This is a genomic window from Facklamia sp. P12950 (genome assembly GCF_050409465.1).
Classification (GTDB): domain Bacteria; phylum Bacillota; class Bacilli; order Lactobacillales; family Aerococcaceae; genus Facklamia.
In genome coordinates this window covers 1-50,943 of the sequence record NZ_JBNUPK010000010.1, presented here as the reverse complement: position 1 = coordinate 50,943, position 50,943 = coordinate 1, and the positions used below count along the sequence as shown (strand labels likewise).

General features: G+C 34.0%; 49 protein-coding genes and 4 pseudogenes. 48 read left to right on the top strand and 5 right to left on the bottom strand.

Annotated elements, in window-relative coordinates; genetic code table 11:
- The first annotated feature begins 403 nt into the window (after positions 1-403).
- From ACQV2Q_RS08260 to ACQV2Q_RS08195, 14 genes and pseudogenes are all read left to right on the top strand, one after another.
- Complete coding sequence (locus tag ACQV2Q_RS08260) at positions 404-640, top strand: DUF3784 domain-containing protein (protein ID WP_428882466.1); 237 nt, start codon at positions 404-406, stop codon at positions 638-640.
- Between the two features lie 32 nt (positions 641-672).
- Positions 673-819 carry a helix-turn-helix domain-containing protein gene (locus ACQV2Q_RS08255; RefSeq protein ID WP_428882465.1) on the top strand — a complete coding sequence of 49 codons (147 nt, stop codon included), beginning with the start codon at positions 673-675 and terminating at the stop codon, positions 817-819.
- Between the two features lie 74 nt (positions 820-893).
- Positions 894-2,887, top strand: a pseudogene (locus tag ACQV2Q_RS08250) (HsdM family class I SAM-dependent methyltransferase).
- Positions 2,874-4,502, top strand: a complete 1,629-nt coding sequence (locus tag ACQV2Q_RS08245; RefSeq protein ID WP_428882464.1) for a restriction endonuclease subunit S — start codon at positions 2,874-2,876, stop codon at positions 4,500-4,502. The pseudogene ACQV2Q_RS08250 and the gene ACQV2Q_RS08245 overlap by 14 nt, the downstream one beginning before the upstream one ends.
- 9 nt (positions 4,503-4,511) lie before the next feature.
- Positions 4,512-5,444, top strand: a complete 933-nt coding sequence (locus tag ACQV2Q_RS08240; RefSeq protein WP_428882463.1) for a DUF4268 domain-containing protein — start codon at positions 4,512-4,514, stop codon at positions 5,442-5,444.
- A 9-nt stretch (positions 5,445-5,453) separates the two neighbouring features.
- Entirely contained in the window at positions 5,454-6,311 is an 858-nt protein-coding gene (locus ACQV2Q_RS08235) for a toll/interleukin-1 receptor domain-containing protein (protein WP_428882462.1), read from the top strand.
- A gap of 73 nt (positions 6,312-6,384) precedes the next feature.
- Positions 6,385-6,711 (top strand): RNA helicase, encoded by a 327-nt coding sequence (locus tag ACQV2Q_RS08230; protein ID WP_428882461.1) that lies wholly within the window; start codon positions 6,385-6,387, stop codon positions 6,709-6,711.
- Between the two features lie 223 nt (positions 6,712-6,934).
- The gene (locus tag ACQV2Q_RS08225; RefSeq protein WP_428882469.1) at positions 6,935-7,588 is read left to right on the top strand and encodes an AlbA family DNA-binding domain-containing protein; all 654 of its coding nucleotides are present in this window, start codon (positions 6,935-6,937) and stop codon (positions 7,586-7,588) included.
- 54 nt (positions 7,589-7,642) lie between these two features.
- Positions 7,643-8,182, top strand: coding sequence for an ATP-binding protein (locus tag ACQV2Q_RS08220; protein ID WP_428882459.1), 540 nt, complete (start codon positions 7,643-7,645; stop codon positions 8,180-8,182).
- A gap of 755 nt (positions 8,183-8,937) precedes the next feature.
- Positions 8,938-9,600 carry a response regulator transcription factor gene (locus tag ACQV2Q_RS08215; protein WP_428882458.1) on the top strand — a complete coding sequence of 221 codons (663 nt, stop codon included), beginning with the start codon at positions 8,938-8,940 and terminating at the stop codon, positions 9,598-9,600.
- The gene (locus ACQV2Q_RS08210; RefSeq protein WP_428882457.1) at positions 9,588-10,658 is read left to right on the top strand and encodes a sensor histidine kinase; all 1,071 of its coding nucleotides are present in this window, start codon (positions 9,588-9,590) and stop codon (positions 10,656-10,658) included. Before ACQV2Q_RS08215 ends, ACQV2Q_RS08210 begins: the two co-directional genes overlap by 13 nt.
- A gap of 64 nt (positions 10,659-10,722) precedes the next feature.
- Positions 10,723-11,586, top strand: a complete 864-nt coding sequence (locus ACQV2Q_RS08205; protein ID WP_428882456.1) for an ABC transporter ATP-binding protein — start codon at positions 10,723-10,725, stop codon at positions 11,584-11,586.
- Entirely contained in the window at positions 11,587-12,753 is a 1,167-nt protein-coding gene (locus ACQV2Q_RS08200) for a hypothetical protein (protein WP_428882455.1), read from the top strand.
- Positions 12,707-13,330: a hypothetical protein gene (locus ACQV2Q_RS08195; protein WP_428882453.1), complete on the top strand. Its 624-nt coding sequence runs from the start codon at positions 12,707-12,709 to the stop codon at positions 13,328-13,330. The genes ACQV2Q_RS08200 and ACQV2Q_RS08195 overlap by 47 nt, the downstream gene beginning before the upstream one ends.
- 295 nt (positions 13,331-13,625) lie before the next feature.
- Here the strand turns inward: ACQV2Q_RS08195 and ACQV2Q_RS08190 are convergent, their stop codons facing one another.
- On the bottom strand, positions 13,626-14,165 hold the full coding sequence (locus ACQV2Q_RS08190; protein ID WP_428882468.1) for a DUF2812 domain-containing protein: 540 nt from the start codon (positions 14,163-14,165) through the stop codon (positions 13,626-13,628).
- A 96-nt stretch (positions 14,166-14,261) separates the two neighbouring features.
- Positions 14,262-14,582, bottom strand: a complete 321-nt coding sequence (locus tag ACQV2Q_RS08185; protein WP_428882452.1) for a PadR family transcriptional regulator — start codon at positions 14,580-14,582, stop codon at positions 14,262-14,264.
- A 1,462-nt stretch (positions 14,583-16,044) separates the two neighbouring features.
- Between ACQV2Q_RS08185 and ACQV2Q_RS08180 the strand changes: the two genes are divergently transcribed.
- The 15 genes and pseudogenes from ACQV2Q_RS08180 to ACQV2Q_RS08110 all read left to right on the top strand — a co-directional run bounded on the left by ACQV2Q_RS08180 (position 16,045) and on the right by ACQV2Q_RS08110 (position 27,468).
- On the top strand, positions 16,045-16,461 hold the full coding sequence (locus tag ACQV2Q_RS08180) for an NUDIX domain-containing protein (RefSeq protein WP_428876215.1): 417 nt from the start codon (positions 16,045-16,047) through the stop codon (positions 16,459-16,461).
- A gap of 276 nt (positions 16,462-16,737) precedes the next feature.
- Positions 16,738-17,283 carry an N-acetyltransferase family protein gene (locus ACQV2Q_RS08175; RefSeq protein WP_428882450.1) on the top strand — a complete coding sequence of 182 codons (546 nt, stop codon included), beginning with the start codon at positions 16,738-16,740 and terminating at the stop codon, positions 17,281-17,283.
- A gap of 213 nt (positions 17,284-17,496) precedes the next feature.
- Entirely contained in the window at positions 17,497-18,066 is a 570-nt protein-coding gene (locus ACQV2Q_RS08170; RefSeq protein ID WP_428875283.1) for a DJ-1/PfpI family protein, read from the top strand.
- A gap of 408 nt (positions 18,067-18,474) precedes the next feature.
- Entirely contained in the window at positions 18,475-19,317 is an 843-nt protein-coding gene (locus tag ACQV2Q_RS08165) for a hypothetical protein (RefSeq protein WP_428882448.1), read from the top strand.
- 271 nt (positions 19,318-19,588) lie between these two features.
- On the top strand, positions 19,589-19,798 hold the full coding sequence (locus tag ACQV2Q_RS08160; protein WP_428875281.1) for a PIN domain-containing protein: 210 nt from the start codon (positions 19,589-19,591) through the stop codon (positions 19,796-19,798).
- Positions 19,779-20,804, top strand: coding sequence for a PIN domain-containing protein (locus ACQV2Q_RS08155; RefSeq protein ID WP_428875280.1), 1,026 nt, complete (start codon positions 19,779-19,781; stop codon positions 20,802-20,804). The genes ACQV2Q_RS08160 and ACQV2Q_RS08155 overlap by 20 nt, the downstream gene beginning before the upstream one ends.
- Positions 20,805-21,324: 520 nt before the next feature.
- Positions 21,325-22,359 (top strand): phosphate/phosphite/phosphonate ABC transporter substrate-binding protein, encoded by a 1,035-nt coding sequence (locus ACQV2Q_RS08150; protein WP_428875279.1) that lies wholly within the window; start codon positions 21,325-21,327, stop codon positions 22,357-22,359.
- An 84-nt stretch (positions 22,360-22,443) separates the two neighbouring features.
- Complete coding sequence (gene phnC, locus ACQV2Q_RS08145; protein ID WP_428874090.1) at positions 22,444-23,211, top strand: phosphonate ABC transporter ATP-binding protein; 768 nt, start codon at positions 22,444-22,446, stop codon at positions 23,209-23,211.
- Complete coding sequence (gene phnE, locus ACQV2Q_RS08140) at positions 23,204-24,028, top strand: phosphonate ABC transporter, permease protein PhnE (protein WP_428874091.1); 825 nt, start codon at positions 23,204-23,206, stop codon at positions 24,026-24,028. Before phnC ends, phnE (ACQV2Q_RS08140) begins: the two co-directional genes overlap by 8 nt.
- Positions 24,029-24,037: 9 nt before the next feature.
- Complete coding sequence (phnE, locus tag ACQV2Q_RS08135; protein ID WP_428875277.1) at positions 24,038-24,847, top strand: phosphonate ABC transporter, permease protein PhnE; 810 nt, start codon at positions 24,038-24,040, stop codon at positions 24,845-24,847.
- A 472-nt stretch (positions 24,848-25,319) separates the two neighbouring features.
- Positions 25,320-25,616, top strand: a pseudogene (locus ACQV2Q_RS08130) (type I restriction-modification system subunit M N-terminal domain-containing protein); the annotation flags it as partial.
- 45 nt (positions 25,617-25,661) lie between these two features.
- Positions 25,662-25,910, top strand: a pseudogene (locus tag ACQV2Q_RS08125) (N-6 DNA methylase); the annotation flags it as partial.
- Positions 25,900-26,217 (top strand): hypothetical protein, encoded by a 318-nt coding sequence (locus ACQV2Q_RS08120; protein WP_428875276.1) that lies wholly within the window; start codon positions 25,900-25,902, stop codon positions 26,215-26,217. The pseudogene ACQV2Q_RS08125 and the gene ACQV2Q_RS08120, both read left to right, overlap by 11 nt.
- A gap of 405 nt (positions 26,218-26,622) precedes the next feature.
- The gene (locus tag ACQV2Q_RS08115; protein WP_428882447.1) at positions 26,623-26,931 is read left to right on the top strand and encodes a hypothetical protein; all 309 of its coding nucleotides are present in this window, start codon (positions 26,623-26,625) and stop codon (positions 26,929-26,931) included.
- Positions 26,932-27,114: 183 nt separating this feature from the next.
- Positions 27,115-27,468 carry an ASCH domain-containing protein gene (locus ACQV2Q_RS08110; protein ID WP_428875274.1) on the top strand — a complete coding sequence of 118 codons (354 nt, stop codon included), beginning with the start codon at positions 27,115-27,117 and terminating at the stop codon, positions 27,466-27,468.
- A gap of 628 nt (positions 27,469-28,096) precedes the next feature.
- On the opposite strand, the gene ACQV2Q_RS08105 is transcribed toward ACQV2Q_RS08110, so the two are convergent.
- Positions 28,097-28,393 (bottom strand): hypothetical protein, encoded by a 297-nt coding sequence (locus tag ACQV2Q_RS08105; protein ID WP_428882446.1) that lies wholly within the window; start codon positions 28,391-28,393, stop codon positions 28,097-28,099.
- Between the two features lie 427 nt (positions 28,394-28,820).
- On the opposite strand from ACQV2Q_RS08105, the gene ACQV2Q_RS08100 reads away from it, so the two are divergent.
- The 5 genes from ACQV2Q_RS08100 to ACQV2Q_RS08080 all read left to right on the top strand — a co-directional run bounded on the left by ACQV2Q_RS08100 (position 28,821) and on the right by ACQV2Q_RS08080 (position 33,913).
- Positions 28,821-29,453 (top strand): GntR family transcriptional regulator, encoded by a 633-nt coding sequence (locus ACQV2Q_RS08100; protein ID WP_428874098.1) that lies wholly within the window; start codon positions 28,821-28,823, stop codon positions 29,451-29,453.
- 234 nt (positions 29,454-29,687) lie between these two features.
- Positions 29,688-30,059, top strand: a complete 372-nt coding sequence (locus tag ACQV2Q_RS08095; RefSeq protein WP_428874099.1) for a GrdX family protein — start codon at positions 29,688-29,690, stop codon at positions 30,057-30,059.
- Positions 30,060-30,071: 12 nt separating this feature from the next.
- Complete coding sequence (locus ACQV2Q_RS08090) at positions 30,072-31,358, top strand: glycine/sarcosine/betaine reductase component B subunit (protein WP_428874100.1); 1,287 nt, start codon at positions 30,072-30,074, stop codon at positions 31,356-31,358.
- 16 nt (positions 31,359-31,374) lie between these two features.
- Positions 31,375-32,670, top strand: a complete 1,296-nt coding sequence (locus ACQV2Q_RS08085) for a glycine/betaine/sarcosine/D-proline family reductase selenoprotein B (RefSeq protein WP_428875271.1) — start codon at positions 31,375-31,377, stop codon at positions 32,668-32,670.
- A 145-nt stretch (positions 32,671-32,815) separates the two neighbouring features.
- Positions 32,816-33,913 (top strand): YkvI family membrane protein, encoded by a 1,098-nt coding sequence (locus tag ACQV2Q_RS08080; protein ID WP_428874102.1) that lies wholly within the window; start codon positions 32,816-32,818, stop codon positions 33,911-33,913.
- A gap of 149 nt (positions 33,914-34,062) precedes the next feature.
- On the opposite strand, the gene ACQV2Q_RS08075 is transcribed toward ACQV2Q_RS08080, so the two are convergent.
- Positions 34,063-34,650, bottom strand: coding sequence for a TetR/AcrR family transcriptional regulator C-terminal domain-containing protein (locus ACQV2Q_RS08075; RefSeq protein ID WP_428874105.1), 588 nt, complete (start codon positions 34,648-34,650; stop codon positions 34,063-34,065).
- A gap of 164 nt (positions 34,651-34,814) precedes the next feature.
- Here ACQV2Q_RS08075 and ACQV2Q_RS08070 point away from each other — a divergent pair, with 164 nt between their 5' ends.
- Together ACQV2Q_RS08070 and ACQV2Q_RS08065 are read left to right on the top strand one after the other, a co-directional pair.
- Entirely contained in the window at positions 34,815-36,878 is a 2,064-nt protein-coding gene (locus ACQV2Q_RS08070; protein WP_428875268.1) for an efflux RND transporter permease subunit, read from the top strand.
- Between the two features lie 2 nt (positions 36,879-36,880).
- On the top strand, positions 36,881-38,881 hold the full coding sequence (locus tag ACQV2Q_RS08065) for a hypothetical protein (protein WP_428882445.1): 2,001 nt from the start codon (positions 36,881-36,883) through the stop codon (positions 38,879-38,881).
- Positions 38,882-39,057: 176 nt separating this feature from the next.
- Here the strand turns inward: ACQV2Q_RS08065 and ACQV2Q_RS08060 are convergent, their stop codons facing one another.
- Positions 39,058-39,675, bottom strand: coding sequence for a hypothetical protein (locus tag ACQV2Q_RS08060; protein ID WP_428882444.1), 618 nt, complete (start codon positions 39,673-39,675; stop codon positions 39,058-39,060).
- Between the two features lie 157 nt (positions 39,676-39,832).
- Here ACQV2Q_RS08060 and ACQV2Q_RS08055 point away from each other — a divergent pair, with 157 nt between their 5' ends.
- The 12 genes and pseudogenes from ACQV2Q_RS08055 to ACQV2Q_RS08000 all read left to right on the top strand — a co-directional run.
- Entirely contained in the window at positions 39,833-40,561 is a 729-nt protein-coding gene (locus ACQV2Q_RS08055; protein ID WP_428874109.1) for a LytR/AlgR family response regulator transcription factor, read from the top strand.
- Positions 40,554-41,282 carry a sensor histidine kinase gene (locus tag ACQV2Q_RS08050; RefSeq protein ID WP_428874110.1) on the top strand — a complete coding sequence of 243 codons (729 nt, stop codon included), beginning with the start codon at positions 40,554-40,556 and terminating at the stop codon, positions 41,280-41,282. Before ACQV2Q_RS08055 ends, ACQV2Q_RS08050 begins: the two co-directional genes overlap by 8 nt.
- Positions 41,283-41,331: 49 nt before the next feature.
- Positions 41,332-43,179, top strand: coding sequence for an ABC transporter ATP-binding protein (locus tag ACQV2Q_RS08045; protein ID WP_428882443.1), 1,848 nt, complete (start codon positions 41,332-41,334; stop codon positions 43,177-43,179).
- The gene (locus ACQV2Q_RS08040; protein ID WP_428882442.1) at positions 43,179-44,993 is read left to right on the top strand and encodes an ABC transporter ATP-binding protein; all 1,815 of its coding nucleotides are present in this window, start codon (positions 43,179-43,181) and stop codon (positions 44,991-44,993) included. Before ACQV2Q_RS08045 ends, ACQV2Q_RS08040 begins: the two co-directional genes overlap by 1 nt.
- 488 nt (positions 44,994-45,481) lie before the next feature.
- Positions 45,482-45,727: a transporter substrate-binding domain-containing protein gene (locus ACQV2Q_RS08035; RefSeq protein WP_428882467.1), complete on the top strand. Its 246-nt coding sequence runs from the start codon at positions 45,482-45,484 to the stop codon at positions 45,725-45,727.
- Positions 45,728-45,732: 5 nt separating this feature from the next.
- On the top strand, positions 45,733-45,969 hold the full coding sequence (locus ACQV2Q_RS08030; RefSeq protein ID WP_428874113.1) for a hypothetical protein: 237 nt from the start codon (positions 45,733-45,735) through the stop codon (positions 45,967-45,969).
- Positions 45,970-46,236: 267 nt separating this feature from the next.
- A complete protein-coding gene (locus ACQV2Q_RS08025) occupies positions 46,237-46,512 on the top strand; it encodes a hypothetical protein (protein ID WP_428882440.1) in 276 nt (91 codons plus the stop codon).
- Between the two features lie 215 nt (positions 46,513-46,727).
- Positions 46,728-47,102: a hypothetical protein gene (locus tag ACQV2Q_RS08020; protein WP_428874115.1), complete on the top strand. Its 375-nt coding sequence runs from the start codon at positions 46,728-46,730 to the stop codon at positions 47,100-47,102.
- A 449-nt stretch (positions 47,103-47,551) separates the two neighbouring features.
- Positions 47,552-48,891: pseudogene (gene glnA, locus ACQV2Q_RS08015) on the top strand (type I glutamate--ammonia ligase).
- Between the two features lie 111 nt (positions 48,892-49,002).
- Positions 49,003-49,470, top strand: coding sequence for a GNAT family N-acetyltransferase (locus tag ACQV2Q_RS08010; RefSeq protein WP_428874117.1), 468 nt, complete (start codon positions 49,003-49,005; stop codon positions 49,468-49,470).
- A gap of 4 nt (positions 49,471-49,474) precedes the next feature.
- Complete coding sequence (locus ACQV2Q_RS08005) at positions 49,475-50,284, top strand: hypothetical protein (protein ID WP_428874118.1); 810 nt, start codon at positions 49,475-49,477, stop codon at positions 50,282-50,284.
- Positions 50,285-50,417: 133 nt separating this feature from the next.
- Positions 50,418-50,943, top strand: a 526-nt coding sequence (locus tag ACQV2Q_RS08000; protein ID WP_428882439.1) for a LysM peptidoglycan-binding domain-containing protein, incomplete at its 3' end; no start/stop codon positions are given.

Here is a 50,943-nt window from a genome sequence, read left to right as displayed (position 1 = left end):
TTGGTTTCTGCAGTGAAGGAGTGGCCACAATTTCGACAAAGGTAAGGTTGTTTTTTAAAAAGTAAGTAGCAAGCTTGCCCTGCACTTTCTAAGTAAGTGATTCTAGAGGAGTGTATGCCGTTTTTAACGATAACTCCTTCCTTTTGGCAACAAAGACAGCTATCAACAGGATAGGTCAGTGTACGCTTTATGTGAAGCTTATTTTAGATATTTTCCACACAATGATCAGATAATTTTACGTTAGGGTCTTTTATAGTGAGTAATGTTCGTATATCATGAGTCCTGGCACAGAGTCCTATTTATTATAGAGCCTTTATTTAAAAGCAAAGTTGTGTTTGATATAATTATCTTTAAGAAATAAAAGACGAAAAATTTCAGCTGTTTTTGATGATTAGCTAAAATTATGGAGGAGATATTAATGACTTTATTAAAGATAGTATTGATTGGATTAGGAATTACTTTCTGCATGTTTGGATATCTAATCTATTTTAAAAAGAAATACAATCTAATCAATGGATTTGAATCAGATTATAAAGCTGGAAGTGACATAGAATCTTATGCACGTAGAGTTGGTTTAATTGAATTAGGGATTGGGGTTATCTTAATAATGGCTGGGATTATTCTGATCATTGTCAAATAGTAAGATTTAGCTTGTTATTGAGAGATAAAAGAATGGCATTTGATTACAGTAAGCTCTGGAAAATTTTAGAAGAGCGAAAAATGTATAAAGAAGATTTAAGAATTGAAGTAGGAATGTCTTCAGCAAAACATGGCAAAAACAAAATTTTTAGTATGGATGTGTTGGGAGTAGTTTATTAAGCTTTAGGTCGTAATGTTTGGGATATAGTAAATTGTGTGATTATCAAGTAGAAAATGGAGTAGATAAGATGAGTATACAAGAGAAGGAAAAAAGTACAGACCTATGGGTATATGATTTATTAAAAGAAGCAAATATTGACCTAGACCCACAAGGATCAACAATTAAAGAAATTAATGATGCCTTAAAGACTGCTTCAAAAAGGGGAACTGGTAATGTCGGTTATCCAGAATACACAGGTACAGTTAAGGACTTTTTGATTGTCATTGAAAATAAAGCTTCCGTTTCCAATCATGAGATAAGAACAAAAGAAGATTTAATTTCTGAAGAAACACAGGCTATCTGTGATTATGCAGTTAACGGAGCTTTGTTTTATGGTAAAAACCTAGCAAAAAATACATCTTATAAAAAAATTATAGCTATTGGTATTTCAGGGAATGAGAAGCGTCATAGGATAAGCCCTATATTTGTAGATGAAAGGGGCAATTATAAAGAACTACCAGAAGTTGAAAGTTTTATATTATTTAATGAAGATAATATAGATGAGTACTACATCAGAGAGATTTTAGAAGAAGACACCAATCAAGAAAAAGAAACAAAAGAAATTTTAAAAGATGCAGCAGAGCTTCATGAAGATTTGAGGAATTATGGTTCAATTCAAGATAAGGATAAGCCACTAATTGTTTCAGGAATACTACTGGCCCTAAGGGAGGCAGATTATGGTAATTTTTCTATTGGCAGTTTAATTGGTGATACAAATGAAAAAACTACCGATGGTCAAAAAATTTATAAGGCAATAAAAGATAATCTTGACCGAGCTAATGTTTCTCCCCAAGTAAAAAAAGACAAATTATTGAGTCAGTTTTCTGTAATTAGAGATAATACTTTAATTAATGAGGTGAATAACACCCTTGGTAAAACCCCATTAAAGCACTATACAGAATTTCTAGAAAAAAGAATCTATCAAAATATTAGATACAACAGAAATGGGGAAGACTATTTAGGAAGATTCTATGGAGAGTTCATGTCCTATTCTGGAGGAGATGGCCAGTCTTTAGGAATTATTCTTACACCAAAACATATCACCAGTTTATTCTGTGATTTATTAGATATAAAAAGCACTGACATCATATTTGATCCATGTTGTGGTACAGCTGGCTTTTTGATATCTGCTATGCACAATATGTTGAGTAAAACGGGAGATGTTCAAGAAAAAAGAGAAATAAAGAAAAATCAGCTCTTTGGGGTTGAGTCTCAATCCTATATGTTTACCATTGCAACGACCAATATGATTTTACGTGGAGATGGGAAAAGCAATTTAGAAAATGCGGATTTTCTAAGACTAAATCCTGCAAAAATCCAAAAGGAGTGGCATCCCACAATTGGTATGATGAATCCTCCATATTCTCAAGGGTCAAGTGCAAATAAAGATCTTTATGAAATTGCTTTTACGGAGCATCTATTGGACTGTATGGTTGAAGATGGAAAAGTTGCTATTATCGTTCCCCAATCTACCATGACGGGAAAAACAAAAGTCGAAAAGGAAATCAAGGCAAATATATTAAAAACCATACCTTAGAGGGTGTTATTACCTTGAATAAAGATACTTTCTATGGAGTTGGGGTAAATCCTTGTATTGCTATATTCACAGCAGGTGTTTCTCACTATGAGAAAAAAGAGTGTAAATTTATAAATTTTGAAGATGACGGATATATGGTATCTAAGCATGTAGGCTTGGTTGAAACACCAAATGCAAAAGATAAAAAGCAGCACCTTCTTGATGTCTGGTTTGACCGTATAGATAGCGAAACAAAATTCTGTGTCAAAACGACAGTTGAAGCAGATGATGAGTGGCTACATTCTTTCTATTACTTTAACGATGAAATCCCTTCAGAAGAAGACTTTAGAAACACCATTGCTGATTACATTACCTTTGAAGTGAATATGATAACTCATGGAAGAGGATATTTATTTGGGATAGAAGATGAAGAAGATGAGAATGAATATGAGATTCATAGGGCAGAAGAATTGTTAGTTGCTGAGGAAGATGAGGTTTATGATGAAAAATAGACTATCCTTAAATGATGTGGAGTGGGGAGAGTTTTTTATTGGCGGTGAAGAAGGAATATTTAAGATTTCGTCAACAAGTAGTGGAATTGATAAAAACAAACTGAATTTAAATGCGGGGATGATTCCATATATAACAAGAAGTGATATGGATAATGGAATCAGCCTTTTTATTACAAAAGAACAAGATATTAGATATAGAATAGACGAAGGCAATGTTATAAGTATAGGTTTAGATACACAGACTGTTTTTTATCAAGAAAATCCATTTTATACAGGCCAAAACATACAAGTTCTTAAAAATAAAAACCTAAATAAAAGAGTTGCTATGTTTTTAATCCCGCTACTCAAAATACAGATGCAAAAATTTAATTGGGGAGGTAATGGAGCGACGCTTGGTAGATTAAATAGGACAAAGATATTGTTGCCTGTGGATGCAAATGGTAAAGTAAACTGGCAATTTATGGAAGATTATATCAAACAAGAGCAAAAAGAAATTGCAGAGAATGTTATTAACTACTATGAACAAAAAATACTAGAAACAGCTTTTGATTTAGTTGGATTTGAAGATGTTGAGTGGAAAGTATTTCCATTTGATAAATTATTTAGAAAAATTCAAAGAGGGAAAAGACTTAAAAAAGCTGACCATATTGACGGAAATATAGCTTATGTTTCATCTACTGGCCTTAATAATGGGGTTGATGGATTTATTGGAAACAAAAAAGATGTTAGGTTTTTTAGAGAAAATTTAACAATAGCTAATAGTGGGAGTGTAGGTTCTTGTTTTTATCATCAGTATGAGTATATAGCAAGCGATCATGTAACATCACTAACATTAGAAAATGCAGATAAACATATTTATCTTTTCATGGCTACTATAATAAAAAGACTTGAAGAAAAATATTCATTTAATAGAGAGATTAATGATAAAAGAATTCGAACTGAAAAAATCATATTACCAGCAGATAAAAAGGGCAATCCACACTGGGACTATATGAGTAAATTTATGCAAAAGCTAGAAGTTGAAAAGCTTGAAAAAGCCCTTGAATATATATATATATATATATATATATATAGATTAGCCATTTCCGAGGCTTTACGTCTACCTTTACTAAAAGAAAAAGAATGGAAGGAATTTTGGTTAGAAGACCTTGTTGATATTTCTGGGGGTCGTGATATTTATGCAAAAGAAAGAATTGATGGGGATATTCCATATGTAACGGGAACAGCAAACAACAATGGGATTGGATATTTTATATCAAATAAAAACCCAACACTAGAAAGAGGATGTATTAGTGTAAACAGAAATGGATCAGTGGGATATGCCTTCTATCACCCTTACGAAGCTTTATATGGCAATGATACAAGAAAGCTTAGATCTAAATACAAAGATAAATATTATTCAATGTTCTTAGTTCAGAGTATAAAAAGTCAAAAAGAAAAATATGGATACGGTTATAAAATGGGTACAGCAAGATTAAAGAGACAAAAAATAATGCTTCCTGTAAATAACATAGGAGGCCCTGACTTTGTATATATGAAAAAATATATGCAAATAGAAGAAATTAAAGCGTTCTATCAAACACTTGATTATTATAAGAAGAAATATGAAAACTAGGTGGAAGTTATGAGTGCAAATACAAAATTAGGAAGATTAAAAGAAGTAGATATTAGAAAGTTATGGGCACACGAACAATATAATTTTTCTAACTGGCTAGCCAAAGATGAAAATATAGACTTATTAAATGACACAGTAGGTCTGACATTGACCGATATAGACAAGGAGGTTTATGTAGGTTCCTATCGTTGTGATTTAGTAGCTGTTGATGAAACAACTGGTGTAAAAATCATTATTGAAAATCAATTGGGTTCAACTGATCACGATCATTTAGGAAAAGTTATTACTTATGCTTCAGGGCTAGATGCAAATGTCATTATCTGGATTGTTAAGGAAGCTCGAGAAGAGCATAAGAGTGCTATCGAATGGCTAAACAACAATATGGCTAAAGAAATCTCCTTTTTTCTATTAGAGATTAAAGCTTATAAAATTGGAGACTCTTTACCAGCTCCGATGTTTAGAGTGGTAGAAAAACCCAATGATTTTATCAAGAGCAATAAGAGTGTAAAAGATGGTGACTTATCGAAAACTCAAGCCGAAAGACTAAACTTCTGGACAGAGTTCAATAGAGTTGTTACAGAAAGTGGAAAGCCATTTAATGTTAGAAAGGCAACTACAGATCACTGGTATGATGTAGCAATAGGCACAAGTGATGCTCATATCAGTATTACATTGGTTAATAAAGATGGAAGCATCGGTGTAGAACTTTATGTTCGAGATAGTAAAGACTTATTTGATAATCTTTATGAACATAGGGATGAAATAGAGTCTAAACTAGGCTTTAATATGCACTGGGAAAGATTAGATGATAAAAAAGCATCTAGAATTAAATCATACATTCCTGGTTTGAACTTCAATAAGCAAGGTAATTATCCTGAACTTATGAATCAAGTAATTGAGAGAGTAGTTAAGGTTAGAGATGTTTTTAAAGGATACTTATAGAGGTGCTTAATGTCAGTTAAACAATATCAAAGCCAACTTAATAATCTTGATAAAGATATCGCTATTTTAGAAAAAAAGCGTGCAGAGGAAGATAGGAAGGCTGCACTTAAAGAATCTAAGGCATTAAAAGTTACAATAAGTAAATCAGCTTCTCAAGCTACTGTGAATAGTAAATTAAGACAAATTAGTCAGTATCAAGAGATCGCAACCAAGGCAAGAGCGAAGAGTGCGAATTACTCTAAGAAAATTGGTGAGAAACGAAAGAAAAGAAATGAAGTATATCAAAAACTCCAGAAGGCAGAGCAGGATTTGAAGAAGAAAGAAACAAAAGAGACTCAAAAGATCCAACGTATGTATGAGGACAGAATTAAGGAACTAGAGGGTGTAGCTATATCAAAAGTAGAATCGATAAATAAAACATTGAGTAGTGAAAGAGCGTATGACGTATTTATTTCTCATGCTTATGAGGATAAGGAGAGCTTTGTAAATGAACTAGTTGATGAGCTTATGAAAAAAGGTGTTTCAGTTTGGTATGACAACAAAGATACTGTTTGGGGCTCATCATTACGGGAAGAAATTGATAGTGGGTTGAAGCATTCGAAGTATGGAATAGTGGTGCTTTCTCCTTCATATATAGCAGATGGTAAGTATTGGACCAAACAGGAATTAAATGGTTTATTTCAAATGGAAAGTATAGAAAGTGGAAGAATTTTGCCAATCTGGCATCAGTTAACCAAAAAGGAAGTGGCTAATTATAGTCCGATGATAGCTGATAGAAAAGCGATGACTACAGCTATTCTTACACCAGGAGAGATAGCAGAGGAGTTCGCAAAATTATTAAAGATTGTTTCAGAAGGTGAGAAGTGAAAAAAATATGACTTTGTAAGCTTGTTGATAGTTTTAGCACCTCTGAATAAGCTGTAGCGAGGAGATTCAATTAATGGAAACAGTAAGAATCATGCTCCATATATGGGCTGGCCCAATCTGGGGATGCACGTTTGATGAAGATAAAGGAGAATATGATTATGATATTGAACTCATTGTTAAAGACGATGAATTAATGAGGTTACATCAAATAATACAAGATTTATACTCGTCAAATTATGTTCTCACTGAAAATGGAGTGATCACAAATACTGACCAGGAAAAGGCTGACAAAGAAAGAATGTTGGATTTACTTGTAAAGCTTATTGCCAGACTTAACGAAATCAATGAGGGTAGTTTTATAATTGATGATAGAGAGACGGAACGAGTTAGGAGTCTCTGATACTAAAATGGTACTATTCCTTAAAAAAACAGAGAATAATATGAGTGAAAAATGGACCTTGTTCACAAAAGTGGCTTTCAAAAGCCCCTGTAAGTAGCTTTAATTTCAAGGAGTGGGAGTAGTACTCAGTGTTTTATGTTTTATAACTACAAGATAAAACTATTTTTTGCGTTTGCTTTAATACGATAAATCTATGGAGGTTAACGATGAATACTAGAGAAACATATATTTAGAATTTAAATCCAAACTATCCGATAGTTTTTTAAAAACAGTCAGTGCTTACGCAAACTATAATGATGGTATTATACAATTTGGGGTAGATGATAGTGGTAACTCTGTTCACTTTAAGGACTTACAAGAACTTTCCTTAAGGATTGAAAACAAGATTAATGATAGCATTAGGCCAGTTCCTGAGTACAGTATAGAAATAGATGAAATAAAAGAAATTGTTGAATTAAAAGTTTATGAAAGTGGGCTTAAGCCCTATCTATATAAGAATAGAGCGTATATGAGAAGAGATTTTTCAAGTTTACCTATAGATGATAGAGACGAAATGAAGAGACTTATATTAGAAGGTTTGAAGCAAAATTATGAAGATTTGCCTCCAACAAATCAAGAACTAACCTTTAACCTTTTAGAAGAAGCACTACGCAAAAAGATGAATATGGATAAACTAAGTTTAGATATATTAAAAATACTAGGCTTATATGATGATAGAAAGGGATATAATTTAGCAGCACAAATTATATCTGATGAAAATAATATTAGAATGATTGATATCGTTACGTTTGGTATTGATATTAATGAATTTAAGGAGAAAATTTTAATTGAAAATGTTTCTATACTTAGTGCATATAATCAAGCGGTAGAAGTATAGAGAAGATATTTTAAATACGAAAAAATTGAAGGAATTATTAGAAAAACGATCGAGATGATTCCGGAAGATGCTTTTAGAGAAGCGATCGCAAATGTTCTAGTGTATAGAGATTGGAGTATTCCAGCATCAATTAAAGTAGAAATTTATGATCAATATATTGAAATATCTTCACCAGGAAGCTTACCGAAAGGATTAAGTAAAGAGGAATATATTAGTGGGCAAATTTCTATTCTTAGAAATGAAAAAATTGGGAGCTTGTTTAATAGATTAGGTTTAATAGAAAAATTTGCAACAGGAATAAAACGAATAAAACATTTATATCAAGGAAAAATAAGACAGCCTATTTTTGAAGTGTATCCCAATTCAATTATGATTAGATTACCCATAATGACAGATCAAATACAAGGTTTAAGTGAAAGTGCATCTGTTCTTTTACAAAGAATGCCTATAAATAAAGAATTGAGTAGATTGGAAATTGAAAAAATAACTGGTTTTGATAAATATAAGAGCCTCAGAGCTTTGGATCATCTAATGGAAGAAAATTTAGTCAGAAAAGTGGGGCAAGGTAGAGCTACAAAATATATAAAATTATAAACGGGGAGTATATATCTTCTTTGATACTATAATTATACTATTTCTCTAAAACTGAGCATAATAAGAGTGAAAACAACCTTTTGTTCATATAATTGACTGCAAGAATCCCTATAAATAGCTATTTCAACTTAAATTTCAAGGAGTGGGAAGAAAATTTAAAATCCCTTAAAGCATTTTATACCATGGTTTTAGGGGATTGTTTTTTTGTGAAAAATGAAGTTGTGATACTGTTTTCGATATAAAAAAACTCTAAAAAACACCTTTGAAAATGAGTTTAAGATATTTTTTTAATTGAAGAGGAGGAATAATCTTATGGAAGAAATGATAGTTGATAAGAACTGCTAAAAAAACTTTTTGAGAAATTTGATAAAAATCATATAATTGTGTAAAAGATAAAAGGCCATGTAAAAGGATCTTAATATAGCCTTTGTCCTTTGATAAAATGTATATTCTTTGTCTTTTGTAATGTATGAATAGTTTTTTGATTTGGCATACGGATGATTTTAAGTATAAAATATATGTAATTTGAAATAGTACCTACATAGTAGAAAGTATTGAATGAGGATAATTTATTTTAGTTTCAAGTTTTTCAAGAATAAAAGCAGCTTGTCTTCTTCAATGATTGACTGATAAAAAGTCATAATCGAAGCATTAGGAAGAATATGTTGAGAAACGAATAGTAATATTGTATGTATTTATATTAAATTCTCTAGGCTTAACGATAAGAATTATTTAATAAAGGAGTTGCCCTTATAATGCAAAACAAAACGCTTTTAATCATTGAAGATGATAGAGACCTCGTGGATATGCTGGAAATGTTTTTAGAAAACAAAGAGATAACTGTCTTAAAAGCTTATAGTTCTGATGAAATTCCTAACGATCTATCTGGAGTCGATTTAATCCTTTTAGATATCAATTTGCCCAGAAATAATGGGTTTGAAATCTGTAGACGGCTAAGAGAAAGATGGTTAATGCCAATTTTGTTTTTATCAGCAAGATCTAATAAAGAAGATAAAATAAAAGGCCTAATGTTAGGGGGAGATGATTACATTACCAAGCCGTTCTCTTTAGATGAGCTCTATGCGAGAATTTATACTAACGTAACTAGAGGTGATCGAAAAGGACAAGCACAATCAAATAATATTTCGCTTCTTGTTGAATCTGGAACCTGTAAAGTTAATGGTGATGAAATTGAGTTGACAAAAACTGAATATGAAATAGTAGCCTTACTCATCAATAATCCCAAACAAATTTTTAGCAAAGAAAGAATTTATGATAGTTTAAGGGGAATTGACAGCTATGGCAGTCCTCAGGTGGTTTCGGAGCATATCAGAAATATTAGAAACAAATTATCAGAACATTCAGAAGAAGATTTGATAAAAACACACTGGGGGCTGGGCTATTCATGGATTGGCTAAGAGAATTTTCTAAAAATTGGAAACTGAGAGGGGCATTTAATTTATATTTGTCCGTTAGTCTAATTTTTTCAATTCCGTGTGGTTTGCTTCTACAAGTTTTTTTAAATGACATAAAGAAAAATTTTCTTTTATCAAATGCTTTAACTGACCGAACGAGTCTTCTTAATAGTTTGATGTTTTCAGATTTATTGCGAGCAATGATTGATTTCACACCGATTGTGGTGATTATCCTATTCTTTTGTCTTTTTTTTAACCTATTTTATAAGCATAAAATAGAATTGATTTTTAAATTTTTAGAAAATTATGAAGAGGCGAATATAGAAGACCAGAATGAACTGAGTAAGAAAGTCTTTGAATTGGTAGTGAAAAATATAGAATTAAAGAAAGAGCGTTTTAATTCTATTCAAAAGACCAACGAACTATCTAAAAAATTGGATACGATTTTACATGAGATAAAGAATCCACTAGCTGTGCTAAGTGGTGACATGGAAATGCTGAATACAATTTATGAACCGGATGATGAGAGAGTGAAGCGAATTTTATCTCGCATGACTAGAAGCGAAAAGAGGATTCAAGATTATGTTAATAATCTCCAGATAGGTCAGAACATGGCAGATATGGAACTAGACATTCGGACAATCAAGAGTAAAGACTTATTGTATATGATAAAGAGAGAATTAGATTGCTGGGAGGACAATCTTTCTTTTAGGTGTAAATTAAAAGATTTATCTCAAAAAATCGACCTAGATCTAGAAAGATTCATAGAAGGTTTGGTTAATATTCTTAAAAATTCGAAAAGACATGCTAAAAATCAAATAACTCTTTCTCTTTATGAAAATGAAAGTTATTTAATAGTAGAAATAGAAGATGATGGCTTGGGATTTTCTCAAGAAGCCCTCAATAATTACAATAAGCCCTACTTTAGTGAAAACCCTTTAGTAGGTAACATGGGACTGGGATTGTACATTACAGATGAAATAATGAAAAAACAAGGGGTAAAGATGGTCTTGAGTAATAATGTAGGAGCCAATACAAAATTATTTATAAAAAAGGCCTAATCTTGGAAAATTATTGGAAATTGTTTTATATACTTCAACTAGTTTTAAAAGGGAGGTATGTAGGATGAATTCGATCGAAATTAAGAATTTGAGTTTTACTTATGGCAAGAAAAAAGTTTTATCCGACATCAATATCAGTATCAATAATGGTCTATATGGACTATTGGGTAAAAATGGAGCCGGTAAGACGACCCTGATGAAATTAATAGTGGGACTTTTACCTATAAAAACTGGTCAGATTCAAGTCTGTGGTCAATCGAACCCAAAAGAGATTCGCAGACTCGTAGGTTATTTGCCACAAGATTTTGATTTTTATCCAGAAATGAAAGTCAAAGATTCATTAATCTATTTGGGAACATTGGATAATCTCAAGCGATTTGAATTAAATCAACGAGTGGAGATGCTATTAGACTTAGTTAATCTAAACCAAGATAGAAATAAAAAAGTAAAGAGCTTATCGGGCGGTATGAAAAGACGTTTAGGTATTGCTCAAAGCCTTTTGAATGATCCAAAAGTTTTAGTGGTTGATGAACCGACCGCTGGGCTAGATCCAGAAGAACGCATTCGCTTTAGAAATTTATTGGGTGATCTAGCGACAGAAAAGATTGTTTTATTTTCAACGCATATTGCAAGCGATTTAGAAAGCACAGCTACTAAATTAGGAATATTAGACAGTGGTCATTTTATTTATGATGGATCAGTGGAAGATTTATTAAATCAATATTCTGGTGGAATTTATGAAACCCTCGTAAATAGAAAGGATTTATCAAGATTTAAAGAGGAGTACATGGTCTTTGAGCAAAAAGAATTAGCTAATGGTATTATGGTAAGTTTCATCCATACGGGAAGACCTTTGGATCAGTTTAAGCGAATCTCTCCTAGTTTGGAATCAGCATATTTAATGAAGATTCATGAAAGGAGAGATTAGATGAAATTATTTGTAGTAGAATTAAAAAGAATAGGCAGGTCTTTAATCTTTGTAGGGGTAGCCATAGCCTTGATTATAGCTATTATAGGACAGATAGAGAGTGATTCCTATGATTTTAAAGAACCTGACCCAGGACAAGAGCAATATGGTCATTATTTAACAGAGGATCGTGCTTATATTTTTTCTAATTTGGTGAATGATTTGTACTTAAATATAGAAAACAATCATTTTATTAGTTATCCTTATGGCTTTTATCGAGAAAATAAATTAGAACAGGATGAATTAGATGCGATTAAAGATATCTTATCTGATTTAATAGGCATGCCATATGAAGATATTCCTTTGAGTCAGAATCTAGCAATTCCTACTGAAGAAAAATTAGAGACTCAATTAGGCAAAATAGACGCCTTAATAGGGGGAGGCTCTTTCTATGCTAAGAATAATTATAAGATTCATTTTGGTGACAAAGGAATGTCTTATGAAGAGGCCATTAAGGATTATTTGCTTGTTAAGGAAGAAGGTTTAGATGTTGCTTTTGCTAGGTATTTTAGTGATTATGCAGGTATCTTCACCTTATTATTTTCTTGGTTTATAGGTTTATATTTTTGGAACAAAGACAGAAAAGAAGCTATTGAAAATACACTGTATGTAAAGAATACATCTTCAATCAAATTGGTTTTGACAAGGGTTTTAGCAATGAGTTTGTCACTACTATTTATTATTTTGGTACTCTTTTCCTATTATGAAATTCAATTACTGTTTGTACATGGTGCTAGTTTATTGTGTCCGTTTAAATCCTACTTCTTTGTTATATCATGGATATTGCCAATTATTTTATTTGTTATAAGTCTCACAACTTTATTAACAATAGCCAGTCATAGTATTTTATTAGGATTTCTAGGACCTATTTTTTCCTTGGTTTACATGATGTCATCTTCCACAAATGTTTTTTATAATATTGGGTATGGCCTTCTCATTAGATATAACTCTGTGGGCAATCAAGCGTATTTTGATAGTAAGGTCAATGTTTTTCTAGTGGGGAGAGGCATTTGGATAGGGCTAGCACTTTTTTTAATAATCGTTACATCCTTTTTATATGAAAGAAGAAGGAGGGGAGATTATGCTTTCAAAAACAATCTTTCAATTGAAGCTAGAGTTAAAGCATAATTTTCCTCTAGAAGTGTTTGTCTATCTAGTTATCATGGGGATCACTTACTTTGCTTTTGGGGTAAAGAATTTAGACACTACTAATGAAGCGATGGTTGTCGAACGATTTTTACCTTTATCCGGAATCTTTTCTTTTGTAACATTATTTTATGCCGAGTGTCAAAGTCCAATAAAAGATCTTCTTTTAATGAGAAATACGATGCTTGAATACATATATGTGTTGCGAGGCATTGTTAGGCTGTTTTTTTACGGGGGAATGACTTTTAGCTATATCTATTTAATAAATAGTGGTGCAACAAGTTATAGCTTAATGAGGGTGGTATTTCATAGCCTTTCGATTGGAGTAATCATAGGTGTAATAGGTTTACTGTTCTTTAGCTTTAGTAATAATATTTCTTTGGCTTTTTTAGTTTCAATAGGTTTAATGCTAGCGCAATGGTTTGCTCCTAAAAATACAAATGCTTTATTATTTACTATGCCTGAGATATCCAACATTAGAATAGTACTGATATTTACTATTAGTATAATGATAGCAATACTTGCAATGGTTATTTGGAAGAGGAAGGCCATTTCTTAGTTCTACAGAGAAACGAAATGGGATTTGATGTGTTGTTTAGATTATATATTTAGTCTTAATAGAATAAAAAGAATCAAAGTAATAAAAGACACATTAAAATCGATCAGATTATTTTCCTGTGATTAATTGTCAAAGATCCACTAACTATCATAAAAGAAAGTTAGAGTAACAAAATCTATCATTATAAGGTTATTAAAATAAGAATATATTGAAGAACTAATATAAAGAATACATATATGAAGAAAGACGACAGTAATAATTCATCACTGTCGTCTTTGATGTTTTTTCAAAAATATTAATTGCTATTATGAATTAAGTCATTATATTTACGCTTATTTACAAAAGCTTCAAACCCCATCCATGCTGCTAATACCAACCAAATAACTTTAGAGAGTAGTCTCATTAATGCAAAAGGAATTTCAAATATAAAGGAAGACCAGAACTGCCAGCCGGTCATTTCCCATAAGCCAGGTGTAAAAAATGCAGTCTTTGGTTTAAAAAGTGAATAACTGTTACCTCCAGTAGAAAAGATAGTAAAGAAAAACAAAAATATAATAGACCAGTTCACCGCCTGTTGGCCGTAACGCTTGTATATTTCAGCATAGGACTCTTTATTTGAATAAATAAAGTCTTCTGAATTAGGATCATTTTGCTGGAAGTAGTGTACACCGGAATTTTTACTGCTTGAAACAACTGTCCAACCCATATCACTAAAAAGTTGAATATAGTTTTGATATTCACTCGCTTTCTCAAATTCACGATAATCGATCCGAGTAATAGGGGCTTTGTCATCAATCTTTTCAAACACAAAGCAAGCAGGGAACTTTTTATTTATAAAGCGATAACCTTCTTCTCTAAAGGAGTTAATCCAGCTTCTTGTTTGTCTAAATCTTTGAATAAGAATACTTTCCTTTTTATAATTTGTTTCATTTTAGCTTTCTCCTCCCATCAGTTCCTCTGCTAAGTTAAGTAATTCGTGCATTCTCTTTGTTTCAGCTTCAATGACATCATAACCAGATTTAGTAATTTGGTAGACTTTGCGACGTTTGTCTTCGCTTTTTACCTCTTTAATCCAACCTTGTTTTAGTAAATTATCTAAGGCACCATACATGGTGCCAGGCGCAATTTTTACATTGTTATTACTAAGCCGATCAACTTCTTGCATTATTACATAGCCGTGTGCAGGTTTTATTAGTGACAACAAAATTAAATAAGTCGTTTCTGTTAAGGGTAAACTTGGGTGTCTAGGCATAATATTAGCTCCTTTATATCGTTAAACTATTCAGTTTAACTGTATAGTCCGATTGTATATCGTCGAACTGAATAAGTCAATACATATAAAGATAAATTCTGAAATCGGACTATCGAGAGATTGGAAAAGGAAGCAACTAAAATTGAACCTATTTAGAAATATTGTCTGAAAAGAAGTTGCAGTACTGTCAAAGTTCATATTAATTTACTCTTCTATATTCATAAAGAATATCTTATCATGGGAGTAGAGTATTAAAAATTTTATGTTATTTAAAAAAACATAAAGGAGAATTGAAATTTGGATTCATATTTCTACATTATTTTATTTTCAACCATTTCAGCAATGTCCAGAGGATTAATAAGTGTGATTGATAGGTATCAAATAGGGTATAAAAAACAATCTGTGTTAAAAGTTAATTTTTCAAACAATTTATATACGCTATTATTCATAATAATTTCGTTCTTTTATATAAATGTTAATGATCTGTTTACTATGATTCTTAATTATAAAATAATCATTTACAGCATCTTAGTACAAATTGTTGCAGTAGGATACTCAAAACTATTTAAACGCTTATCCATTTTTGAATCGGCGATCGTATCAAAAACAGCTGTTTTTTTATTCCTTTAGCCTTATTTTTTACGACAGGAAGAATAAATTTTGGTAATTATTTCATTTCTATCTTAACAACTATCATAATTATTATTTGGGTAAAGAAAAAAAGTGATTTAAAAACATTATTACATGGAGTAATTATTATTGTTCCACCGTTAGTTATACAAGCTTGCTTATTTCCTCTTTTGGTTGGAGACTATAAAAAATATTGATTCACTGATTTTATTTACAGTAAGTACTTTAATATTAAGATTTTTTGTATCTTTTATAAGTTTGATTCCAACCTTAAATCAAACTGATTGGAAAAGACACAATAAAAACTCTTTCGATAATCTTTATTTTTTAGAGCAATTTTAACGTGTATTGCACAAATAACATTTGTTTTTGTGACATCTTCTAATATTTCTTCAATTGCTTGGATCTTCTTGAATATTACATCGCTTTATGGAGTAATGTTTTCAAATTTGATTTTGAAAGAGAGTAAGAATAAGAACGAGATTTATATAATCATTGTTGTGAGTACTATAACAATTTTATCGCAATTATTAATTCATGGATGATTTACACGAAGAATTTAAAAAAGCGATTTTTGTAAAAACTATCTGCACTAAAAAAAGGCTTATATAGTTGCAAAATAAATTGGCTGGATCTAAATTTTTAGGCACTACTGCTCGATTTCGTGTCATAATTAGCCATAATGCAAATAACGGTGATTGATGTTGAGTTTAAAAACTTTCTACTAGGAAAACAAATTAAAGAATGATCTACCTTTTAGAGTGATTATTGAGTTAGTTTATTCTTAAAATTTAAAAGAGCAAAAACATAATTAGATTGAGGAGGTTTAATCATGAATCAATTGAATTTTATAGGTGTTAAAGTAGCACTCATTAATAAAGGGAAAGTATTAACTATTTTAAGAGATAATCTCCCAAACATTCCTTATCCTAATATGTGGGATTTAGCTGGTGGTGGAAGAGAAAATGAAGAATCACCATATGAAACTATGAGAAGAGAGGTTAAAGAAGAATTAGCTATTGATATTTCTGAATCAAATATTGTATGGACCAAATACCATGAAAGCATCACAAATGCAGGAGAAAAATCAGTTTTTATGGTTGCTAATATATGTGATAGTCAAATCGAGAATATAAAATTTGGAGAAGAGGGACAAAAGTATGAAATGCTAGCTTTTGAAGATTTTATTGATAATGAAGATGTAATCGAACAATTAAAAAAACGTTTCTTAGAATATCTTAATAAGTAATTTAAAACTAACCAATCTCAGTTTGTTAAGTAACAAACTCTTCTAAAACAATGAAGAGTTTGAATCTACAACCATTGATATTGCGTAATATTTTTCACCCGAACCTAGTGTCAAAGTTATGAAAAGAGCAAATAGTAAAGATGAAAACTGGGTTCAAACCTTCTACTAAGGAAACGAAATGTCGAGTTAAGTGCTTTTTAGAGCAACAGATGATTATTTTCCTCTAAAAATAATACTAGGAAAAAGTAGAAATTTAAATTTATGTGGGGGATAAATATGAAATATACACCAGAAAATTTTGAACTAAAAGATGGCAGAATCTGTAAAATTCGAGAGATTCAAGTAAAAGACGCTGCAGAAACTGTTAAATATTTGAAAACCATTATGGGAGAATCTGACTTTTTGAATTCCTATCCAGAAGAAATAACCATAACTGTTGAAGAGGAAGCAAAAATGATCAAAGGCTTTAATGAATCTGATAATACACTTATGATTGTTGTTGAAATGGATGGAAGACTGATTGCAAGCGGCACAATAATAAGACTAAGAAAACAGAAAATGCGCCATCGAGGAAATGTTGCCCTTGCTGTGCTAAAAGAATTCTGGAACTTAGGAATAGGGAAGAAGTTACTTCAAGTTCTCGAAGACTATGCTAAAGAATGGGGCCTTTCCCAACTTGAGCTTGACTATTTCTCAGGTAATGAAAGAGGCAGGGTTCTTTATGAGAAATGCGGATTCATCCAAGTGGGAGAAACTCCTAATGCCTACATTTTGAAGGATGGAACCCGATACAACAATATAAAAATGGTAAAAAGTATTTAGAAAAGCTTTAGTTCTACAAATCCCAGTTTATTGGATTAACAGTCCACCTGAATATCTAGAAAACTTAGTATATATAAGTGTTGATATTACTTTATGATTTCACAGGTGAGTTTTGTGTCATAATTATGACAACGGTACATAGTAGCGATGGTGACTGGGTTCTAGGCTTCTACTGGAGAAATGAAACATAGCAAAATATGTGGAGGTTAACTAATGAACAAAACAGCAGTGCTTATATATGATCAATTTTGTTATTTTGAAATAAGTGTGGCATTAGAAACTTTGCCCTTAAATGGTAGAAGGATTGATGTATTTGCAAAAACTAAAGATATAGTTAAATGTGAAGAAGGTCTAAAAGTTCTCCCAGATCAAACAATTTATGATTTAAACATAGAGAGATATGATAGTCTCTTATTACCCGGTGCGGTTGATATACGTTCAGCAGTTGAAGATCATGAAATAATTGAATTTATTAAAAAGTTTGAAGGTAAAATAATAGGTGCCATTTCTATTGCTCCTATTTTGCTGGTAAGAGCCGGCATATTAAATGGCAAGGCTTTTATGATAGGAACAGATAAAGAAGGTTTGCTACAGGAGGGATACAGTGAGGCTGATCTTAAATATATGAAGGATTGGAATAATTGTATAACAAAACCTATTGAAGAAGGTTATATTCTAAATGATAATATAGTCACGTCTGTTTCTTTTGAATTTATAAGATTTGGAATTCAGTTTTGTAATATGTTGAGAATTGAAATGTCTCCAAAAAGTTTTGGATTGTAAGATATTAACCACATGTTTTATTTAGCTTTAATAAAAGCTATAAGATTTATCATCTGGGTCTCATTTCATAATTATGATAATGGTAGATAGTAACGGTGAACACTAGCTTTTAAGCGCTCTATTAAGAAATTTAATATGGATTGATGTGCTTTTTAGAATACTACTTTGAAAATGTATGTATATAGGTTTGATTAAAATTTAATATTAGAAATTGTTTTTAATATTGGCAATAACGTAAGAATTAGGACATTGGGAAATAGATAAAGTAATAGGTAAAAAGGAAGCAGATAATCCTGTTCTCTTAACTTCAGTTATAAGAAGGGGTAGGTTTGAATGGATGATTAAGATAGACGGGAAAACAGCAGAAGGAGAATTTTTAAAATAGGAGAAAAAGAAAGTAGAATATATATGAGATTTAGTAAATATGATACTCAAGAGACAAAGATTAAAAAAATTGAAAAAGATATAGAGAGAGCTAAGTTTAATTGCCTTACTTTAAATGAGTTAATTGAATTGTTAAAAATAAGTTCTTTTTCTATTTTCAATCATTGTGAAAATATTTTAAATAGAATTGGAGACTATATTTATTTAAAAAAATACACTGATATCCAAATAGAGTATTTAATTTCTTTAGTTGAACGAACGATTAAAGAAGGGGAAGAAATTCCATCTAAATATAGGTATAAAAGTGATAGCTTACTTAAAAAATTACTTAGAATATTGCCAAGTGAAATCTCTTATAAATATGCAATGTCTTGTTTTAAGCATAGAAGAAAAGCTAGAAGAGAAGTAGGGTTTGATTATTTTAAAAGAAATTCTCAGTGCAAAGAAAGTATTAACAAATTATTAGAATTGTATAGAGAGACCTTTGATAAAAGAATTTTGGAGCTTATTGCTAGAAATTATAAAGTAGGTTTTCTAGAACCAAAGGATTTGAATTTTGTTTTATCTGAAATTGAAGAAGGATATTGGAGAACTCGTATAATTGAAGTTTTAATTGAAGGTGTATTAGAAGAAAATACAATAAAAATAATAAACCAATACCCTTATGACTCTACATATGCAATGGGAAGACTTGAAGATGATTCAATACTGCCAATAATAATAGATAGTTTTGAAAGTTTTGCTAGTGATTTAGAATCAATAGGGTTAGTTTTTTGGGCATTGGGTAAGGTTGGGGCTAAAGATGAAATAAATAAATTAGCCAAGATGTTTTATCAATGCTATCCGGTGGAAGAAATTAGAAAATAATAAACTATATGTACAATTAGGCTTAGTTTTAGCTACATAGTGTAGAATATCTTGTGTAAACCTAAATTGTTCATTGAATATAAAAAGCCCCGGGTTTCGTGTCATAATTATGACAACGGCAGATAGTAACGATGAACACTGGCTTTCAAGCCACGTACTATAGATACAAAATAAGGATTGGTGTATTTTTTAGACCAATTATGGCTCACGATTGTTCTAAAAGGCGTATTGGAATAGATATAATTTGTTAATTATTAAAAAGGAGGAAGAATTGGAAGGTAAAGAAGAATTAGAGTTTCCATTAAATGTTTTTGTTGATACACAAATATTTGAAAGTCAAAGTTTTGATATAAGTGATAAAAGTAGATTAGGATTGCTAAAAAAACAAGTTAAAAAGGGTGCTATCAATTTTCTTACAAGTGAGATAATTGTTGGAGAGGCAAATAAGCACATAAAAGAAAATGTTGAAAAAAAACAATGAAATAAACCAAAACTTTAATAGCAGAGAAATAGCTATTCTTAGAAACAGTAAGTATGCTGATAGTTTTAATAAATTGGATACTGAAGAGGTAGTTCAAGAAGCGCTAAATCAATTTCATAATTATTTAAATGAGGCAGAAGTAACATATTTAGATTTAGATAGTATTGAATTAAAAACTATACTAAATGATTATTTTAATAACAGAAAGCCATTCGGAACAGGTAAGAAGAAGCACGAGTTTCCTGATGCTTTTAATATTTCAATGTTAAAGAGTTTAAGAAAAAAAGATTATCAACCCATATATGTAATAAGTGGAGATAAAGATTTTGAGGACATAAAAGGAATTTATCTTTATAAAAGTATAGATGAATTATTGAATCTTATTAATACGGATAAACTTATCGCTCAACAAGCTTTAAAGTACATCAATAGTATTAATTATAGGTTTGCTGAGGAAATTAAAGAACAATTTTTGATAATTCACAAAACATCGAACTTGACGGGTTTGATTATGATCGTAAAGGCATTATTGGTGGATATGAATATGAGGAAACTGAGCTTCAAAATGTTAAGCTCTGTAGTTATAGATTATAACTCTGAAGAGCATGAAATAGTAGTTGCTTTAAAGTGTTTAGTAGAAATTGTAATTAACTGTACATTTTTTGATTTAGAGAACTCTATTTGGGATTCTGATGATAAAGAATACGCTACAATGGAATATGGTTTAATAAAAGAAAATCACAATAAAAAAATTGAGATAGTTGCACGTATACACTATGAGTATGAAAATGAAGACGAAGATTCTTATCCAGAATTTGAAGTAGATAGCATTGAAGTAGATACAGCACAAAAACTTACGCAGAGAACGTTAAATAGTAAAGGTAGACAAATCATTAATTATCCAGATCTTATTTGGGAAAATTATTGTCCAGATTGTGGATGTGGACTAACATGGGAAAATGATGGTGGAAACGATTTTTGTGATAAGTGCGCTCCTAATCATTAACAATTCACCTAAAACAAAGGAAATATACAGAAAACACCTGGGTTTAATAATAAAAGCTCTAGTAATGTGTTAGGAATAAACTACATCCACTTTTGTATTCGCTGAAATTGCTCATGATTTTACACCCGGTAGTGGTAACTTTCTAACAGAAACTTATATTACTTTTCGTAGACTAGAAAATCAAATTCTAAAGACCCTTAAGGAAACCAGATTGTAAGGGAGAAAATGCACAACATTATTTAGGTTTTCATTAGTCAGTTTTATGGAATTGAAATTATTGATTTTGCTGTTTCAATAATAAAAGCTTTTTAATGTAGAGAGTTTTGTCAAATTTATTTTATACGAAAATAAAAATATTTTCTTAGTATGAGAAAATAGTATTAAAAAAACACATGATAACAGGAGAATGATTGAATGGCTTCTTACCTACTGTAAACTTTATGTAAAATTGAACAAGCAAGTTGCTCTACTTTACTTAGTTCGTTATAATTGAGCTATCAAATATTTGGAGGTAACATCTGTGAAGAAAAAGTTTAGTCTATTAATGGTCCTATCTCTACTGGCAAGTGTTTTTTTGAATGTATTTACTGTAAATGCGCAAGAAGAAGCAGTTGAAATTGAGACGTTAAAAGTTGCTTTTGTTCCATCCCGTGATCCCGAAGAAATTATTACAACAACCGAGCCTTTAAAACAGCTCTTGATTGATGAGTTAGCTAAAGAAGGATTCAATGTTAAGAATGTCGAAATTACTGTCGGAACATCTTATGAAGCAGTCGGAGAGGGTATGGCTGCAGGAACGATTGATGTTGGTTTAATTCCTGGCGGAACGTATGTCTTGTTCGAAGACGATGTGGACGTTCTTCTTACATCGACCCGTCAAGGTTTATCGAAAGACTCTGAGAATCCAGCAGACTGGAATGACGGTCAAGCGACTGAATTAATTGAAGATCAAGTTTCTTATTATAAAGGCTTAATTATTGCAGGGCCTTCTGAAAAAGGCCAAGAATTAGCTGAGAAAGTAAACAATGGCGAAGAATTAACATGGGAAGACTTAGACTCTGCTAAGTGGTCAGTCATGTCCTCCTCTTCTTCATCAGGTTACATTTATCCTTCCATTTGGTTAGGAAACCAATTCGATGGTAAACAAATTTCTGACTTATCAAATGTCGTTCAAGCAGATTCCTATCCTTCTTCCATTGCTCGTTTAGCATCCGAGCAAGTAGATGTGGTGGTTGGCTTTGCTGACTTACGTCGTGATAATGTCGATGCATGGATGGAAGATATGGGACGTGAAGCGAGCATTTGGGAAGAGACAAATGTCATTGGCGTTACTCCTAATGTTTACAATGACACTGTTTCTGTAAGTAAGACTTCAGAGATAATGACAGACGAATTAAAAACAGCCCTTCAAAATGCTTTCATTAATATTGCTGAAACCGAAGAAGGTAAAGAAGTCATTGCCATTTATAGTCATGAAGGCTACAAACCCGCCAAAGCTGAAGATTATGAAACAGAACGTGAAGCACAAAAAATTCTACGTGAACAAGGTGAATAATAAATACCGACAAATAGTCTAAAACAAAACACCCACTGGACGGTGGGTGTTTCTTTAGTTGAAAGATTAAAAAAGGAGAAGGCAATGATCAAATTTGAACAAGTTTATAAAAGATATCCAAAAGGTGTATTAGCATTACAAGATATTAATTTGGAGATTGATCAAGGAGAATTCGTTGGCATTATTGGTTTATCGGGTGCAGGTAAGTCCACTCTCATTCGAACGGTTAATAAAATGCATTCCATTTCAGAAGGAAAATTAACGGTTGATGGGGTGGATGTGAGTGGCTTAAAAGGTAAGAGCTTGCGTCAGTTCCGACGTAAGATCGGGATGATTTTTCAGTCTTTTAACTTAGTAACTCGTGCAAAAGTCATCACCAATGTCTTATCGGCTTTTGTCCCTGATATCCCTTTTTGGCGCGTCTTGATTGGCTATTACAAGAAGGAAGAAGAAATAAAAGCCTTGGAAGCTTTGGACAGGGTAGGAATTCTTGATAAGGCCTATACGCGAGTCGACCAACTATCGGGTGGTCAACAACAGCGGGTGGCACTGGCTAGGACTTTGGCGCAAGATCCACGCATTATTCTAGCCGATGAGCCTGTTGCTTCTTTGGACCCAGTCACCGCTGCTGTAGTGATGCGAGATTTCCAGAATATCAATCAATCAGACAACATCACCGTCATCATCAATATTCATCATGTGGAATTGGCGCTTGAATATTGTGATCGGATTATTGGCATTCGCGAAGGAGCAATTGTTTATGATGGGCCTTCAAATGAAGTCACCCAAGAAGTCCTAAACCATATTTATAAAGGACAAAGCACTGAAGAGGAACGTGACTCCTATGAATAATCCAATACTTTCATTTATGCGTCCCAAAGAAATCGTGCTTTCAAATGGCAAGAAGGTGTATAAGAAGCGCTCTTTTACCTTGTTAATTGTTTTATTGATTACTTTATTGATTTATTTATCAGCTAAAATGACTGGTTTTGATTTACAAGTTTTAATCAAGCGTGGTGAGGAATTCTTTGTTATTTTAAAACGGATGGTACCACCCAATACGGCTTATTTTAATGAGGTAATCCCTCCGCTGCTCGATACGATTAAAATGTCTGTACTGGGGACTTTTATTGGTGCGCTTTTAGCGATACCTTATGCCATGTGGTCTGCCACTAACTTAACTAGAAATCACTGGATAACTAGTCTTTTAAAACTATTGTTGAGTCTAATCAGAACTTTACCAACCTTAGTGACCGCTTTGATTTTGACTTATATTTTTGGCTTAGGGACTTTTGCAGGGACCTTGGCAATTGCTTTATTCACCTTTTCTTTCATAGCTAAACAACTTTATGAAGCCATTGAGACAGCGGATATGTTGCCTTATGAAGCCATGGAAGCCTTAGGAGCGAATAAAATGTATAGTTTTCTCGGAGCGATTAAACCGCAAGTGCTTCCAACTTATCTGTCAGTAGCCTTATACACTTTCGAAGGAAATGTTCGCCACGCTGCTATTTTAGGTTATGTTGGGGCAGGAGGAATCGGCATTATTCTCGATGAGAATCTAGGTTGGCGAGAATATCAGAATGTCGGAATGATCCTGCTTTGTCTGTTCTTAACGGTAGTGGTGATTGAAAGTATCAGTCGCTATCTAAGAGCAAGGTTAACATAGGAGGTAGTCATGGTAGATAAAATTAATCAAATGTATGAAAGTAAAGATACGAATCGCTGGCAAGTATTGGCTTGGACGATGTTAGTAGTTGGGCTAGTCGTCTGGTCTGCTTCAACCATTGATGAAGTGGGGCTTGCTAAGCGGGGCATCACTTTTGCTGTAAGTATCATCCAAGGAATTGTTAACCCAGACAGAGAACTGCTTTTTAATCTTACGAAACAGTCGGTTCCTTATTTATTATTGGAGACGATGGCGATCGCCTTTTTAGGGACTCTGGTCGGAGCAGTCTTCTCCTTTCCTCTTTCTTTTCTAGCATCGAGTAAAGTGGTTCCGGTTCCTGTTGTAGTGATGACCCGTTTTTTGGTGATGGCTATTCGAACCATTCCAGCCTTTGTCTATGGTCTAATGTTTATTCGGGTGACGGGTCCAGGACCTTTTGCAGGCGTTATGACGATCTCAGTGACTTCCATTGGTATGTTAACCAAGTTATTTAGTGAAGCCATTGACGATATGGATAAATCCATTTTAGAAGCGCTCGATGCAGCTGGCTGCAATACTTTCGAGAAGATTCGTTGTGGGATTATTCCTCAATTATGGTCTAGTTTACTATCAACAATTATTTTCCGCTTCGATATGAATTTAAGGGATGCTTCTATTTTAGGTCTGGTAGGAGGGGGAGGAATTGGTGCACCCCTTAAATTTGCCATGTCCTCCAACCGTTGGTCGCAAGTAGGAGCCATTCTAGTAGGACTGGTTGTGCTCATTCTAGTGGTCGAATTTTCTTCTTCGTCTATTCGTAAACAATTGACAAATGGTTAGTAGAAGATAAAACACAGACTTACTAATGTAATGAGCTTAGTATTGGACTGAAACTGAATAATAGTACAAAACTTTAGAACACTCCCATTGGATTCAAGGAAAATGAATTTGATGGGAGTGTTTTTGTATGAAAAGAGTCTTCAATTCAGATGAAGCGAAACTTATGTAAATATTCCGTTTAAAATCATAGGTTTTAATTATATAATTAGGCCAAACTAAGGTTTTGTGAGGGTGAAAATGAAGAACTCACTATTAACAAAATAATTTGTATAGGATTAGTGCGCGGAAATTCAATTTAAATAAAAATTTAATATTTAATGTAATAAATTAAAGGTATATTTAAATTGAATTTTATAGGAGGGAAAATATGTTGACAGGTGAATTAAAGAATAAAGTAGAAAGAATATGGGAAACATTTTGGACGGGTGGAGTTACTAATCCGTTAACTGTTATCGAGTAATTTACATATCTCATCTTTATAAAAACATTAGATGATAAACAATTACAAAGTGAAGCAGAAGCGAATATATTAGGTCTTGAACCAAAAATTATATTTAAAGGGAATAGTAAAAAATACAAAAACAGCTTTGATTATGAAGACTTGAGATGGCACAATTTCAAAGAGTTTGAAGCAGAAAAAATGCATAAAACGATTGTTGAAGGAGTATTTCCATTTATAAAAGACTTGAATAGCAATGAAGGATCCTCCTTTTCTAAATTTATGACAGATGTAATGTTTCAAATTCCTACAGCTCAAATGTTAGAGAAAATTGTAACAGCAATAGATAGTTTAGTTTTAGAAGGAGATTTAAAGGGAGATCTTTATGAGTACTTACTATCTAAGCTATCTACATCAGGTACAAATGGACAGTTTAGAACACCTAGACATATTATAAAGATGATGGTCGAACTGGTAAAGCCAACCCCATCAGACATCATAATAGATCCAGCCTGTGGGTCTCGTGTCATAATTATGATAACGGCAAATAATAACGATGAATACGGGGTTTCCAGACCCTCGAATAGAAATAGAATAGTAAACTGGGGGAGTAATGGGCTATAAATTAATAGTGGAGAGCATTAAAGATGAAGGCAAGCTATTCCATGACATATGTGATTATATCCAAATAGACAATAAAACAATCGCCTTTGGTAACGATACAAGTCCCTCAAAAACTGATATTAGAATTAATTTTTATGTCAATAAGGATTGGGTCATTAAAATTAATTCAAAAAATGAATTAACTCAAAATGACTTTATTGAACTGATTAAAGTGATTGATAACTATAACAATAGTGCATTTATGTACCAAGTTACCTTCAATCTCCCGATGGAAATTACTTATATGAATTTAACTTGGAAAAAATAGAATTTGTTTCTTGGATTGAAGAATATGTTCCATACGAAATCTGTAACTTCAATGACTATTCAGACAATATAAAATTTTAAGTGTTAAAAAATACTGCCAAATATATGGCAAAAAATTCAAATAAAGATTTGATGAGTAGATGGAGTATGTGGTCAATCATTGAATTACCAGATTGAGAAGAAAAAATTGATGAGAAAGAACAAAATTATCATTTATTAAGAGAATGCTTATTGTCTATAAAACCAATCAAATTTAATTTCTACATTAGATGAGGTAAATCAGAACTGTAGGAATGGAATAAAAGAAGTTCTGCCTCAATTAAGAAAGTGCTCCATACAAGGCGATCTTAATGCAACAAATATTTTAGTTAATAAGAATGAATTTGTGGGTCTAATTGATTTTAATATGTCTGGAACGGTAGTGAATAATAATAATATTCTTAACGAAACAAGATATGAATTATCTATGTATGATTTTGAGAATCTAACGGCGAAAGAAAGCTTCGAGAAAATGACCGACTATCGTAATGATTTACTGAATCATGTTTTTAAAATTTATGATTTAGATAATATCGAGCAGAGTGTTTGGGATGATTATCGAAGGATTGTAGATTTATTTTTATGGCCGAATGTTAGTCTATGGAATTATTTGATTAAAGAAGATATTCATGTTGATAAAGTTATGGATCTTATAACGTTAATAATCAAGAGTTAGTAAGAAATTTTAGGAGTTTACATCTGGGTTTCGTGTCATAATAATGACACAGGCAAATAGTCAAGTAAATACAAGGGTTTTAGAGCTTCTAACAAAGTTTAAAATCAAAAAAATGAGTTATTGATGTACTATGTAGCAGGGTTTTTCGATAATAAATATTGTAAACAGTAAATCATTAGGGAGGTGAATAATTTGATTCATTATATGAACTTACATCCTGAACCTTTTTATAAAATAAAGTATAAGCAAAAAGATATTGAATTGCGATTGTTAGATGAAAAAAGGCAAATGATACAAGTTGGAGATTTCATTAAGTTTACAAATACTGAGAATAGTGAATGTAAATTAAGTGCTGTCGTGGTTGCATTACATAAATTTCCATCATTTGATAAGTTGTATGAGTCATTATCTTTATTGCGATGTGGTTATACTATCGACAATATTAATCAGGCTTCATCAGCTGATATGGATGTATACTATCCAAAAGAAAAACAGCAAGAGTATGGTGTAGTTGGTATTGAGATAAGAATATTATAAATTTGAGTTTATAAGGTTAGCAATTCACCTGAATAGATATAAAATTTGTATTTTATAAGTGTTGATATTACTATACGATTTAACACCCGGGTCTTGTGTCATAATTATGAAAACGGAAGATAGTAACGATAAACACTAGATTTCAAACCCTCTACTAGAGAAACAAAATATGAAATGAAATACTATTAGATCAATAAATTAATTATTTTGCTCTAAAAAGCATGAAAAAAGATAAATTATAATTTACAGGAGTTTTGATAAATGATAGAAAAAGTTGAATTCACGAATATGTGTATGATATGTGATGGCAGTAAGGTTATTGTCATTGATAGAAAATATGAATCAGGCTATCGAGAGAGTTGAGAAAATGAGAGATGTGTTTAAAGGATATTTGTTGTGGATGATGTTAAAATCTAAGTTATATTTTGCCATAATAAGACTCCCTAAAGTTGAATTTCATGGTCCAACTATAGGGGTCAGTACACTGATTGCCTCTGGTTATTTGTTTAATTGTTAAAAGACGAGATATTTAGTTATTAAAAAAATCTTAAAAAAACGCCTTCTAAATCAACCCAATTTTCAGTCATGAAAGATTATAAAAAGCGTCTTTTTTTGTGAAACTTCAATTTTATCTCAGTTTAAAACGTTTGGGTCCAAATAAATAGACGATCATTATACCTAAAACAAAATACTTTAAGGCATTAAGAATAAGAAGAGTGATGTCAATGATGGCTAATCGAATCTGAATTTTCTTTATAAAGACTGAACCAATTTGGTCATAGAAAATCTTATTAATATAGATAATTCCCTGATCATTGGAATAATCAGACTTTCCTATTCGGATATCTTCGACTTTCACTTTTGCGGACTGGCTATCTATTTCTTCAACGAATTGTCGGGATTCAATTAAATTGCTTATATTCAAACAATTAAAACAAACTGCTCGAGATAAGAAGTTTTTAAAGTAAAAATAATGGTTAGAACGAGCATTAAAAGACCAGGGGCTAAAAAATTGATTGAGAAAAATAAGTCATAGCTAAACTCTAAATCTACCAAAGTACCGGCTAATGCGAAAAGAAAGCCAACTTCGCAAGTGAAAAAACACTATGAATGAGATAATCAAAGAAAAAATAGTTTAAACGATTTAAGAGAGAGGTTAAAAAAAAGCTATACTTTATACAAGTTCTTTTAATTCGCTGTGCAAAATAAAATTGAGTGCTAACGTAAAGATAACCTAGGAGATTATACATAATTAAACATTATTTGATTTTCCTCAAAGATTGAGGTTATAATAAGTGAGGTCTATGTATAGTGTTATACAGAATGGCTTGATAGCTAAGAGGTGAAGAAGATTGGATCAGAAAAATTTAAGTATCTATAATCAATTGAAGCGTCGCATCATTGAGTTTGAATATAAACCCGGAAAAATACTCAATGAAGTTGATCTAGCTGAAGAATTTGGCGTAAGTCGTTCACCGATTCGATCAGCCTTGCAAGAGCTAGAGCGAGATGATCTCATTAATATTGTGCCAAGGTTTGGAGCACAAGTTGCTCCTATTGATTTTCGTAATATCAAGGGGCTATTTGATGTAACAAAGCAACTAGATCCCTATGCGACTCGTCAAGCCGTAAAACGGATCACCCCCTCACAATTAGCAGAGTTGAAGCAAATTATTAAAAATTTAGAATCTTATTCTACTACAGCAAGTTATCAAGAGGCTATCAACGAAGATGAACGATTCCATCAAATTATTTTTCAAGCTTGTGATAATCGATGGTTAAAAGAAACACTAGCTCATCTTCATTTACATACCGAAAGATTGTGGCATTATTGTAATGATTACTTTGATGATATGACTATCTTTACCAGAACCTTCCGTAAAATCGTGCAAGCGATTGAAGATCAAGATGAAGAGGCAGCCGAACAATATGCTTACGAACATATTGAAGACTTTCTTTCTAGAATTAAAGAATCTCTCTTTTAAGAGTGAATGAAATATAGTTAAAAACCTTAAGGTCTTAGTAAAAAGATCTTAAGGTTTTTTTATGTAAATTTTTATTTTAAATAAATCAAAATTTTTATCTAAATACAATTGACATTCATCTGAAAAACAGTTAGTATATCAGTGAGGTGATGAGATGGTTTCAACCCACAATTTATTATTGGATGTAAGCGTTAGCATTGTCTTCATTAAAAGTGAAAAGATAGAGGTGGTGATATGATTTTAACGAATAATATAACCGTCAATGAAAGCGGTAACACAATCTTGGTTGAAGGTGATCAATTAGCTGTTTTGAAAAAGGCACGTGACTTGATTCACAAAGGACATTATTTAATGACATCTCCTTTGGCCGCCAGTGGTCGGATGCATTTTTCTCCCGTACGGTCGATCTTGATATCAGATAAACCAGAAGGAGATAACACTCAGTCTCTTTTGGCAATTGAAAATAGCATAGAACTTTTACAAAACTCTTTAGCTACCCATACAGTGGATTACAAGAATAAGGAGGATTACGAATTTATTGATTACGAGCTTTTAAAAGTAGCTCTTAAAGAGGTAAGTGAGTTGGGAGATCGTTTTAACAAATAGGAGGGAATCAATTTGAAACTAGAAAGACGTAAAGTAAAAATTAATGATGTTGTCTTTGGCGATAAAAATGAAGTAGTAGGAGAAAAACTCGTTTTAAATCGCGAAGAATTAGTCAATTATATTAAGAGTTTGGACAATATTAAAGAGGTTACTGTCGATATCGCTAAACCAGGTGAAAAGACACGCATCATCCCTGTAAAAGATGTCATTGAACCACGGGTAAAAGTAGAAGGTGTTCCTGGATTTGCTGGGATAACTTCGCAGACTGGCCAGCTTGGGAATGGAGCTTATAACGTATTAGAAGGCGTTGCTATCGTTACAATTGGAGATATTGTCGGCTTCCAAGAAGGTGTGATTGATATGTGGGGAGAAGGAGCAAAATGGACGCCCTTCTCCAAGACTTTTAATTTAGTGGTGGATCTATCGGTAGTCGACGGATTAACAGCGCATGAACATGAATTAGCAGTTCGAATGGCAGGTCTATTAATCTCTGAATATGTCGGACAGTTTGCAAAAGACGCTCCAGTCTATGAAATCGAAACGTTTGAAGTAGGATCAAATCCAGAAGAAACAGCTAAATATCCAGATCTTCCTAAGGTAGTCTATGCTGAGATGTTAATCACTCAAGGACTTCTCCATGACTCTTATATCTATGGAGTGGATGCTAAAAATATTATTCCAACACTTCTGCATCCGCTGGAAGAACTGGATGGAGCAGTCGTTTCGGGCAACTGTGTAGCAGCTTGCGATAAGATTACGACTTATCAACATCAAACCAATCCAGTTATCTTAGAACTTTTGAAAAAACACGGCAAAGAAATTAATTTCCTTGGTGTGGTTATGGTTCCAGAACTAACAACCTTAGAAGGAAAATTTAGATCGTGTGATTTCACTGCTAAATTATGCAAGCAGTTGGGGGCAGATGGGGTGATTGTATCGGAAGAAGGATATGGAAATCCAGACTCTGACTTAGTCATGATTGCTGAACGATTAGAAAAACAAGGGATAAAAGCTGTTCTGATTACAGATGAATGTTCTGGTTGGGATGGAGCCAGTCAACCACTCGCAGACTCAAAACCAGAAGCAAAAGCTGTAATATCAACAGGAAACGTTTCTCACGTTGTAACATTACCAAAAGCGGACCGTATCCTGGGAGATCCAGAAGCGATTGCCAATTTGGCAGGAGGATGGGCTGGAGCCTATGATGCTGAAACCGGTGTTATGAAGTGTGAATTAAATGCTGTGATTGGAGCCACTTCAGAGATCGGATATCATAATTTGATGGTCACTGAGTATTAGAACGAGGAGGAAGACAATGGAAAAAAGAATCTTATATTATTTGAATCAGTTTTTTGGTCAGATTGGTGGAGAAGACAATGCCGACTTTGCTCCCGTTTTAAAGGAAGGGACAGTCGGTCCTGCCGTAGGATTTGAAAAGGAGTTGGGCGATGCAGGTAAAGTGGTCGCGACTTTTATTTGTGGCGATAACTATATCAATGAAAACAATGAAGCAGCTTTAGCTGAATTTAAGAAAGCAATGGATGAGATTCAACCGGATTTAGTAGTAGTCGGCCCCTCCTTTAATGCGGGCCGCTATGGGGTGGCTTCATCCTTAATTGCTCAGTTCGTGGTGGATAAATACGATATCCCTGTAGTATCAGGTATGTATGAAGAAAACCCAGGTCTTGAAATTACCAGACTAAAAGCATATACCGTTCCAACTGGAAATAGTGCAGTTGATATGCGATCTGCCTTACCTAAAATGGCTGCGATTGCGAAGAAAATATTAGCAGGCGAGCAAGTTATTCCTGAAGAAGATGGGATCTTCAAGCAAGGTAAGCGTATTACAGGCTTTTCCGATAAAATCGGTGCCGTTCGTGCGGTTGAGATGCTGATGAAACGTTTGAACAACGAAGAATATAAAACTGAAATGCCAATGCCTAGCTTTGACTTGGTTGAGCCAGCCCCTCCAATTAAGGACTTAACTAAAGCCACAATAGCTTTGGTAACTACTGGAGGGATTGTACCGGTAGGAAATCCCGATCGGATTCAGTCTGCCTCTGCTCAAAAATGGGGTAAATACAATATCGAAGATCATGCTAACCTTACAGGCGATTTCATCACCATTCATGGTGGTTTTGATCCTATCTATTGTAATGAATCGCCAGATCGTGTTCTTCCATTAGACTCTCTTAGAATAATGGAAAAAGAAGGCAAAATTGGTAAGGTTCATGAGAAATTCTACACCACGACAGGTACAGGTACGGCAGTTGGTAATGCCATCATATTCGGTAAAGAAATAGGAAAAGAATTGAAGGAAGCGGGAGTTGACGGAGTAATTCTTACCAGTACTTGAGGGACCTGTACACGTTGCGGAGCAACAATCGTTAAAGAAATCGAACGTTTTGGTATTCCAATTGTTCATATGGCTACAATTATTACCATTTCTCAATCTGTTGGAGCGAACCGAATTGTGCCAACAGTTGCTATTCCTCACCCTACTGGAGATCCATCCCTGGAGCGAAAAGATGAAGAGAAATTGCGCATGAAGATGGTTGAACGTGCGATAAATGCACTGAGCCAACCAGTAACGGAAGTTACGGTCTTCTAAATCCACTCGAACAGAGTGAATAGATTCTAAAATAATAAGAGCAGTCCCGATTGAATAGCTTTATAACTGTTCTATGGACTGCTTTTTTTAAAATTTACTTCTTCAGAATGACAAGATGTTCGAAAGTAGAAAAGAGGGGGAAAACATGGAAAAATCAAAAATGAACATTTGGACGATTCTAGGATTTACAGGCGCGTGTATCGCCTTTTACATTGGGGCCGGATTTGCGACAATGCAAGAAGTAATGCAATATGAGGCTTCCTATGGCTCACGATTTTGGATTGTCATAGCTGTTGCGGCAATCATTTATGTCTATACGAATTTATCCTTTGCGACCAATGGTAATCGCTTGAAACTTGAAAGAGGCGGCGACATATACCAACATTATACCGGTAAGTACATCGGTGCTTTCTTTGATTATTTTTCTGCCTTTTTCTGTTATATGTGTTTTATCGTTATGTGTGGAGGGGCGAATGCTACGGCCTCTCAACAATGGGGATTAGCAAACGGAGTAGGTGCATTGGTTCTAACCATTGCAGTAGTTGCTACAGCTGTCTTTGGATTAGACGGAATTATCAAGGCACTTAGTAAAATAGGACCGATTATTATTATTCTTATTCTGATTGTATCAACAATTACTGCGATCACTGGCTTTCCAAACTTCAGCGAAAATGTAAGCGCAATTGATCGAGGCGTTTATGATTTGGTTCAAGTAGGCGGCGACAATCCATTTTTTTCAGGCGCATCATACGGTGGCTTTGTTATTTTGTGGTTTGCAGCTTTTCTATCTGAAATTGGTGCAAAAAACAAATTAAAAGAAGTGAACACAGGAATGCTTCTATCTACTTTATTCATTTTCGGGGCAGCAGCCATTTGTTGTATCGCTTTAATTAGCTACATTGGTGAAACTGGTAAGGCTGATATTCCAGCATTGGTATTAGCTAATAAAGTGAACCCGGTATTTGCGCAAGCTTTTGCCGTTATTGTTTTTGCTGGAATCTATACCACGGCAGTTCCTCTACTCTGGACAGGGGTGGGTCGTGTGGCCACAGATGGAAGCTCACGCTATAAAATCTTAACCATTTTGGGTGGAGTTATTGGAATGGTAATCGCTATTTTCTTGCCCTACAAGGATCTTGTAAATGTCCTTTATGGAATTAATGGGTATTTAGGATTTATTCTGGTTGGTTTTATGGTTGTTCATGATATCCGAACAAAAATGGGTTCAAAATTGATTCAATAAATTATAATTTTATACTCTCTTCATATCGATTTTTTAAAAAGTCGGCTACGTATAGTTGTTATTCAAATCAATTAAATAGACCGAATGGTTTGATTCACCAATTAATACCCCTGAGATCAGTCCAATCTGACTTCAGGGGTTTTTAATAGTTACTGATTAGCAAAGTGTTCATGTGTCCGTTCAAGATCAGGACGTATTCCTTCAAAGAGGGTAATAGAGATGTATTCAATATATTTTTCTTTATCTTTTTTATCTTTGTTGTGTGTCCAATTAGTCAGTAGGGAAGCAAAGGAATCGGTATAAAAGTCAATCAGGAAGTCCTTATAATCTTCAGGAATGACCATCTCTTTTGAAATGTCATCGACAATATTACGCATATTTTCAATGAAGTTATTATAGAAGAATTTTTTCAATTCATCTCTACCTAAGGCATTGATGGCTGAGCTAACTACGTGTTCATTTTCTTCCACATAGTTCATGGCAAAGCGCACCACTTCATCATATTCGGTAAAATAGTCATATTTTTGTATCGGTTCAATCGCTTCATCTTCAAACATCCAGTTGAGTAAATCGTAGATATTAGTAAAATGGTAATAAAAAGTTTTGCGGTTGACGCCACAGTCTTCTACAATTTCACGAATCGATATCTTGTCTAAGGCTTTTTTATTCATTAGTTTCTTTAAAGAATCAGCTAAAGCTCTTTTCGTCATTGTTGTTGTAATTCGTTCTTTTTTCATACTTCCTCCTTGAATGAACAATCGGACAAATAATATAAAATGTCTAAAAATAGGCCAACTGTCCTTATATTGAACATTGTCTAATATATCTAGCTCTAATATACTCTAAAAGTAGTCGTTTAACAATCCTATTTAACGACAATATTTTTATTTAAGGAGGAAGTATGGAAAAAGTATTTAGAAAGATATTGCAGCATGACAAGCTTGTCTTGTTCTTTTTTATGATTGGATCTGTAATAAGTCTATTAAGTGTGCCTAGAGTACAGGTGAACTATGATATGAATGATTATCTTCCTTCAGACAGTCCTTCTACGCAAGCTTTATCAATGATGGAGGAAGAGTTTGAAGGTCAAGTCCCTAATGCGCGTTTAATGCTAGAGAACCTAACCATTCCTCAAGCGTTAGCATTTAAGGATAAAATTAGTCAAATTAAAGGAGTGGATGAGGTCCTTTGGTTAGATGACACTGTTAACATAACGGAACCATTGGATCAATATGATCAAGAGCTTGTTGAGGCTTATTATAAAAACCAAAATGCATTGTATTCAATTACTATCGATGAAAGAGAGCGAATAAAAGCGGTTGATGCTCTGCGCGATTTGATAGGAAATAGGGGATATTTGGAGGGAGCGGCGGTTAACACGGCAGTTGCAGCTGAATCCACGGTTGAAGAAATCGGTAAAATCATTAAGGTTACGATTCCAGTTGTCTTAGTTATTTTATTAATTACGACCAATTATTGGTTTGAGCCCCTTATTTTATTGTTAACGATTGGGGTATCAATTCTTTTAAATGCTGGGTCAAACTTGCTTTTTGGTACCATTTCCTTTGTAACCAGCGGTGCTGGCAATATTTTGCTCTTAGCAGTATCGCTTGACTATTCGGTCTTTTTACTTCATCGTTTTGAAGAAAATCGGCAGCTAGGTATGGAAGCTGAGGCAGCGATGGTCAAAGCTTTAAGTCAATCACGTGGTTCGATCGCTTCTAGTGGCTTGACCACCGGCATTAGTTTTGCTGCATTGACCTTAATGCAATTTAAAATTGGCCCTGATTTAGGTATAGCCTTAGCTAAAGGGATTGTGATTAGCTTACTTACTGTTTTTATCTTATTACCAGTCTTGGTTATAAAAACCTACCGTTTAATGGAAAGGACGAAACATCAACCACTTCTACCACAATTTAGAAGATTAGGTAAGGGCGTTACTAAAATGATGTTTCCATTAGTAGTTGTTTTTGCTATTTTGGTAGTTCCTTCTTTTTTAGCGCAAAAGGAAAATAACTACTATTACGGCCCTGAACATATATTTGGACCAGAGACAAAACTGGGTCAAGATTCTGCGAAAATCAAGGAACACTTTGGTCAGTCCAATCGGATGGTTTTAATTGTACCTAAAGGTGAGCAGACTAAAGAAATCGCTCTGAGTAATCAGTTGAAAAAAATTCCTGAGGTCAAGGAGATCATTTCTTATGTAGATACCGTTGGGCCTGAAATCCCTAAAGAGTTTTTAGATGCAGAGACCCTAAAGCTATTAGAATCAGAAAACTATAGTCGAATGATTCTAACAGTTGATTCGGAATATGAAGGAGAAAAATCTTTTAACTTAGTTGAGGAAATACGTGAGGCAGCTGATAAATTCTACCCTCATCAAGCCCATTTGGCGGGAGAAAGTGCGAGTACTTACGACCTAATGGATACCATAACAAAGGATAACTTGAGCGTCAATTTGATCTCAACAGCTGCTGTATTCATTGTTTTAGCCATTAGTTTCAAATCAATAATTATTCCATTCATCTTGGTTTTATCCATCGAAACAGCTGTTTGGATTAACTTAGCCACTCCTTATTTCACTGATCAGGTTCTTTTTTATTTTTCATATTTACTTGTAGGAGCGATTCAATTGGGGGCTACTGTTGATTATGCCATATTGCTGGCAAGAAGATATTTAGAAAACCGTGAAAGGCTTGAGAGAAAAGCAGCCATTATCGAAACGATTTCTAATGTTACGGTTTCAATTATGACATCCGGATCTGCCATTGTTTTAGTAGGGTCACTACTTGGTTATATAACGACCCACGGTATTTTAATGCAATTAGGAAGGCTGCTAGCTAGGGGATCAGTCTTTTCTATTTTAATTGTCCTTTTTGTTTTACCTGGTTTGCTTTATTTATTTGACAAGCCGATTGAAAAATTAACTTATGGTTTAAAATTCGTGAAGGAGGAACACTAAATATGAAGACTCAATTAATCAATAAATTGGTAAGTGGAATAGTTATTATGAATATTTTAAGCAGCAGTTTACCCAATGTTTTGGCAAGGGAAGTGAATTTAGCTAAAGAGGAGGTTGTGTATGGACTGTTAAATTATGACGGAAGCCTTAATGATGCCTATATAGTTAATATTTTTGATCAGGAAGGGGATATTACCGATTACGGTGACTATACTGAGGTTAGAAATATGACATCGGAGACTGAGTTGAAGCTAAAGGAGGGAAGGGTCGACTTTACGAATGGTAAAGATAAGCTGTATTATGAAGGGAAATTAAATAATCAACAACTACCATGGGCAATTTCGATTAAGTATTTACTTAATCAACAAGAAGCAAGCGCTCAAGACTTGGTGGGTCAATCAGGCGATTTGGAAATACAATTAAGGATTAAAGAAAATGAACAAGTGGATCCTTTCTTTTTTAATAATTATGGTCTTCAGGCTACTTTAGTTTTTGATACTGAAAAAGTAAAAGCTATTCAAGCAGAAGAAGCAACTATCGCTAATGTGGGGAAAAACAAACAATTAACTTATACTGTTTTACCTAAACAAGGTGCCAATTTTTCAATCAAGGCTAAAGTAGAAAATTTTGAAATGGAGCCAATCGCTATTAATGGTATCAATATCAATTTGGGATTTGATTTGGAAGATGCCAACTTGCTTGAAAAAATTGAAGAATTACAAAGTGGTGTTAAGCAAATAGATGAGGGGGCAGGCGAATTAAAAGATGGAGCTTTGCAATTAAGTGAAGGGTCTGGTCAATTAGCAAGTGGTAGTCAGCGTTTAGAAGAAGGAGCTGTCAGGGTAAATAACGGAATTGTCACGCTAAAAAAAGGGATTGAGCAAATGCATGCCGGATTAGTGGAGCTCGATAGTCATTCCGAAGAATTGAGACAAGGTTCGGATCAATTTAAAGCACTAATCAATGCATCGAATGATCAATTAAGCTTGCTAGCAGAAAAGTTAGGTAAGCTGCAACAATTAAATCAAGCATCGATCGAAATCCAAGCCGGAATAGGGGAGTTAAATAGTGGGATTACCCAATTGAATCAAAGTGTAGGCTACCAGCAATATACAGCAGCTTTAGGACAGAATGGTTTAGACATGCAGCAATTGCAAGCAGGCAATAATAATGGAATGCAAGCCGTAAACAATTTAAACCTATCCTTATCCAGTGTCGCTTCTCAAATCAGGGCTTCAGAAATTGAGAATAAGGAAGAGCTAGCTGCTCAGCTTGATCAAGTCATTGCTCAGACACAAGCAGCGAATTTGGAACAAGTACTTGCGGCTAACAATGCGATGATTGATGCCACAGCCCAATATTTAGAGACAGTTTCTAGCTCAACTATGCAACTACAAGCAGGTAGTCAAGAGTTGACGACTGCTTATTCAGACTTTCACGCAGCCATTCAAGCAATGGTTAGTACTTCAGATGAGCTAGTAGCTGAACTACCTAAATTAAGTAGCGGTGTGGAAGATTTGGCAGTTAAATATACTCAATTTGATCAAGGACTCGATGATTATACGGGATCTCTTGGAAAGCTTGTGTCCAGTCATCAAGCTATTTTAAATGGTATTAGAAGTTTAAGTGAGGGCAGCGCCTCATTAGTGGAAGGCAGTTCTTCATTAGACGCTAATTTGAATCGATTAGTTAACGCTTCTAATGATTTATATGAGGGCAGCGACAAACTAAAGCAAGGTTCTAATAAGTTTAAGAATAAAACAGCCGGCTTAGATCAAGAAGTAGAGCAAGAAATTGATGCGACTCTTTCTGAACTGACAGGAAATGCCAATCAACCGATTTCTTACGCTTCAAGCAAGAATGGAAAAATCAAGTCCGTGCAGTTTGTCTTGAAGACAGAAAAAATACAAGCAGACAAAGAAGAGCCAGAACTCGAGCGAGAAGAATCGCAACCTTCAGTCTGGGAAAAAATAAAAGATTTATTCCAAAAGAAAGAGGATTAAATAATTCATAAAATATTTATAGTTGTTGAATAATTAGTAGCCTAAAAGCAAAACAGTTCGAATAATCGCTTGAAGGGGTAACTGAGAAGAGGCGATTTGACAAAGATTTAATTTAAAAAATACTAAAACTATAAAAGAAGTTAGACTAAAGTGTCTAACTTTTTTTATAGGAGAGACTATTTTTTCTTAGCATTCAAGTCAATCGACCCAACTAAATAGGAGCGGCAATCAGGATTATTTGATAGCTTCATAATTTCATTATGCGCAAAGGTTTGATTAAAATCGTACAGAAAGTCATTGTTTTTAGTTTTGTAGATATTCAATCCATAAAGTAATAAGAAGGGGTTGGGTTGTAAACTTTCCCCCTTAATCATCATTGTAAATAAAGTTAAATGAATAAATAGGTAGGCTAATACAGAAGGCCATGTGAATGACTGAATCATATAGACCGTCGTCACATTGGAAATCAAAAAAGAGACGGGTTGACCATTGATATCGGTGATTTTATCTTTGGTAAAGTCTTCTATATGATATTGGTCTTGCTGAATATAGGCTTTACGGGCGTATTGCTTTTTCAAATGGGCATAGAGCCATCTACTTAAAAGACCTAAAACGAATAGGACCACGAGGACAATCAATATAACATGAAAATGATTGAGCTTGTATTGATCAAAGTTACTATAGAGTATTTTTAACGTGAACAAAATAATTGATAGGGACATGGAGCTGATATAATAGATAATTTGATAAAGTCTTGGTAAGTCTTTTAACATACTATTCCTTTCTTTTGCCAAAGTAACGTACAAAGTTAGTAAACCATAATATTTAATAAAATAAGAATGATATGCTTCAATCAAAACAATTACTGTTTAATTTTTAAATGTGTAATCGTTTTTAATCTTTTTTCAATTATTTGCTATAATAAGAGAAAAATGACGACGGAGGGTAGTTATGCGTATTGTTCAAATAGTCCTAGCAGAGGATGAAGCGATTCAACGAAAAAACATGACGCGGATGATTGAAGCAGCGTGTCAAACACTCCATATCAAGCCGATTATTACTTGTTATGAATCCGCCGAGGCTTTTTTATTTCATTTAGAAGACCATCAAGAATGGCAAATCGCTTTTCTCGATATTGAAATGGCTGAAATCAATGGCATGGAATTAGCCCATCAATTAAAAGAAAAGGCCCCTTATTTAAAGATTATTTTTGCTACGGCTTATGCGGAATATGCTGTGGAAGGCTACCAAGTAGATGCGCTAGATTTTTTGTTAAAGCCGATTAATACAACAGCAATAGAGCGAGCGCTTTCTAAATATCTGCTGATTCAACCGAAATCTGAACGTTTTCTGGTTGTTGAAGACCTGATAGGAAAGCAATATGTCTTGGAACTTGATGATTTGATCCTGGTTGAGGTTAATAAACGTGAGTTGCGGTTAGTTTTATTAGACCAAGAGCTTTTTATAACAGGGGCCTTAGCTCGTTTTAAAGAGGACTTAGACCAACGGTTTGTAGCACCACATCGTTCTTATTTAATTAATTTGAATCATGTTGAGAGTATTGGGAAAGAAGAAGTCATTCTTTCTTCTGGTGCAAAGGTTCCTCTCTCGCGTCGCTCAGTTAAGACAATTCAAAAGGCTTTTATCGAACATTATAAAGGAAGTGCCTTTTATGGTTAAAGCGTTAGTAAGTTTAGTGCTTTTTGTTTTATTGCTGAGTCTGTGGTATATCTACCGTTTAAGACTGGATTTGCGTTTTCATCAAATTCAGCAAAAGGAATTGGATGACTATGCACTGGAAGTCGAGTCAATCTACCGGCAGATGCGGGGTATCCGGCATGATTACCGCAACCATCTTCAAGTCATTCAAGCCTATTTAACCAGTCAAGACTATCAAGCCTTGGATCAGTATCTGCAAGAACTGACGAATGAAATGAATCAAGTGGATACGATTATTCGGACCGGAAACACCTTAATTGATGCCTTGGTTAATACCAAGTTGACTCGGGCTCAAGCAAAGGGAGTCGACGTTCATGCCAATGCAATCGCCCCTAAAAATCTAAGTATTCATTCGACGGATTTAGCCGTTATTTTAGGGAATTTATTAAACAATGCACTTGAAGCAACCATTCATGCAAAGGATAAGCAGCCGGCCTTTATCCGTTTATACATTGCCCCCTTAAAAAACACTTTTTATATCAGCGTTCAAAACTCCATGGCTCAAAGACCCAGACAGAACTTCTTATCTTTAAAAGCGCTCAACCGGCAAGGCTTTGGATTAAAACGGATTGATGCGGCAGTCAATAAAAATCAAGGCATTGTTAATAGACAATGGGAAGAAGGGGTTTTTGCGACAGAAGTTACCTTGCCTTTGCAAAATGACCACTCATGTCAAAATTAGAACCATTGATGCACTTTCTGTTTTGAAGGTGCATTTTCCTTCTATAATATTGTCAAGAAAAGGAGAGGTGATTGCAATGAGAGACCGCACCCATACTTTAAAATTTTTAGTCACTCGTTTGTGGCAATTTGATCAATGTTTTTTCTTTTATTATTTCCTCGATATTGTATTAAGAATTATGACCCCCCTTTATCAACTATTTGTATCGGTCCATCTTATTTCTATATTAATGAAAGAAAGTGACCTCTTATCCTTTTCAAAGCAAGTGTTAGGAGTCATCGGTGGATTAATTGTTTTGGAAGCTTTAAAAACATTTGTATTGACTACCATAGAAAAGCATAGAGTATCATTTCACATACATATGTTTAATGATGTTTTTGCAGAAAGAGCAAGATTGGATTATCCTCTGTTAGTCGGGTCAGATGCCGCTAAACTCTTTGATAATGCGTCACGGTGTTTAGACCATAGTGAGGAAGCATTGGGTGGTATCATTGCGAACTCTGCTGAAGTGATGATTGCCTTGCTATCCGTTTTAATCTACATCAATGTTTTAGCTCAACTGTCTAGTATCTTTCTCTTGTTACTGGTCGTGATGATCAGTGGCTTATTGGTAATCAAGCATTTCCAAAATAAATTATTAAAGGCTAATCGTCCCCTTCATGTCAAGAATAATACGAAGTTTAGCTATTTGAATCATACGATGGGAGATCAACGAGTGGCTAAAGATGTTCGACTCTATTCCATGAGCGCTTGGTTTAAGGACATTTTCGATCAACTTTGGGCAGACTATGAAAGGATTGTGCGCCCTGAGAATAAATGGAAACGGATTGAAGGGCTCTATGTAATGGGCATGCTAGTGATCATGATGGGCCTTGCATATCATCAAAGTGTGCAAGAGATTCGAGCAGGCCAAATGGAGCCGTCAAACTTTTTGATTTATGCGAGCTTGGTAACCATGATGGCAAGCAGTTTAACCAACTTTATTAATGCGAGCGCCACCTTTTTCTTACAAAATGAAAAGTTAATGGCTCTGTATTATTATTTTAACCAGAGACCCGTCTTGAACCACCAGCCGCACGAAGCAATACCACAAGAAATTAAAACAATCGAGTTTCGTAATGTGACCTACACTTATCCGAATGCGAACCGACCGATTATTAACAACTTCAATTTAAAGATTCATGCTAATGAAAAGCTAGCTATCGTGGGTGAAAATGGAGCAGGCAAAACCACTTTAATTAAATTAATGCTAGGACTTTTAAAACCCGATCATGGTGAAGTATTAATCAATGGCATTGATCGAAGTAAATTTGCTATTGAAGATTATTACCGCCTGTTTGCGCCTGTTTTTCAAGATAATTATCTTTTTACGTTTACGATCAAAGACACTATTCTTCAAGGATATGAGGAAGATTCGCTTCGTTACCACCAAGTGTTCAATCAAAGTGGTATGGCTAAAGTGGTGGCCAGTTTGCCTCACGGCGATCAAACTGCCATTGTTCGTGAAGTAAATAGTGAAGGCATGCAGTTATCCGGTGGACAATTACAAAAATTAAAGTTAGCGCAAGCTTTATACAAAAAGGCTCCAATATTAGTGCTTGATGAACCGACAGCGGCTCTTGACCCGATTAGTGAGAGTGAAGTCTATCAGAATTATTTAGCCTTTTCGAAAGGGAAGATCGCCCTGTTTATATCCCACCGTCTAGCCTCGACCCAATTTTGTGAGCGAATTATATATTTACATAAGGGGCAAGTAGCAGAAGAGGGAAGTCACAAAGACTTAATGCAAGAAAAGGGCGCTTATTATCATATGTTTGAAACGCAAGCTTATTATTATCGGGAGAAGATCACAGAGCCTGAGAGTGAAGAACTTAGTGAGCAAGGAGGATTAATCTAATGACCAAGCGCCAATTATTTCTAAGAACATTTAAAGATATCTGGCAGTACGGTAAGCAAGGGCTTCTTTATAAGTTAGTAATCAGTATTTTTTCTAGTGCCATTCCTTTCTTAAATTTCATCTACATTGCTCAAATCCTAACTCATTTAGCAGCCAAAGATTTCGACCACGTCTATCAGCTAATTGCTCAATACCTCGTGCTCTTTTTAATTTTAAATGCGCTGGTCCATTGGTTAAAACCAATGGTCGACAAAAAACATCAAGCCATACTGCGTAAAATAACGGCTTTACCTAACGAAAAATTACTGGTCATGAATTTCCACTATGCGGATGAGGCGACGATTAAGGAAAAAATCCACCAAATAAACCGTGATCAAATTCAAAATGCTTCCAGTTTCAAAGTTATTTATCATAACACTTACTTATTAGTGGAAGCTCTCGTTCAAATTGTTTTTGCCCTTATTCTTTTAACGCCTTTGTGGCAATTGGATAAAGGGTATCCTTTCAATTGGTTTCATCCTTATAGTTTAAATGGTATACTCATTGTTCTTATTATAGTAGTCATCACGCTTCAGACAATTTGGTCTCAAAAAACCATGCAAGGAGTGGACGAGTTATCCGTTTGGTTACTTAAGACGAATAATGCCTTTAATTATTTGGCTCATAACCTGAGTGAAGTAGAAGCTGGGAAAGAAGTGAGACTGTATCATTTACAAGATAAAATTAAACAGCATACGCAAAGGTATTTGGATGAATATAAGGTGTTTGAGAGAGTGTACTATGGAGGCTTTGGTAAAGTTCGCTTAATCAACAATGTGGGTTCACAACTTGTCACCGGAGCTATTTATTTATTAATTGGGGTACGTGTTATTTCTGGGAATTTATCGGTAGGCTTGGTTGTTCAAATGATTGGAGGGATCAACCAATTGATGGTGTCTTTGATTGAAGCCATGGCGTTTTTAAACATTTTTGCCCAAACAGCTCCCATGCAAAGGTACTATGAATTAATGGATTTACCTGATGAAGAAGCCAAAGGTTCTCTTCCGATTGAAAAAAGACTGGATAATGATTACCAATTGACTGTAAAGAACCTTTCTTTCACTTTCCCAGGTGCTGATCAAGCAACCTTACAGGGTATTACTGAAACGTTTGAAGTGGGCAAACACTATGCGATTGTTGGAGAGAATGGATCCGGTAAGACGACATTCATAAAAGTGTTGATGCGACTTTATGAACCCACTCAAGGAAAAGTTCTATTGAATAAAATTGATGCCGATAAATACGCTTTAAAAGAATTTTACCAATTATTCTCCGTGGTTTTTCAAGATTTCCGGTTGTTAGGACTTTCTATGGCAGAAAATATTGCAGTTCGACCAGATTATGATCGCCATCAAGTAAATAATGCGCTTAGAGAACTAGGTCTGAACGATTTTGTAGAAACGCTTGATAGAGGAATTGAAACATATTTAGGCACGGAGTATGATCCTGAGGGGGTCCATGTTTCTGGTGGGCAGGCTCAAAAAATTGCCATGGCCCGTGCCATATATAAAGATGCGCCAGTTTTTATTCTAGACGAGCCGACGGCAGCCTTAGATCCGGTGGCTGAATTTGAAATTTACCAAAATTTTTCCCAAATTGTAAGGGATAAAACAGCCTTCTATATTTCCCACCGTTTGTCTTCTTGCCGCTTTTGTGATGAAGTTCTCGTTTTTGATCGAGGACGAATTGTTCAAAGAGGCAGTCATGAAAACTTGGTTCACCAAGAAGGTAAATACAAGGAGTTGTGGCAAGCACAAGCACAGTATTATCAGTAAACAGTCACAGACATCTCTTGTTTTTGAGATGTCTGTAGTTGTATAGTTTTCGTTTTAAATAGTTGCCTTAAGTAACTCTTGTTCAGAATGATGGAAGGAAAACGCGTTAAAAAGTTTAGGCCCTGCACCCATCCAAACAGGATAGGAAGCACTATTAGCTGAAAATCGTTCATTGCTCAGAGCGAAGTTGATTTTTATTGGCCTGTTAAAGGCAAATTTATTTTTAATATCTAGTCGCTTAAATTTTTAATATAAAGAGAGTTTTAAGCAATATCATCATTTTAGTATTATAATATAATAACGTAAAATTTTTGATGCTGATTAAGATTCACTATGTAATTATAGGATAAGAAGTAATAATGTGAAAAAATTGTTCAACCACTGATAAAAAGTGGCCGGTTTTAGCCACACTATTAATGAGTGTAATAATAAGTGGATTTACGGTTAATGCTCAAAATAAATAGCCATCCAACCAAGAAACTTATTCTATTATAACTGCTTCTGATTATGCACCTTTTGAATTTACCGATGATGAAGGTAATCTTAAAGGAATTGACATTGAAATTCTCGAAGCTATAGCTGATGAAGCCGGCTTCAAGATTGATTATAAAATTATGCCTTCTTCTGGCCTGCAAGCCTTAGAAAGTAATCAAGCAGATGGGATGATTGCTGCTATGGGTATAACTATGAAAGAAAAGAGACCTTTGATTTCTCAGACCTTTATTTTGAAGTAGGCTCGATGTTTACAGTGAAAGAAGATTCGAAGATGGTGGGCGATATTTTGGAAGTTATGCCAAATTTAGCAAATGATGGAATGACCATGGTGGTAACCCACGAGATAGGCTTTGCCCGCGAAGTGTCAGACCGAGTGATCTTCGTGGAAGAAGGCTATGTAATTGAAGATGCCGATACCAATCTAATTTTTAAACATCCTGCCAAAGCCAGAACCAAAGAGTTCTTGGATAAGGTGTTATAATCAATTGCGACTCAGTCTAATTATAGGCTGAGTTTTTAATTGTATCTAACTAGTATATTAAGACGTGTACCTTCTTGAAAATAATATTGTTTAGGAAGATTTAAATATGCAACCCTTAGACCAACTCCACAAAACTATTGCAGACCCAATGAATCAAGCGTATAGTAAAAAAGGTGTTCTGCCACTTTATAAATAATGTAAGAGGAAAGATTAGTCATTGTGAAGCAAGCCCCAAGCAAAAACCAGAGGTCTGTCCCCTCTTTTGGAATGATCCCAGTATGTCTGGTCCAAGCCTTTGTTGCTGCGGCAGCAGCAACGGCTATTTTAGAACTTTTAATTGCTTATGGGGTGGAAGAAGTTATAAGTGCGGGCTGCTGTGGGACTTTAGAAGAGATAGCAGAAAATACTTTTTTAACTCCTTTTAAAGCCTTGCGAGACGAAGGGACTTCCTATCATTATCAAGAACCTACTCGTTTTGTTGAAATGAATTGTCATGCTTTAAAAGCGATTGAACAGGCCCTATCCTACCACCAAATGTGTTAATAACTTTGAAGACAGACGGACTCTACCGTAAAAGGAAGGACATGGTGGCTCATCGCAAGGAAGAAGGGTGAGCTGTAGTTGAGAAGATGATTCCTTTGATGATGCTCTCATTCTTTGATGAGATGCTGTGATGAATCTTTGATGAAAGATACTTTCGCCTTTTTAAGACTTACTTTAGCTTGTGATATAATTAAACGAAATAGAGGAGGAATAATATGCAGGTAAAGATTACAAGAAATGCTTATTTTATGGGGGGATTAATGCCCCTAACTGTCTATCAGGATGGCAAGTCAATTGGGAAAATACATACGAATGAGACAATCACTCTTGAGGTAGTAGAAGGTTCAACTATAGTTGTTAAGCAATTAGGGATGAGAAGCAATCCCCTAGAGGTCAAATCGGGTGATTATATAGAGATTTCAGGTAAACCCTGGTTAGGTCTCCTTCAAGTTGTTCTTCTAATTAGTTTTCTTTTTTTATCATATATTTCAGACAATACTTTTAAAATAATTAGTTATTTTATACTACCGATTCTCTATTTTTCCTCCGTATTTTTAATTGAAAATTTTAAGCTGGAGAAAAAGAAATAAAATCATCCTGTAATTTAGGAACTATTTTGCTATTCCATTTATAGATAATGAGAATCTAATGGCATCAATTATGCAGCTGATCGATGATTTATAGGCGAAAAAACAGGCTAATTGAATCATTATCTTGAGCTGTGTTTCAATCCTATTAAGCATAATGCTGATAAAAGTAACTCTAAGTATGAAGTTAAAAAGATCATTAAAAATAAGCGATTTCTAAGTGTCAAACTTCTGACAGCTCCAAGATGTCTTTTCTTATCCCGAGTCCAAATACTTTAGAAGTTTTGAGTAATAACTCCATTTATTTTAAGTCCCCCTTATAGAAAGGAGAAAAATAAGTGGATTTATATTTCTGAACGTTCGGAAATTCAACTTAAGAAACTTTAGATTAAAGTGAAACAAGTCCCAAATAGAGGACTATAATGAGCTTATTCTTAGCTTAGGAGGCAATTATGTCACAAAACAAATGGACACGCGCAGCGATCTTACAGGATATTAAGGAACAAAAGGTTCAATTCATTCGTTTAATGTTTACCGATATTATGGGGAAAATTAAAAACGTAGAAATTCCAGTCTCACAAATCGAAAAAGCTCTTGATAATAATATGACTTTTGATGGTTCCTCCATTGATGGTTTTGTTCGGATAGAAGAAAGTGATATGTATTTGGTACCGGATTATGATTCTTGGTTAGTTTATAATTGGAAAGAAGGAAGCGGTAATGTTGCTTCTTTAATTTGTGATGTGGAAACAGCCCATCGTCAGCCCTTCTCAGGTGATCCGAGAACTAACCTGAAAAGAGTGCTTACTAAAATGCAAAAACTAGGTTTTACTTCATTCAACTTGGGGCCAGAACCAGAATTTTATCTTTTTAAAAATGATGAGAATGGGAATCCCACCATGGAATTAAATGATAAGGGAGGCTATTTTGACTTAGCTCCGATTGATTCAGCAGAAAATACTCGTCGTGATATTGTTTTAGAGTTAGAAGACTTAGGGTTTGAGATTGAAGCCAGTCACCATGAATGCGGACCTGGCCAACACGAAATTGATTGGAAATATTCAGATGCTTTAACAGCTTGTGATAACATTCAAATTTTCAAATTAATTGTTCGCTCAGTAGCCCATCGTCATAATATGCACGCATCCTTTATGCCAAAACCGGTTTATGGTTTGGCAGGTTCAGGTATGCACTTTAATCTGTCTTTGTTTACAGAAGATGGTAATGCTTTTTATGACCCGGAAGGTAAAGAGGGGCTTTCGCAAACAGCTTATTATTTCATTGGTGGTTTAATGAAGTATGCATCAGCTTACACAGCTATTGTGAATCCAACTGTTAATTCATACAAGCGCTTAGTCAGTGGCTATGAAGCGCCTGTTTATATTGCCTGGTCTGGTCAAAACCGTTCACCATTAATTCGCATTCCAGCTGCGCGTGGTAATTCTACTCGTATCGAAGTTAGAAGTGTAGATCCTTCAGCTAATCCTTATTTAGCCTTAGCTTCACTATTAACAGCTGGACTAAAAGGGATTGAGGAGAAAATTACTCCTCCAGCAGAAGTACGTGAAAATATTTATGAAATGGATCAAGAAAAACGTATGCTTAAAGGGATCTATCAGCTCCCAGCTAGTTTAAAAGAGGCTGTGGATGCACTGAAGACCAGTCCAGAAATAATGGAAAGTTTAGGTGAACATATCGCCAGTAACTTTATTCGAGAAAAACATTGGAATATGAGGATTATTTAAAAAATGTTTCCCAATGGGAACTGGATCGATATTTTGAGACCTATTAATAGAGGTAGAGAAAATAAGGACTTAGCATTCTTTATTGCTTAGTTCTTATTTTATTGTTAAAATCAATAAGTAATTAATAAGAGCGCATCCATTAAAATAGGAGGGCTTAAATGACATGGAAAATAAAACAATTTAATGACTTGAGCACTTACGAACTTTATCAAATATTGCAATTACGGTGCCAAGTATTTGTGGTTGAGCAAAAGTGTCCCTATTTAGACATTGATTATTTAGATATAGAGGCTGATCATTTATTCCTTGAAGAAAATGGGGAAATATTTGCCTATTGTCGATTATTAGCTCCTGGGGTGAGTTTTGAAGAAGCATCAATTGGTCGTGTTTTGGTAAAAGAAGATCAACGGAATCAAGGCTTATCTTATCAAATAATGACTAAAGCTATTGAATTTCTATTTAATCAAAAAAATTATCCTTCGATCAAGCTATCCGGTCAAACTTATTTGATCGATTTTTACAAGGGCTTAGGCTTTCAACCAACTAGTTCAGTTTATCTTGAGGATAATATTGAACACATTGATTTACTGTTAAATAAGAAACTTCATAATGGAGAGAAGGAATGAAAAAATGAAAAAAATGATATTAAGTTTAATTGCAACCGTTGTGCTATTGCCACTAGTCAATCCTATTGATGCTGAGGATGACCAAACAACAGTGGAAGTAACTAGCGAGTATGTATCAAAAAAAGATGACCAAGCAATTATTGAATTTTTACCACAGGCTTATCTTGAAGCTAAGATGGAAGTAAGTGATGAAATTGAAGCCTTTAAAGAAAAATACAGAAAGTTCCGTTTAACGGAAGTCTATCAGGACCTGCTGAAAGAAGACCCGGAAGTTGAGAATTTTACCGGTTATATGTCGGTTGCTTTAAATCAGCTAAACAGTATAGTGGATCAAACTTACCTAGTTTATTTGAGAAACTACCAAGAGCGATTGGCTAAAATCGAACAAGATTTTGAGTTGGGACAATTGCAATTAACAGAAGAAGTTGCCAAGTTTGTTTCGGATTATTCTTTAACAGAGCCTGAGAAAGTAAAAGCTAAAGAATATAGTCAAGAGGAATTATTAACCCATTGGAAAAATTATGCCTATTACCAGCAAACATTAGACTTGGATAAACAAATGGAAAGTTTGTATCAAAAACATTTTGATAATCTTGCTTCATTGCCTGAAGACCAGCAAACTTATGAGGCCAATCGTGATAAAATTCAAGATATGTATCAGGAATTCGTAGATCAATTAGAATTTGCTGACCAAATTAAAAAAAGTGATTTGACTAAGATCAGTGAGTCGCAGGAGACGCTTAGTGATTTATTAGAACAATTAAAAAACATATCGCTTGAGGATGCAATTAAAGAGCAAAAGCTTTTTGAATAAATAGATTTTTATAGCCAGTTTTACTGGCTTTTTTATTACAAATATTACGAATGCGTATTATTCATTATTTTTACACAATGATATGATATACTTTGTAAGTGAAGTCAACCGAATTAATAAAGGAGGATCCATAATGAGACACAAAGCAATCAAGACAAGCCTATTGTCTATTTCAATGTCAGTATTAGCTACAGTAGCAGTTACTCAAATAGATAACTTACCAAGTGTTTATGCCCAAGAAAGTAATTATGCAATCGGTAGTTATACGGTACAGGCCGGCGACGGAGTTTATCGTATCGCGGTTAATCATGGAATGACTATGGATGAGTTGAAGGAATTAAATGGTTTAACTAGCAACCTAATCCATCCAGGAGATGTACTGAAGGTATGGGTGAAGAATGCTCATTCAGTTGTAGAAAATCAGGTAGATATTAAAGAGGAGACAACAGAAACACCTACAACAAAAACAGAAACAAGTCCGACAATTAATCAAAATGTTTCTACTAATCAACCAGCAGTATTTGTATCTCATGCAAAAACTTACACCGTACGTTCAGGCGATTGGTTAGCTAGAATAGCTGACATGCATGGGATTACGGTTGCGCAATTGAAGTCTTGGAATAATCTAAGAAGTGACTTAATTCATCCAGGCAATGTTT

Coding starts and splice junctions, on each gene's coding strand:
- ACQV2Q_RS08200 (WP_428882455.1), top strand. CDS start 11,587: ATGAAATTATTTGTAGTAGAATTAAAAAGAATAGGCAGGTCTTTAATC.
- ACQV2Q_RS08185 (WP_428882452.1), bottom strand. CDS start 14,582: ATGCCTAGACACCCAAGTTTACCCTTAACAGAAACGACTTATTTAATT.
- ACQV2Q_RS08235 (WP_428882462.1), top strand. CDS start 5,454: ATGTCAGTTAAACAATATCAAAGCCAACTTAATAATCTTGATAAAGAT.
- ACQV2Q_RS08215 (WP_428882458.1), top strand. CDS start 8,938: ATGCAAAACAAAACGCTTTTAATCATTGAAGATGATAGAGACCTCGTG.
- ACQV2Q_RS08095 (WP_428874099.1), top strand. CDS start 29,688: ATGATTTTAACGAATAATATAACCGTCAATGAAAGCGGTAACACAATC.
- ACQV2Q_RS08240 (WP_428882463.1), top strand. CDS start 4,512: ATGAGTGCAAATACAAAATTAGGAAGATTAAAAGAAGTAGATATTAGA.
- ACQV2Q_RS08075 (WP_428874105.1), bottom strand. CDS start 34,650: ATGAAAAAAGAACGAATTACAACAACAATGACGAAAAGAGCTTTAGCT.
- ACQV2Q_RS08195 (WP_428882453.1), top strand. CDS start 12,707: ATGCTTTCAAAAACAATCTTTCAATTGAAGCTAGAGTTAAAGCATAAT.
- ACQV2Q_RS08120 (WP_428875276.1), top strand. CDS start 25,900: ATGGGCTATAAATTAATAGTGGAGAGCATTAAAGATGAAGGCAAGCTA.
- ACQV2Q_RS08260 (WP_428882466.1), top strand. CDS start 404: ATGGAGGAGATATTAATGACTTTATTAAAGATAGTATTGATTGGATTA.
- ACQV2Q_RS08170 (WP_428875283.1), top strand. CDS start 17,497: ATGAACAAAACAGCAGTGCTTATATATGATCAATTTTGTTATTTTGAA.
- ACQV2Q_RS08050 (WP_428874110.1), top strand. CDS start 40,554: ATGGTTAAAGCGTTAGTAAGTTTAGTGCTTTTTGTTTTATTGCTGAGT.
- ACQV2Q_RS08020 (WP_428874115.1), top strand. CDS start 46,728: ATGCAGGTAAAGATTACAAGAAATGCTTATTTTATGGGGGGATTAATG.
- ACQV2Q_RS08165 (WP_428882448.1), top strand. CDS start 18,475: ATGAGATTTAGTAAATATGATACTCAAGAGACAAAGATTAAAAAAATT.
- ACQV2Q_RS08205 (WP_428882456.1), top strand. CDS start 10,723: ATGAATTCGATCGAAATTAAGAATTTGAGTTTTACTTATGGCAAGAAA.
- ACQV2Q_RS08210 (WP_428882457.1), top strand. CDS start 9,588: ATGGATTGGCTAAGAGAATTTTCTAAAAATTGGAAACTGAGAGGGGCA.
- ACQV2Q_RS08175 (WP_428882450.1), top strand. CDS start 16,738: ATGAAATATACACCAGAAAATTTTGAACTAAAAGATGGCAGAATCTGT.
- phnE (WP_428875277.1), top strand. CDS start 24,038: ATGGTAGATAAAATTAATCAAATGTATGAAAGTAAAGATACGAATCGC.
- ACQV2Q_RS08010 (WP_428874117.1), top strand. CDS start 49,003: ATGACATGGAAAATAAAACAATTTAATGACTTGAGCACTTACGAACTT.
- ACQV2Q_RS08070 (WP_428875268.1), top strand. CDS start 34,815: ATGGAAAAAGTATTTAGAAAGATATTGCAGCATGACAAGCTTGTCTTG.
- ACQV2Q_RS08025 (WP_428882440.1), top strand. CDS start 46,237: ATGATCCCAGTATGTCTGGTCCAAGCCTTTGTTGCTGCGGCAGCAGCA.
- ACQV2Q_RS08005 (WP_428874118.1), top strand. CDS start 49,475: ATGAAAAAAATGATATTAAGTTTAATTGCAACCGTTGTGCTATTGCCA.
- ACQV2Q_RS08230 (WP_428882461.1), top strand. CDS start 6,385: ATGGAAACAGTAAGAATCATGCTCCATATATGGGCTGGCCCAATCTGG.
- ACQV2Q_RS08115 (WP_428882447.1), top strand. CDS start 26,623: ATGTCTGGAACGGTAGTGAATAATAATAATATTCTTAACGAAACAAGA.
- ACQV2Q_RS08080 (WP_428874102.1), top strand. CDS start 32,816: ATGGAAAAATCAAAAATGAACATTTGGACGATTCTAGGATTTACAGGC.
- phnE (WP_428874091.1), top strand. CDS start 23,204: ATGAATAATCCAATACTTTCATTTATGCGTCCCAAAGAAATCGTGCTT.
- ACQV2Q_RS08255 (WP_428882465.1), top strand. CDS start 673: ATGGCATTTGATTACAGTAAGCTCTGGAAAATTTTAGAAGAGCGAAAA.
- ACQV2Q_RS08245 (WP_428882464.1), top strand. CDS start 2,874: ATGATGAAAAATAGACTATCCTTAAATGATGTGGAGTGGGGAGAGTTT.
- ACQV2Q_RS08155 (WP_428875280.1), top strand. CDS start 19,779: ATGTTGAAAAAAAACAATGAAATAAACCAAAACTTTAATAGCAGAGAA.
- ACQV2Q_RS08065 (WP_428882445.1), top strand. CDS start 36,881: ATGAAGACTCAATTAATCAATAAATTGGTAAGTGGAATAGTTATTATG.
- ACQV2Q_RS08180 (WP_428876215.1), top strand. CDS start 16,045: ATGAATCAATTGAATTTTATAGGTGTTAAAGTAGCACTCATTAATAAA.
- phnC (WP_428874090.1), top strand. CDS start 22,444: ATGATCAAATTTGAACAAGTTTATAAAAGATATCCAAAAGGTGTATTA.
- ACQV2Q_RS08220 (WP_428882459.1), top strand. CDS start 7,643: ATGATTCCGGAAGATGCTTTTAGAGAAGCGATCGCAAATGTTCTAGTG.
- ACQV2Q_RS08055 (WP_428874109.1), top strand. CDS start 39,833: ATGCGTATTGTTCAAATAGTCCTAGCAGAGGATGAAGCGATTCAACGA.
- ACQV2Q_RS08040 (WP_428882442.1), top strand. CDS start 43,179: ATGACCAAGCGCCAATTATTTCTAAGAACATTTAAAGATATCTGGCAG.
- ACQV2Q_RS08030 (WP_428874113.1), top strand. CDS start 45,733: ATGTTTACAGTGAAAGAAGATTCGAAGATGGTGGGCGATATTTTGGAA.